General features: G+C 68.5%; 54 protein-coding genes (1 of these 54 running past the window's edge). 36 read left to right on the top strand and 18 right to left on the bottom strand.

What is annotated here, in order from left to right:
- The 3 genes from LCF40_RS15950 to LCF40_RS15960 all read left to right on the top strand — a co-directional run.
- Positions 1 to 448: helix-turn-helix domain-containing protein (locus tag LCF40_RS15950; RefSeq protein ID WP_425600719.1), on the top strand; the 448-nt coding region annotated here is incomplete at its 5' end.
- A 114-nt stretch (positions 449 to 562) separates the two neighbouring features.
- Positions 563 to 865, top strand: coding sequence for a hypothetical protein (locus tag LCF40_RS15955; RefSeq protein WP_224829226.1), 303 nt, complete (start codon positions 563 to 565; stop codon positions 863 to 865).
- A gap of 179 nt (positions 866 to 1,044) precedes the next feature.
- Positions 1,045 to 2,127, top strand: a complete 1,083-nt coding sequence (locus tag LCF40_RS15960; protein ID WP_224829227.1) for a Gfo/Idh/MocA family protein — start codon at positions 1,045 to 1,047, stop codon at positions 2,125 to 2,127.
- Here the strand turns inward: LCF40_RS15960 and LCF40_RS15965 are convergent.
- Complete coding sequence (locus tag LCF40_RS15965; protein ID WP_224829228.1) at positions 2,124 to 2,999, bottom strand: SMP-30/gluconolactonase/LRE family protein; 876 nt, start codon at positions 2,997 to 2,999, stop codon at positions 2,124 to 2,126. The two genes, LCF40_RS15960 and LCF40_RS15965, sit on opposite strands and share 4 nt — an antisense overlap.
- 61 nt (positions 3,000 to 3,060) lie before the next feature.
- Positions 3,061 to 3,813, bottom strand: a complete 753-nt coding sequence (locus LCF40_RS15970; RefSeq protein ID WP_224829229.1) for an Lrp/AsnC family transcriptional regulator — start codon at positions 3,811 to 3,813, stop codon at positions 3,061 to 3,063.
- 133 nt (positions 3,814 to 3,946) lie between these two features.
- On the opposite strand from LCF40_RS15970, the gene LCF40_RS15975 reads away from it, so the two are divergent.
- Entirely contained in the window at positions 3,947 to 6,223 is a 2,277-nt protein-coding gene (locus LCF40_RS15975; protein WP_224829230.1) for an amino acid permease, read from the top strand.
- 6 nt (positions 6,224 to 6,229) lie between these two features.
- Here LCF40_RS15975 and LCF40_RS15980 read toward each other — a convergent pair whose 3' ends face one another.
- Positions 6,230 to 6,670, bottom strand: coding sequence for a universal stress protein (locus LCF40_RS15980; RefSeq protein WP_224829231.1), 441 nt, complete (start codon positions 6,668 to 6,670; stop codon positions 6,230 to 6,232).
- A gap of 182 nt (positions 6,671 to 6,852) precedes the next feature.
- Here LCF40_RS15980 and LCF40_RS15985 point away from each other — a divergent pair, with 182 nt between their 5' ends.
- The gene (locus tag LCF40_RS15985; RefSeq protein ID WP_224829232.1) at positions 6,853 to 7,809 is read left to right on the top strand and encodes an NAD-dependent epimerase/dehydratase family protein; all 957 of its coding nucleotides are present in this window, start codon (positions 6,853 to 6,855) and stop codon (positions 7,807 to 7,809) included.
- A gap of 264 nt (positions 7,810 to 8,073) precedes the next feature.
- Entirely contained in the window at positions 8,074 to 8,616 is a 543-nt protein-coding gene (locus LCF40_RS23450; RefSeq protein WP_318247904.1) for a helix-turn-helix transcriptional regulator, read from the top strand.
- On the opposite strand, the gene LCF40_RS15995 is transcribed toward LCF40_RS23450, so the two are convergent.
- On the bottom strand, positions 8,613 to 9,116 hold the full coding sequence (locus LCF40_RS15995; protein WP_114576489.1) for a DUF7344 domain-containing protein: 504 nt from the start codon (positions 9,114 to 9,116) through the stop codon (positions 8,613 to 8,615). The two genes, LCF40_RS23450 and LCF40_RS15995, sit on opposite strands and share 4 nt — an antisense overlap.
- Positions 9,117 to 9,427: 311 nt before the next feature.
- Positions 9,428 to 9,616 carry a DUF7563 family protein gene (locus LCF40_RS16000; protein WP_224829233.1) on the bottom strand — a complete coding sequence of 63 codons (189 nt, stop codon included), beginning with the start codon at positions 9,614 to 9,616 and terminating at the stop codon, positions 9,428 to 9,430.
- Positions 9,617 to 9,996: 380 nt separating this feature from the next.
- Between LCF40_RS16000 and LCF40_RS16005 the strand changes: the two genes are divergently transcribed.
- The 3 genes from LCF40_RS16005 to LCF40_RS16015 all read left to right on the top strand — a co-directional run bounded on the left by LCF40_RS16005 (position 9,997) and on the right by LCF40_RS16015 (position 12,105).
- Positions 9,997 to 10,353 carry an ArsR/SmtB family transcription factor gene (locus LCF40_RS16005; RefSeq protein WP_224829234.1) on the top strand — a complete coding sequence of 119 codons (357 nt, stop codon included), beginning with the start codon at positions 9,997 to 9,999 and terminating at the stop codon, positions 10,351 to 10,353.
- 145 nt (positions 10,354 to 10,498) lie between these two features.
- Positions 10,499 to 10,774 (top strand): PadR family transcriptional regulator, encoded by a 276-nt coding sequence (locus LCF40_RS16010; RefSeq protein WP_114576486.1) that lies wholly within the window; start codon positions 10,499 to 10,501, stop codon positions 10,772 to 10,774.
- 113 nt (positions 10,775 to 10,887) lie between these two features.
- Complete coding sequence (locus LCF40_RS16015; RefSeq protein ID WP_224829235.1) at positions 10,888 to 12,105, top strand: DUF1616 domain-containing protein; 1,218 nt, start codon at positions 10,888 to 10,890, stop codon at positions 12,103 to 12,105.
- Positions 12,106 to 12,396: 291 nt separating this feature from the next.
- Here the strand turns inward: LCF40_RS16015 and LCF40_RS16020 are convergent, their stop codons facing one another.
- Positions 12,397 to 12,933, bottom strand: coding sequence for a DUF7344 domain-containing protein (locus tag LCF40_RS16020; RefSeq protein ID WP_224829236.1), 537 nt, complete (start codon positions 12,931 to 12,933; stop codon positions 12,397 to 12,399).
- A 369-nt stretch (positions 12,934 to 13,302) separates the two neighbouring features.
- Here LCF40_RS16020 and LCF40_RS16025 point away from each other — a divergent pair, with 369 nt between their 5' ends.
- The 6 genes from LCF40_RS16025 (at position 13,303) to LCF40_RS16050 (ending at position 22,438) form a co-directional block, all read left to right on the top strand.
- Complete coding sequence (locus tag LCF40_RS16025; protein WP_224829237.1) at positions 13,303 to 13,911, top strand: acyltransferase; 609 nt, start codon at positions 13,303 to 13,305, stop codon at positions 13,909 to 13,911.
- On the top strand, positions 13,815 to 15,005 hold the full coding sequence (locus LCF40_RS16030; RefSeq protein WP_380683703.1) for a DegT/DnrJ/EryC1/StrS family aminotransferase: 1,191 nt from the start codon (positions 13,815 to 13,817) through the stop codon (positions 15,003 to 15,005). The genes LCF40_RS16025 and LCF40_RS16030 overlap by 97 nt, the downstream gene beginning before the upstream one ends.
- Positions 15,002 to 16,003: a Gfo/Idh/MocA family protein gene (locus LCF40_RS16035; protein WP_224829239.1), complete on the top strand. Its 1,002-nt coding sequence runs from the start codon at positions 15,002 to 15,004 to the stop codon at positions 16,001 to 16,003. The genes LCF40_RS16030 and LCF40_RS16035 overlap by 4 nt, the downstream gene beginning before the upstream one ends.
- Positions 16,000 to 17,397, top strand: coding sequence for a nucleotide sugar dehydrogenase (locus tag LCF40_RS16040; RefSeq protein WP_224829240.1), 1,398 nt, complete (start codon positions 16,000 to 16,002; stop codon positions 17,395 to 17,397). Before LCF40_RS16035 ends, LCF40_RS16040 begins: the two co-directional genes overlap by 4 nt.
- Positions 17,397 to 18,374, top strand: coding sequence for a glycosyltransferase (locus LCF40_RS16045; protein ID WP_224829241.1), 978 nt, complete (start codon positions 17,397 to 17,399; stop codon positions 18,372 to 18,374). Before LCF40_RS16040 ends, LCF40_RS16045 begins: the two co-directional genes overlap by 1 nt.
- Positions 18,375 to 18,502: 128 nt before the next feature.
- A complete protein-coding gene (locus LCF40_RS16050) occupies positions 18,503 to 22,438 on the top strand; it encodes a thermonuclease family protein (RefSeq protein WP_224829242.1) in 3,936 nt (1,311 codons plus the stop codon).
- Position 22,439: 1 nt separating this feature from the next.
- Here LCF40_RS16050 and LCF40_RS16055 read toward each other — a convergent pair whose 3' ends face one another.
- Positions 22,440 to 23,060: a phosphoribosyltransferase gene (locus LCF40_RS16055; RefSeq protein ID WP_224829243.1), complete on the bottom strand. Its 621-nt coding sequence runs from the start codon at positions 23,058 to 23,060 to the stop codon at positions 22,440 to 22,442.
- 77 nt (positions 23,061 to 23,137) lie between these two features.
- Here LCF40_RS16055 and LCF40_RS16060 point away from each other — a divergent pair, with 77 nt between their 5' ends.
- Both LCF40_RS16060 and LCF40_RS16065 read left to right on the top strand, forming a co-directional pair.
- Positions 23,138 to 23,794 carry a class I SAM-dependent methyltransferase gene (locus LCF40_RS16060; protein WP_224829244.1) on the top strand — a complete coding sequence of 219 codons (657 nt, stop codon included), beginning with the start codon at positions 23,138 to 23,140 and terminating at the stop codon, positions 23,792 to 23,794.
- 141 nt (positions 23,795 to 23,935) lie between these two features.
- Positions 23,936 to 25,543, top strand: coding sequence for a DsbA family protein (locus tag LCF40_RS16065; protein WP_224829245.1), 1,608 nt, complete (start codon positions 23,936 to 23,938; stop codon positions 25,541 to 25,543).
- A gap of 8 nt (positions 25,544 to 25,551) precedes the next feature.
- Here the strand turns inward: LCF40_RS16065 and LCF40_RS16070 are convergent, their stop codons facing one another.
- Entirely contained in the window at positions 25,552 to 26,700 is a 1,149-nt protein-coding gene (locus LCF40_RS16070; RefSeq protein WP_224829246.1) for a Vms1/Ankzf1 family peptidyl-tRNA hydrolase, read from the bottom strand.
- Between the two features lie 110 nt (positions 26,701 to 26,810).
- Here LCF40_RS16070 and LCF40_RS16075 point away from each other — a divergent pair, with 110 nt between their 5' ends.
- The 3 genes from LCF40_RS16075 (at position 26,811) to LCF40_RS16085 (ending at position 30,746) form a co-directional block, all read left to right on the top strand.
- The gene (locus LCF40_RS16075; protein ID WP_224829247.1) at positions 26,811 to 27,899 is read left to right on the top strand and encodes a pyridoxal-phosphate-dependent aminotransferase family protein; all 1,089 of its coding nucleotides are present in this window, start codon (positions 26,811 to 26,813) and stop codon (positions 27,897 to 27,899) included.
- Positions 27,900 to 27,980: 81 nt separating this feature from the next.
- Positions 27,981 to 29,336: an allantoinase AllB gene (gene allB / locus LCF40_RS16080; protein WP_224829248.1), complete on the top strand. Its 1,356-nt coding sequence runs from the start codon at positions 27,981 to 27,983 to the stop codon at positions 29,334 to 29,336.
- Between the two features lie 93 nt (positions 29,337 to 29,429).
- A complete protein-coding gene (locus LCF40_RS16085) occupies positions 29,430 to 30,746 on the top strand; it encodes an MFS transporter (protein WP_224829288.1) in 1,317 nt (438 codons plus the stop codon).
- Here the strand turns inward: LCF40_RS16085 and LCF40_RS16090 are convergent, their stop codons facing one another.
- Both LCF40_RS16090 and LCF40_RS16095 read right to left on the bottom strand, forming a co-directional pair.
- Positions 30,747 to 30,905, bottom strand: coding sequence for a hypothetical protein (locus LCF40_RS16090; RefSeq protein ID WP_198667856.1), 159 nt, complete (start codon positions 30,903 to 30,905; stop codon positions 30,747 to 30,749).
- A gap of 53 nt (positions 30,906 to 30,958) precedes the next feature.
- The gene (locus LCF40_RS16095) at positions 30,959 to 32,023 is read right to left on the bottom strand and encodes a quinone-dependent dihydroorotate dehydrogenase (protein ID WP_224829249.1); all 1,065 of its coding nucleotides are present in this window, start codon (positions 32,021 to 32,023) and stop codon (positions 30,959 to 30,961) included.
- 201 nt (positions 32,024 to 32,224) lie between these two features.
- Here LCF40_RS16095 and LCF40_RS16100 point away from each other — a divergent pair, with 201 nt between their 5' ends.
- The 12 genes from LCF40_RS16100 (at position 32,225) to LCF40_RS16155 (ending at position 43,798) form a co-directional block, all read left to right on the top strand.
- Complete coding sequence (locus LCF40_RS16100) at positions 32,225 to 33,310, top strand: monovalent cation/H+ antiporter subunit E (protein ID WP_224829250.1); 1,086 nt, start codon at positions 32,225 to 32,227, stop codon at positions 33,308 to 33,310.
- Positions 33,307 to 33,588: a cation:proton antiporter gene (locus LCF40_RS16105; protein ID WP_114576471.1), complete on the top strand. Its 282-nt coding sequence runs from the start codon at positions 33,307 to 33,309 to the stop codon at positions 33,586 to 33,588. The genes LCF40_RS16100 and LCF40_RS16105 overlap by 4 nt, the downstream gene beginning before the upstream one ends.
- A complete protein-coding gene (gene mnhG, locus LCF40_RS16110; RefSeq protein ID WP_114576470.1) occupies positions 33,588 to 33,896 on the top strand; it encodes a monovalent cation/H(+) antiporter subunit G in 309 nt (102 codons plus the stop codon). Before LCF40_RS16105 ends, mnhG begins: the two co-directional genes overlap by 1 nt.
- Positions 33,893 to 34,435 carry a DUF4040 domain-containing protein gene (locus LCF40_RS16115; protein ID WP_114576469.1) on the top strand — a complete coding sequence of 181 codons (543 nt, stop codon included), beginning with the start codon at positions 33,893 to 33,895 and terminating at the stop codon, positions 34,433 to 34,435. The genes mnhG and LCF40_RS16115 overlap by 4 nt, the downstream gene beginning before the upstream one ends.
- Positions 34,432 to 35,019 carry an MnhB domain-containing protein gene (locus tag LCF40_RS16120; protein ID WP_224829251.1) on the top strand — a complete coding sequence of 196 codons (588 nt, stop codon included), beginning with the start codon at positions 34,432 to 34,434 and terminating at the stop codon, positions 35,017 to 35,019. The genes LCF40_RS16115 and LCF40_RS16120 overlap by 4 nt, the downstream gene beginning before the upstream one ends.
- Positions 35,016 to 35,375 (top strand): cation:proton antiporter subunit C, encoded by a 360-nt coding sequence (locus LCF40_RS16125; protein ID WP_224829252.1) that lies wholly within the window; start codon positions 35,016 to 35,018, stop codon positions 35,373 to 35,375. The genes LCF40_RS16120 and LCF40_RS16125 overlap by 4 nt, the downstream gene beginning before the upstream one ends.
- On the top strand, positions 35,368 to 36,930 hold the full coding sequence (locus LCF40_RS16130; RefSeq protein WP_318247905.1) for a proton-conducting transporter transmembrane domain-containing protein: 1,563 nt from the start codon (positions 35,368 to 35,370) through the stop codon (positions 36,928 to 36,930). Before LCF40_RS16125 ends, LCF40_RS16130 begins: the two co-directional genes overlap by 8 nt.
- Positions 36,930 to 38,645, top strand: a complete 1,716-nt coding sequence (locus tag LCF40_RS16135) for a complex I subunit 5 family protein (protein WP_224829253.1) — start codon at positions 36,930 to 36,932, stop codon at positions 38,643 to 38,645. Before LCF40_RS16130 ends, LCF40_RS16135 begins: the two co-directional genes overlap by 1 nt.
- Positions 38,645 to 40,378, top strand: coding sequence for a Na(+)/H(+) antiporter subunit D (locus LCF40_RS16140; RefSeq protein ID WP_224829254.1), 1,734 nt, complete (start codon positions 38,645 to 38,647; stop codon positions 40,376 to 40,378). Before LCF40_RS16135 ends, LCF40_RS16140 begins: the two co-directional genes overlap by 1 nt.
- A 124-nt stretch (positions 40,379 to 40,502) precedes the next feature.
- Positions 40,503 to 41,537 carry a glycosyltransferase family 2 protein gene (locus tag LCF40_RS16145; RefSeq protein WP_345777857.1) on the top strand — a complete coding sequence of 345 codons (1,035 nt, stop codon included), beginning with the start codon at positions 40,503 to 40,505 and terminating at the stop codon, positions 41,535 to 41,537.
- Positions 41,534 to 42,607, top strand: a complete 1,074-nt coding sequence (locus LCF40_RS16150; RefSeq protein WP_224829255.1) for a DUF354 domain-containing protein — start codon at positions 41,534 to 41,536, stop codon at positions 42,605 to 42,607. The genes LCF40_RS16145 and LCF40_RS16150 overlap by 4 nt, the downstream gene beginning before the upstream one ends.
- Positions 42,608 to 42,982: 375 nt before the next feature.
- Complete coding sequence (locus LCF40_RS16155) at positions 42,983 to 43,798, top strand: aldo/keto reductase (protein WP_224829256.1); 816 nt, start codon at positions 42,983 to 42,985, stop codon at positions 43,796 to 43,798.
- 43 nt (positions 43,799 to 43,841) lie between these two features.
- On the opposite strand, the gene LCF40_RS16160 is transcribed toward LCF40_RS16155, so the two are convergent.
- The 3 genes from LCF40_RS16160 to LCF40_RS16170 form a co-directional block, all read right to left on the bottom strand.
- Complete coding sequence (locus tag LCF40_RS16160) at positions 43,842 to 44,036, bottom strand: hypothetical protein (protein WP_224829257.1); 195 nt, start codon at positions 44,034 to 44,036, stop codon at positions 43,842 to 43,844.
- Between the two features lie 61 nt (positions 44,037 to 44,097).
- Positions 44,098 to 44,871 (bottom strand): MBL fold metallo-hydrolase, encoded by a 774-nt coding sequence (locus LCF40_RS16165; RefSeq protein ID WP_224829258.1) that lies wholly within the window; start codon positions 44,869 to 44,871, stop codon positions 44,098 to 44,100.
- Positions 44,872 to 44,919: 48 nt separating this feature from the next.
- A complete protein-coding gene (locus LCF40_RS16170) occupies positions 44,920 to 46,065 on the bottom strand; it encodes a DUF2264 domain-containing protein (RefSeq protein WP_224829259.1) in 1,146 nt (381 codons plus the stop codon).
- A 251-nt stretch (positions 46,066 to 46,316) separates the two neighbouring features.
- Between LCF40_RS16170 and LCF40_RS16175 the strand changes: the two genes are divergently transcribed.
- A complete protein-coding gene (locus LCF40_RS16175) occupies positions 46,317 to 47,054 on the top strand; it encodes a sugar phosphate isomerase/epimerase family protein (protein WP_224829260.1) in 738 nt (245 codons plus the stop codon).
- A gap of 663 nt (positions 47,055 to 47,717) precedes the next feature.
- Here LCF40_RS16175 and LCF40_RS16180 read toward each other — a convergent pair.
- The 4 genes from LCF40_RS16180 to LCF40_RS16195 all read right to left on the bottom strand — a co-directional run bounded on the left by LCF40_RS16180 (position 47,718) and on the right by LCF40_RS16195 (position 52,032).
- Positions 47,718 to 47,969, bottom strand: a complete 252-nt coding sequence (locus LCF40_RS16180) for a hypothetical protein (RefSeq protein ID WP_224829261.1) — start codon at positions 47,967 to 47,969, stop codon at positions 47,718 to 47,720.
- 121 nt (positions 47,970 to 48,090) lie between these two features.
- Positions 48,091 to 48,342: a PKD domain-containing protein gene (locus LCF40_RS23455; protein ID WP_224829262.1), complete on the bottom strand. Its 252-nt coding sequence runs from the start codon at positions 48,340 to 48,342 to the stop codon at positions 48,091 to 48,093.
- Positions 48,343 to 48,736: 394 nt separating this feature from the next.
- A complete protein-coding gene (locus tag LCF40_RS16190; protein WP_224829263.1) occupies positions 48,737 to 49,987 on the bottom strand; it encodes a pectate lyase family protein in 1,251 nt (416 codons plus the stop codon).
- A 143-nt stretch (positions 49,988 to 50,130) separates the two neighbouring features.
- On the bottom strand, positions 50,131 to 52,032 hold the full coding sequence (locus LCF40_RS16195) for a DUF8034 domain-containing protein (RefSeq protein WP_224829264.1): 1,902 nt from the start codon (positions 52,030 to 52,032) through the stop codon (positions 50,131 to 50,133).
- 122 nt (positions 52,033 to 52,154) lie between these two features.
- Between LCF40_RS16195 and LCF40_RS16200 the strand changes: the two genes are divergently transcribed.
- Positions 52,155 to 52,928, top strand: coding sequence for an IclR family transcriptional regulator (locus LCF40_RS16200; RefSeq protein ID WP_224829265.1), 774 nt, complete (start codon positions 52,155 to 52,157; stop codon positions 52,926 to 52,928).
- Positions 52,929 to 53,000: 72 nt separating this feature from the next.
- Here the strand turns inward: LCF40_RS16200 and LCF40_RS16205 are convergent, their stop codons facing one another.
- Positions 53,001 to 53,957 (bottom strand): dihydrodipicolinate synthase family protein, encoded by a 957-nt coding sequence (locus LCF40_RS16205; RefSeq protein ID WP_224829266.1) that lies wholly within the window; start codon positions 53,955 to 53,957, stop codon positions 53,001 to 53,003.
- 144 nt (positions 53,958 to 54,101) lie between these two features.
- On the opposite strand from LCF40_RS16205, the gene LCF40_RS16210 reads away from it, so the two are divergent.
- On the top strand, positions 54,102 to 55,634 hold the full coding sequence (locus LCF40_RS16210; RefSeq protein WP_224829267.1) for a glycoside hydrolase family 28 protein: 1,533 nt from the start codon (positions 54,102 to 54,104) through the stop codon (positions 55,632 to 55,634).
- Between the two features lie 49 nt (positions 55,635 to 55,683).
- Positions 55,684 to 56,513 carry the 5' portion of a Gfo/Idh/MocA family protein gene (locus LCF40_RS16215; protein ID WP_224829268.1) on the top strand. It continues 178 nt past the right edge of the window, so only the first 830 of its 1,008 coding nucleotides appear in the window; its start codon is at positions 55,684 to 55,686; the stop codon falls past the right edge of the window.

Here is a 56,513-nt window from a genome sequence, read left to right on the forward strand (position 1 = left end):
GAGCATCGGAACGCGGTTGACCGACTCATCGATTGGCAGTTCACCACCGACGACGCACGAATCAAGCTACGGCGACTCTACCCGGTTGAAATTGACGAGGACCAGCAAGTTCAGAGTTGAAGCTTCACTTAGTGAGTTTCAAGACTACTGTTCGAACGCTCACATTCCCCTCGAAGTCGGTCGCATCTACAATCCCGTGCGTCCGGGAACCGGGATGTGGTATGGAGTGACGCAGGCCCAGCGTGAAACGCTGATGCGTGCTGTTCAGGGCGGGTACTATTCGATTCCACGACGAATGTCCACGCAGGATCTGGCCGATGACCTCGGTATCTCCGACCAGGCGGTCACAGAGCGACTCCGCCGGGCGATTGTGGCACTCACCGAAAACACGCTCATTGCGATGGAGGAAGAACTCGCAGAGGAGTTCGAGCACGTCCCGGACTCCTGAACACCTCATCCCAGCAAAAGGACTACTGCGCCGGATGCTACCCGATACAACCTTGTCTACCATGCAGTACAAGCACCCGTATGGAAAGCATCTATGGGTATCGTGGGACCAACTATGGGATTCAACGACATTGCTGATGCCCTCGGGACCCGAACGCGACGGCAGATCCTGTTGGAGGTTCTATATCATAATCCAGTGGAACAATCAGAAGTTGTGACGAAGAACGATGCGCGAGAGAACGAGAAACGAGAACTGGAACTCATCCACATACATCTCCCGAAACTCCACGAGACGGGCTACATCGTGTGGAACAGGGACGATCGGGATATCGTAAAGGGGCCAAACTGGGAAGAGATCGAACCGACGGTTCGATTACTCAGTGACAGCAGGGAACGTCTCCCTGACGACACGTTCTGACGCTCTCAAAGTTGTTTCTGACGCCTGTTCGAGAAATGAGTGGTTGTTCCGGTAACGCCTCCGACTGTACCGAGCACGAGATTCGCAGTTAGTCACAATGAAATAAAATTTCTCGTGAACTGTTCCGTGACACCCGACAACGATGCGTATTTACGGTGGCCCCGAACACGCGCTACCGAATGACTTACGACGTCATCCAGGTCGGGACCGGCGGTCAGGGCGAGCAGTGGTGCAAGAAATTCCTCCCGCCGAACGTCGAGGACGGGCTGGTCAACCCCGTCGCCGCCGTCGACGTCGACGAGGCCGCACTCGACAACGCCCGGGAGGGGCTGGGGCTCAGTCCCGACGAGTGCTACACCGACGTCGAGGCGGCCTTCTCCGAACACGACGCCGACTTCTGTACGGTCGTCGTCCCGCCGGCGTTCCACGAGGACGTCGTCGACGCCGCGATCGAACACGACCTCCACGTCCTCTCCGAGAAGCCGATTGCGGACACGCTGGAGGCGTCCGTCCGGATCGCCCGGAAGGTGGAGGCGGCAGGCCTGAAGATGGGCGTGACGATGAGCCACCGCTTCGACCGCGACAAGACGACCCTGCGCCGCGAGCTCCGGTCGGGCGACCACGGCCCGATCGACTACCTCGTCTGTCGCTTTACCTGTAACTGCCGGACGTACGGAAGCTGGGGTGCGTTCCGCCACGATATCGAGGACACGCTGATGGTCGAGGGGGCGGTCCACCACCTCGACATCCTCGCGGACCTCGCGGGCGCGGACTGCGAAACGCTCTACGCCCAGACCTGGCTCCCCGAGTGGGGCGAGTACGAGGGCGACGCCCAGGGGCTCGTCCAGCTGAGCTTCGAGAACGGGGTTCGAGGGACGTACGAGGGCGCGAAGACCAACGCCGTCGGGCTCAACGGCTGGGGCCACGAGTACGTCCGCGCGGAGTGTCGGGACTCGACGCTCGTTCTCGACGGGCGCGAACTCCGCAAGCACGCCTACGACCCCGACGCGGAAGCCAGATTCGGCGAGGACCCCGGCGCGGGTGAGCCGATCCCGCTGGACGAACAAGACAAATGGGCGAACACGTGGCTGATCGAGCAGTTCGTCGAGTGGCTCGACGGCGGCGGTCCGATGGCGACCAACGTGCGGGACAACCTCCAGTCGATGGCGCTCATCGCTGCGGCGATGGAGAGCTCGGAGACGGGCGAGGCCGTCGACGTTCAGGAGCTGCTGGCGGAGGCCGAAGCGACGGTCGAGGGTTAGGGCTCGCCGATCGCAGACCGGAACTCGGGAACCCCCGGCACGTCGACGTCCGAATACCGGAAGAGCGCGCCCGCGCCCTCGCCTTCCTCCTCGCGGGTCGCGTCCGGCCCGCCCAGGGCCGTCGTCAGGTAGAGTTCGTCGTACTCCTCGCCGCCGAAGGTGAGACTCGAGACCTTCCGGGCGGGCACCTCGATTTCGGCGACGACCTCTCCTTCGGGGTCGTAGCGGACGGCCCGGCCGCCGTCCCAGCGAGCCGACCAGACGTACCCCTCCTCGTCGACGGTCATCCCGTCGGGGATACCGTCGCCCTCGGGGGTCTCGACGAACGTCCGTCGGTCAGATATCTCGCCGGAGTCCTGGTCGTAGTCAAAGGCGTAGATCCGGTGGACCTCGGACTCGGTGAAGTAGAAGGTCTCGAGGTCGCGGCTGAAGCCCATCCCGTTGGCGATGTCGACGTCGGGAACGACGACCTCCCAGCTCCCGTCGGTTTCGAGGCGATAGAGGTCGCCCAGCTCCTCGCCGGGCATCGTCCCACAGAAGACTCTCCCCTCGGGGTCGGCGATCACGTCGTTGAACCGGGTGTCGGCGTCGATGCGGGCGAGTTCCTCGCTCTCGCCGCCCTCGGCGGGGTCCCACCGGCTCACCCGTCCGTCGTCGGTAAACAGACAGAGCGCGCCGTCGGTCTGGATCGTGTACCCCCCGAGCGGGCTCCCGTCGGGGGTTTGGTACACCCGCTCGTGGTCGCCCGTGGTGGGTTCGTACCGGTAGAGGTGGCCCGGCGGGATGTCGACCCAGTACACCCGCTCCTCGTCGGGGTGCCACAGCGGTCCCTCGCCCGTCTCGGCGTGCGTGTCCGCGATCCGTTCGGCCATACCCGGGCGTTCCCGATGATCGTACATGAAGCTATGGTCCCTCGCCGGCGGTTCCCGCCTGCTACTCCCGGGGCGCTTCCTCCGCGGTGAACGCCTCGAGGACGGTGTCGCCGCTCCGCGAGAGGACGGTCACGATGTCGTCCGACCGGATCGTGGTCGTCCCGTGGGGCGTCACCACCCGATCGCCCCGTTCGATGGCGATCACCAGCGAGTCCTCGGCGAGGAGGTCGTCCTCGACTGCCTCCTCCAAGGTGTGATCGACGATGGGGGCGTCGGGCTCGACGGTGACGTCGACGACGTTCGCCCCGCCGGCGAGGCTGATGACGTCGGTCGCCTGTGAGGTCGTGATCTCCTCGTCGGGCCCGAAGGACGTGTACGGGCTGTGGGTTTCGGACTCCACGAGCGTCTCGTCTTCGATCTCGATCCCCAGCCGCGAGAGCGCCCGGGTGATCCGCCTGAGCTGTTCCGTGTCCTCGCCGACGGCCATGACGTGGAGGTTCCGGCGGCCGGTCATCAGCTGTCGGACGTTGATGACGCCGGGGACGACGCTCGCTTCCCTGGCGAGGGCGGTTCGCTCCGAGACCGGCGCGTTGCAGACGTACAGCGTCGTCAGATGGCCCTCGGCCCGCTCGAAGTCGATCTCGGCGGTGTACGTCCGGATGATCTCGTGCTCTTCGAGCTGGGCGATCCGGTTGCGGATCGTTCCCGGCGAGACGTTGACCGCGTCGGCGATCGTCGGCGCGGACGTGTTTCGGGCGTCATCCATCAGTTCGTAGATGATGCGCCGGTCGATCTCGTCGAGCCGATAGTCCATGTGGCCCCTCTCGTCGGACGGGACTTCATAACGAGGGTTCGGGAATTGCGCAATCAGCAATCAAGATTAGGGATATTACTGATTCAGTAATCCTACCGGAGTGGTTATATGTGTGGTGTCCGATGGCCAGGACATGAGCCAGGACGGGAGCGACGAGGAACTCGCGAAGGACCTCGGGCTCGTCTCCGCGATGACGATCGGGATTGGGACGATGATCGGTGCCGGGATCTTCGTCCTCCCCGGCGTCGCCGCCAATGCTGCGGGCCCGGTCGTCGTCGTCTCGTTCGTCGTCGGCGGGCTGATCGCGATGGTCAACGCCCTCTCGGTTTCGGAACTCGGGACCGCGATGCCGAAAGCCGGCGGCGGTTACTACTACATCAACAAGTCCCTGGGGCCGCTGTTCGGCTCGATCGCCGGCATGGGCGACTGGATGGGCCTCGCCTTTGCTTCGGCGTTCTACTGTATCGGCTTCGGCCAGTACCTCGCCGTCTTCGTTCCCCTCCCCGAGGTTGCTTTCCTCAATCCCATCCAGCTGGGGGCGCTCCTCGCGGGCGGGATCTTCGTCGGGATCAACTATATCGGTGCCAAGGAGACCGGCGGGATCCAGACGGTCATCGTGTTCGTACTGCTCGCGATCCTCAGCGCGTTCGCCGTCGCCGGCTTCGCCTCGTTCGACTACCCGACGCTCGCAGGGGAGGATGGACTCGCGCCGTTTGGTACTAGTGCGATCCTACCGGCGACCGCCCTCGTCTTCGTCTCCTTCCTGGGCTACGCCAAGATCGCGACCGTTGCCGAGGAACTGAAGAATCCGGGACGGAACCTCCCCATTGCGATCATCGGGAGCGTCGCCATCGTCACCGTCATCTACGCCGTCCTCGTGACGACGATGCTCGGGGTCGTCTCCTGGCCCGACCTGAGCCAGGACGCCCCGGTCGCCCAGGCCGCCGAGGTCGCGTTCCCGGTCTCGATCGGTCCCATCGAGGGCGTCGCCGCGGCCGCCGCGGCGGTGATGACCGTCGGCGCCCTGTTGGCGACGGCATCGTCTGCCAACGCCTCGATCCTCGCGTCGGCCCGGATCAACTTCGCGATGGGCCGGGATCGGATCGTCACCGACTGGCTGAACGAGATCCACCCGAGCTTCGCGACGCCCTACCGGTCGATCCTCGTCACCGGCGGGCTGATCGTCGCGTTCATCGCCCTGCTGGGCCGGGACATCGAGATTCTCGCGAAGGCCGCGAGCGTCCTCCACCTGATCGTCTACGCGCTGATGAACGTCGCGCTGATCGTCTTCCGCGAGGCCGACGTCCCCGAGTACGACCCCGATTTCCGGGTCCCGCTCTATCCGCTGACGCCGATCCTCGGGGCGGTCCTCTCGCTGGGACTCGTCGCGTTCATGGAGGCCCAGGAGATCGCGCTGTCGGTCGGGTTCGTCGCCGCCGCGGTCGTCTGGTACTTCGCGTACGCGCGCCGGAACACGACCCAACGGGGCGTCCTCTCGGACTACATCCGTCACCGCGAGGAGGAGCTTCCCGATCGGGTCGTCGACGCCGCCGACGCGGTCGCCCCCGACGGGGCGGAGGGGCCGACGATCATGGTCGCGGTGTCGAACCCGCGGACCGAGAGCGCGCTCATCACGCTCGCGAGTGCCCTCGCCGCCCACGAGGGCGGGCGGGTCCTCGCGACCCACATCGTCTCGGTCCCCGACCAGACCTCACTCGAGGCCGCCGCTGACAACCGGGCGGACCTCGACGCGGCCTCAGAGGGCCTGCTCCAGGCCGCACGAGAGGACGCGGCGCCGTTCGACGTCCCGATCGAGACGCGGACGATCCTCTCGCACCGTGGGTTAGAGGAGGTCTACGATGCGGCGCGAACGAACGACGCCGACATGGTCGTGATGGGCTACGGCGGCGCCCGCTTTACGGGCGGGCGTGCCGAGGGCGCCATCGACGAACTGACTCACGACCTGCCGTGTGACTTCCTCGTGCTGGACGGGGCGGACCTCGATCCCGAGCGGGTTCTGGTCCCCACTGCAGGGGGAGGATCGTCGGACCTCTCCGCGGAGGTCGCCCTCGCACTCCGGGAGACCGCCGGCGTCGAGGTGTCGCTGTTGTACGTCGCGGGCGAGGGCGAGGAAGGGGCGGGCCGGGAGTTCCTCGGCGAGTGGGCTGACGACCACGGGCTGGCCGACGCCGACCTGCGCGTCGAGACGGGCGATCCCGAGGCGACGATCGAGCGCCTCGGTGCCGACTACGACCTGGTCGTCCTCGGCGCGACCGAGCAGGGGCTCCTGGCGCGGATCGTCGAGGGATCGCTCGTCTTCGACGTTCTCGAGACCCTGGAGACGCCGGTGTTGCTGACCGAGCGACCATCGTCGCGGTCGCTCCGGGCCCGGCTCTTCGGACGGCGCTGACGCGGATTACTTCTCGGGCCCCGATCGGGGCAGGGCGACGACGGGTCGGTCGGCCTCTGTGACGAGCTTGGTCGACAGGTCGCCCGAGAGAAACTGTACGAGCCGGTTCCCGCCGCGGGACCGGTAGACGATGGCGCTGGCCTCGACCTCCTCTGCGGCCTCGAAAACGGCGTCGACGACGTCCCGGTCGTAGGCGGTACGATCGTCGGCCTCGGGGAACACGCGCCGGACGGCGACGAAGGCGTCCTCGGCGACCTCCTCGGACTGCTCGACGGGCGTCTTGTCGGGTACGCCCCCGCCTTTCTCGACGACGTGGAGGGCCGTCACCCGGTCGGGATCGTATGGCTCGAGCGCCATCGCGGTCCTCTTGGCGTCCTCCTCGTCGGCGATCGGGACGAGCACGTTTGCGAGGAGCTCGCGGCGGTGCGGATCGCGTTCGCTGGTCATACCGACACGAGGGGAACCGATCCCATAACTGTTCGGTGGCTCACGGCTTCTCCGTCAACCGTCGAATCGTCTCGAAACCGGCGCCTACCCCCGGGGTAGGCCGGTCCGAACCCGACCCCGGGAGAGCCGGCAACCGGATACGCGAGCCATACTAATCGGGCGGGAAGGGGACCGGACAGTCGATGGACGACTCGCTGGACGGACGGACGATCCTGGTCACCGGCGGCCTCGGCTTCGTCGGGAGCCACCTCGTCGACGCGCTCGTCTCCGACGCCGAACTCCGGATTCTCGACGACTGCTCGACGGGCCGGCGGTCGCGCTGTCCCGCCGAGGCGACGCTGATCGAGGGCGACCTCCGGGAGCCCGGCGTCCTCGAGCGGGCGACCCGCGGCGTCGACGTGATCTTCCACCAGGCCGCCGTCGTCAGCGTCGAGGAGAGCGTCGCCGACCCCATAGGGACGAACCGGACGAACCTCGAGGCGAGCCTGCGGTTGTTGGAACGGGCCCGCCGGGAGGACGCCCGGGTCGTGGTCGCCTCCAGCGCCGCGATCTACGGCGACCCCGAGACGGTTCCGATCACCGAAGACCAGCCCACCGAACCGACCTCGCCCTACGGCCTCCAGAAGCGCGCCGTCGACGGCTACGCCCGCCTCTACGCCGACCTCTACGGCCTGGAGACCGTCGCCCTGCGCTACTTCAATATTTACGGTCCTCGCCAGCGAGGCCCCTACAGCGGCGTCGTCTCGGCGTTCCTCGAGCGGGCCGAGGCGGGCGATCCCATCGAGATCGAGGGCGACGGCGAGCAGACTCGCGACTTCGTCCACGTCTCCGACGTCGTCCGGGCGAACCTGCTCGCGGCGACCACGGACCGCACGGGGGAGGCGTTCAACGTCGGCACCGGCCGCCGACACACGATCCGGCGCCTCGCGGAGGTCGTCCGGGAGGCGACGGACTCCCCGGCCGGGATCGTCCACCGCGAGCCCCGCGCAGGCGACATCCGACACAGCGTCGCGGACGTCTCGAAGGCCTGCCGGGAGCTCGGGTTCGAGCCGACGGTCGGGCTCGAGGCGGGGATCCGGGCCCTGGCCCAAGAGCGCCCGGCTCTCGGGGCGACGACCGGCGACGGCTCGACCGGGTAACGGTTCCTCGGGGGAAGACCCGCGCTGGCGACCGAAAACCGTGGTGCGGTTTCGGGACGGGAGCACGTCCCCCAAGCGGACCCTCACTGCGATCGCGGCCCCGTACGATCGGCCACACCTCGTTCGCGGTTCTCGCCCGAGGTGGCGAGAATCAGCACATAGTTACGGCCGGCAGTATCAGTTTCTCGCGAGATACGGATGTTCCAATAACAGCTCCTATCTTATAAAAAACACTTTGTTCGGTGGCGTCGTCCGTCGGTCCCTGTGAGAGCGAGCACGAGAGGAGGGACGGAGGGGTCTCGGGGACCGATCACGAGCCCGGTCGTCGCGGCGACGATCGCGGTGCTCGTCGCGAGCGCGGCCTATCCGGTCGGCGCCGGCGCGGTCGATGCCGGGGTCGTCGAGTCCGACGGGGAGGCGGCGGTTTCGTCGATCGATACGTCCGAGGCGATCGGCGAGGACCGCCCCCACGTCGCCGCGTTCGCCGGAATCGTCGCGCTCGCCGTCCTCGGGGGGAGCCTGATCGTCAGGAACCGCCTCGCCGGAGGAGGGGCGACGGCGCCAAGAGAGGAGGTCGTCACCGACCGCGAGCGGGTCCGCCGGCTGCTCGTCGACCACGGCGGCCGGATGCGCCAGAGCGAGATCGTCGACTCCGTCGAGTGGTCGAAAGCGAAGGTGAGCCGGCTGCTCGCCGACCTGGAGGCCGACGGGGAGATCACGAAGCTCCGGCTCGGCCGCGAGAACCTGATCTGTCTGCCGGGCCACGAACCCCGAGCCTCCCGGCCACCCCACACTCCCGACCCCTAAGCGAGCAGGCGATAGAGGCTGCTCGCGCCGACGACGAGGAGCGCGAGGATCGCCACGAGTACGGGATCGACCGAGCCGACCACGGGGACGTCGAAGCCGGTGACGGCGATGACCGCGAGGGCAAGGACACAGGTCACGAGATGAACGACGAGGGCCGTCGCGCGATCGCCCCGGTCGCCGTCGACGTAGCCCAGGACGTCCTCGAATCGGGGGCCTCGATCGACGGTCTTCTCGTCGGGGTCGTAGACGACGATGGCGTCCTCCTCTAGCTGCGGGAGGTGGGTCTGCTGGAGGGAGACGTAGACGCTCTTGTAGAGGTTGTTCGGGACCGGCGTCCCGGTGGCTTCGGTCTCGGCGATCCGGGTCGCCACCTCCGAGACGTCGATCCGGCCCTCGCTCTCGGTCAGATACCGGATGATCGCCCGCCGCCTGTCGTTGCCCAGGAGATGAAAGATCTCGCTCTCCTCGAGCGTGCCCGAGTCTCCGGTCTGGACGGACATGGATCAGCGAACGGCCGGCGACGTCTCCGCTCTGTCGAGGCTCTGGTTCGTCATGAGCTGTGGGTGGCACCGGTTGGTGCTAGGCGCGACATGCCCCGTGATATCTCACGCGGTCGTATAAACCATCGGGTCGGTACGAAAACGGTAGCGGGGTCGGTCAACGGTTCGTCGGTGACTACTCGACGAATCCGCGGACGAGTCGTAGTGGGACGGGGAGACGGACGGTCCCTCGTCCGACCGTCGATACGCGGCTCGAGACTCTCGACGGACGCAGGTGGCGGACCGCCACGGGGGTACCGCCGCCGGCAGTATCAGTCGCCCGGAAGGTGGTCGCCGGACTGCATCTCCCGGTAGGTGGTACAGGCGGGACAGCCGTGGACGACGTCGCCGTTGTCGCCGAAGACGCGGGCGAACTGCTGGGTGACGTGGGCGTCGCAGTTTCGACAGCGGGTTCCCGCCGTCGACGATTCCGTCGGCATCCAGGGCGTTCGAGTGGACATCGTGTGATCTCGGTCGTATCAGGCTCTGGGACGCGAATAAAAGCGATCGACCGTTCAGTATCTGAGGTGGTATTAGGAGCGGTAAACACCACCTTGGTCGGCGCGAGACGGGTCGTGGCGGACGATTTCGCGTCCTGCACGAGACGATCGGTCGACACGACTTCAGCCGCCTTGGCCAGTATTCGATCGGAAACGCGGTATTGTGGCGGGCGGACGGGCGCGAAATTCCGGGTTTCTATCCACTAACGAGGTGTTTCCGGTCGGTACGGTACTATTTCCCGAAATAAGGAACATCGTTATAAAGTACCACAACGGCATACCGTGTTCCACCCGGGCCGGGGTCGACAGGGCGGCCGACCCCGACCGACCGAACGATAATCATGTCTGGAAAAGTCAATGACGCGGGGGCGACCACGGTACCGGAGCCGACGAGACAACTCGACGTGCTGGGCGACGACTGCGCCCGGACGATCCTCGTCGCGACGAGCGAGGGGCCACACACCGCAAAGGAACTCGCCGACCGGACGAACTGTTCGTCGGCGACGGTCTACCGGCGTCTCAACGACCTCCTCGAGAGCGACCTCGTCGAGGAGTGTATCCGGTTCGCGGACGACGGCTCGCATACGACCGCCTACGAGGCGACCGTCGACCGGGTGCACGTAGAGATCGGTGGTGGTGGGATCGACGTCGGCGTGGTCCGGTCGGGCGGGCCATCGAATCCGGGCGAACTGGAATGAGCGGTCGGGAACGTCGATCCCCTCGGGAGACGGCGGGCGGAAAATCGTGCTTATCGTCGCACCCGCAGCCAGTAACGAACGACGACCGTCTGTACGCGGCGGATAACAAATATCCGATCAGTCGAACGGTCCGTGTGAGTGAACAATGCACGACCTGACCGGGTTCCAGCGAGACCTACTGTACGTGATCGCGGGCGCGGACCAACCCTCCGGCCAGTCGGTCAAAGACGAGGTCGAGACCTACTACGAGAGCGAGATCAACCACGGTCGGCTCTATCCGAACCTCGACACGCTCGTCAACAAGGAGTTAGTCGAGAAGGGCCAGCTCGATCGCCGGACGAACTACTACGCGATCACCGACGACGGGGTAGAACGGATCGAGCAACGCCGCGAGTGGGAGTCCCAGTACGTCGATTTGTAGGGGTAACCCGGCCATAACAAAACCGATATCGAGCGACGGGCCCAGGTAACCATGCCAGCCAGGAGCCGCCCTCACGCGCGTCGTAATCGATCCCGAACGCCGGCGGTGGCCGGATGAGCTTTCCGGTCCGGTCGGGAACCAGGTTCGGGGCCGGATGGTATCCGGGCGACCTCGCGGCCTGTACGGTCGGTGGGCTCGCCGCCGGCTACCTCGTGACCGTCCTGCCGGCGGGGAGCACTCTCCGGCTCGCGGTTGCGCTCCCGCTCGTGTTCTTCCTGCCCGGCTACGCGCTGACGGCGGCGCTGTTCCCGGCATCGGCACGCGCGGGCCGGGGCTGGAACCCCGTGGGTGCCTCCGAGGGAGAGACAGACCGCTCCCGGCCCGGCGGGATCGACACGGCCGAACGCCTCGCGTGTGCGCTCGCGCTTTCGATCGCGACCGTCCCGACGGCGGTGATCGCCCTCGCGCCGACGGTCGGGCTGACGACCGGAACGGTCGCGGCCGCCCTCGCGGGCGTGACGGCGGTCGTCGCACAGGTGGGCGTCCTCCGGCGCCTGCGGGTGCCCGAGGGGGAGCGTTACACGGTCTCGGCTCGGAACGCCTTCCGGCGGCTGCGGGGCGAGCAGGGCGCCGTCGCGACCGCGTCGGCGCTCGTGCTCGTCGCTGGGGTCGTCGCCGCCGCTCTGGCACTGGGTTCCGGGCTGGTCGCCCCACAGCCGACGCCCGGATTCACCGAACTCGGACTGTACACCGAGGAGGAAGACGGCGACCTCGTCGCCGACGGCTTCCCCGACGCTATCGAGCCCGGCGAGTCCGTCCCGTTCGTCGTCGCCGTCGAGAACCACGAGCGTGAGGCGGCCAACTATACGGTCGTCGTCGAGGAGCAACGCATCGCTGACGGGGGCGTCGCGGATCGAACCCGGCTGGATGAGGCGTCGTTCGCCGTCGAGGACGGGGACAGCGAGCGGACGGAGTGGACGGTCACGCCGACCGCGGAGGAGGGGACGGTCCGGATCGCGGTCCTGCTATACGAGGGCGAATCTCCCGCTTCCGACGCGGAGCCCGCGGAGGACGTCCACTTCTGGCTCGAGATCGCCGACGGCGGGGACGAAACCGACGCCGACGACACGGACGAGACGGTGGAGGCCGAGGACGGAACGAACGGGGCCGGAAACGAGTCGAACGACTCCGGGACGAGCGGGGGCGACGACGTCGGGACCGACGACGGGGACGACGCGAGCGCCGACGGAGAAAGCGGCAACGACACCGAGGACGTCCTCGAGGAGATCTTCGGCAACGGGTCGGACGACGTGGGAGACGGCGGCGAGTGATCTCGAGGACGCGACCGAACCTGGAGCTTCGACGGATGACCGGTGCTCTTCTCCGAATCGGTGGGCGAGGAGTGATCGGCGGACGGCGAACCGAACGGGAGCGGCCGCTCCGTATGGGTTGCGCCAGTCGACAAATCAGTCAGTTCGTTCGGTCGGCCAGGCCGTGAGTTCCGCCCGTTTGTTCCGATGGTCACGGCCCGTCCGCCGAACCGCGAGAGCGCCGGGAGGAAACCGATGGAGAGCCGTCGCAAGTCCCAACGAGCCCGTCCTCCGGCCGGCGTGATCGGAGAGCTATCCGCGGCCGACGGGACCCGATGGTCCGGCGGACCGTTCGGAGGCGTGGTGTACGAGCGCGAGCGCGAAGATTCCGACCGCGAGCGCGAGCGCGACGATCGGGGCGTCCGTCGGAGAGAGCGGGCCGACCGAGAGGGTCGCGGCGACGAACCCGACCACTCCGACGGCGGCGAGGGAGGCGTAGAGGGCGTGCCAGCGGCCGAACGGCTCGCCCCGGTCCAGGTAGGGGTCGAACGTCCCGCTTCCTTCCCGGAGCTCGACCCGTCGGTCGTCGGGATCCCAGTCGACGATGCCGTGCTCTGCGAGCATCGGGAGGTGGGTCTGGTAGAGCGAGATGTAGACACGCCGGCGCTGCGGACGGGTCAACTCGTTGGGGCCGACGTCGTTCTCCCGGAGGGCGACCCGTTCGACCAGCTCGTCGAGATCGCAGGCGCCGCCACAGTCCTCGAGATACCGGACCGCCCAGCGCCGGCGGGCATTGCTGAAGACGTCGAACAGCTCCGCCTGCGTGAGTTCCGCCGTGGCCGCCGTCATCGGATCCCCCGATCTGAGGGCGTCGCAGTCGTCGCCGGTTCGGTAGCGGTGAGATGGCTCACGTGGGCCGATCCCACGGGCCGGGCCTTTACTATCGATCCGCTACCCGCCACGAAAGGACGGAATACCCGTCGGAACGGCTGAAAGAGGGGTATGGCGATGAATTACGCGGTCCCGTCGCGGGCCTGCGGCGGTCGGGAGGGGGAGGGCAACGCGGGCCGATCCGGCGGCGGCCTGTAGCTCCGGGCTACCCCGGCGCAGGTCGGGGATAACAAAGCCACGGTAACGTCTGTCTCCCGATGACCGCCCCCATCCCATGACCGAACCACACACGGAGCTTCGAAGCCTCGCCCCGCGAGGTGAGCCGAGATGAGCGCCGACCGGAGCCACGTCGATTGCGGCGCGGGTTCCCGCATCGATCCCTCCGCCGACGTGGGGTACGCCGCCCACGTCGAGGGGAGCGAGAGCCCGCCCCCGACGCGGATCGGGGACGGCGCGCGGATCCGCGCCGGAACGATCGTCTACGCCGGCGTCGAGATCGGCGACGGCTTTGCGACCGGCCACGACGCCCTCGTCCGCGAGGAGACGACCGTCGGCGACGACGTCCTCGTCGGAACGAAGACGGTCGTCGACGGCGCGACCGAGATCGGCGACCACGTCAGCCTCCAGACGGGGGTCTACGTCCCCCGGGAGACGGAGATCGGATCGAACGTCTTCGTCGGTCCCGGCGCCGTCCTCACGAACGACCCCTACCCGATCCGGGCCGACGACGGCCTCCGCGGGCCCACGATCGCAGAAGGCGCATCCGTCGGCGCGAACGCGACGGTCCTCCCCGGCGTCCGGATCGGCGAGAACGCCTTCGTCGCCGCCGGCGCCGTCGTCTGCGAGGACGTCCCTCCCGACACGCTCGCCGTCGGCGCGCCCGCACGCGAGCGGGAGCTTCCCGACCGGCTGGCGGGACCGAACCAACTCGCATGAGCCGAGTCCCCATCGCCGACCCCGACCTCGGGGCGGCGGCCGTCGATCGCGTGAGCGGCGTCGTCCAGAGCGGCCACCTCGCCGACGGGCCGGAGGTCCGGTCGTTCGAATCCGCGTTCGCCGACTACTGTGGGACGGCCCACGGGGTCGGAACCTCGAACGGGACGACCGCGCTCGTCGCCGCCCTCCACGCACTCGGAGTCGGCGAGGACGATTGCGTCGTCACGCCCTCCTTTTCGTTTATCGCGAGCGCCAACGCCGTCCGGCTGGCGGGTGCGACCCCCGTCTTCGCCGACGTCGATCCCGCGACCTACACGCTCGATCCGGCGTCGGTCCGGGCGGTCGTCGAGGCCCGCGAGGACATCGTCGGGTTGCTCCCGGTCCACCTCTACGGGCTCCCCGCGCCGATGGCAGAGCTGGGAGAGATCGCCGACGACCACGACCTGTTCGTCGTCGAGGACGCCTGCCAGGCCCACGGCGCCGCGATCGACGGCGACCGGGTCGGGAGCCTCGGCGACGCCGCCTGCTTCTCCTTCTACCCGACGAAGAACATGACCACGGGCGAGGGAGGAATGATCACCACCGATCGCGGAGAGGTCGCAGAGCGTGCGGCCTCCTACGTCAACCACGGCCGCTCGCCCGACGCCGGCTACGACCACGCTCGCCTGGGCCACAACCACCGGATGACGAGCCTCGCGGCCGCCATCGGGCTCGCCCAACTCGAACGGCTGCCCGCGTTCAACGAGGCAAGGCGGGAGAACGCCGCCTGGTACGACGACCGACTGGCCGAGTTCCCGGTCGAGACACCGTCGGTTCCCGAGGGCTACCGCCATGTCTACCACCAGTACACGGTCGCCTGCGAGGACCGCGACGCGCTGGCCGAGAGCCTCGAGGAGGCCGGCGTCGGCTGTGGCGTCTACTACCCGACGCCGATCCACCGCCAGCCCGCCTACGAGGACGTCGCGGCCGCCGACGTCTCCCTTCCCGCCACGGACCGCGCCGCCGACCGGGTGCTCTCCGTCCCCGTCCATCCCGGTCTCTCGGAGGCGGACCGCCGTACCGTCCGCGAAGCCCTTTCGACCCACTACTCATGACTGCCACCGAATCGACAACGATCGAACCGTCACCCCTCCGCGTCGGCGTCGTCGGCGTCGGCGCGATGGGCGCAAACCACGCCCGGATCTACAGCGAGATCCGGGAAGCCGACCTCGTCGGCGTCGCCGACCTCGACAGCGCGGCCGCAGAACGTGTCGCCGGCGAGTACGGCACCGAGGCGATCCCCGCCGACGTGCTGGCCCGCCAGTGTGACGCCGTCACCGTCGCCGTCCCGACGCCGGCCCACGAGACGGTCGTCCGGGACTGCCTCGACGCCGGCGCCCACGTTCTGGTCGAGAAGCCGATCGCCGAGGACCCCGCCCAGGCGAGGGCGTTGGCCGACCGGGCCCGCGAGGCCGGCCTGGTGCTCCAGGTCGGCCACATCGAGCGGTTCAACCCGGCGGTCCAGGCCCTCAAGGGAATCGTCGAGAACCTCGACGTGATCGCGGTCGAGGCCGAACGCCTGGGGCCGCCGGTCGACCGGGCGGGCGCCGATTCGGTCACCGCCGACCTGATGATCCACGACATCGACGTCGTCAACTCCCTCCTCGGGGGAGAGCCCGACTCGATCGCCGCGACGGGAACCGACGACGGCCAGTACGCGACCGCGACGATGGAGTACCCCGGCGGCGTCGTCGCCTCGCTGACCGCGAGCCGGATCACCAGGAAGAAAGTCCGCCGGCTCGTGATCACCGCCGCCGAGTGTCTCGTCGAGGTCGACTACGTCGACCAGTCGGTGCTGATCCACCGCGAGTCGTTCCCCGAGTACGTCACCGTCGACGGAACCAACCGCTACCGCCACGAGAGCGTCATCGAACGCCCCCGGATCGCCAACCGCGAACCGCTCCGGGTCGAACTCGAGTCGTTCCTCGCGGCCGCGTCGTCGGGACTCGTTCCCGAGGTCACCGCCGAGGACGGCATTCGGGCCCTGGAGACGGTCCGGCGGATCGACCGGCTGATCGGCGAGAGCGAGGGGATCGAGGTGCGGGCCGGATGAGCCGGGGTCCCTACGGCGCGAGCGAGGAGCGCCTCCGTGAGGGGTTCCACGCGGGCGAGTACCCGATCGCAGTGTACGGCCTCGGCAAGATGGGGCTGCCGCTCGCGGCCGTCTTCGCCGAAGCGACCGGCGCCGTCACCGGCGTCGACGTCGATCCTTCCGTGGTCGAGACCGTCGCTACCGGCGACTGCCACGTCACGGCCGAACCCGGACTCGCCGACCTCGTCGCCGGGCAGGTCGAGGGCGGCCGGTTGACGGCGACCACCGACGGGGAGCGGGCGGCCCGGGAGGCGACCGTCCACGTCGTCATCGTCCCGACGCTCGTCTCCGGGGGCGAACCCGACCTCTCGACGGTCGAGGCCGTCCTCGACGTCGTCGCGGCCGGCCTCTCGCCGGGCGACCTCGTGATCGCCGAATCGACGCTTCCGCCCGGGACCTGCCGGGACGCCATCGTTCCTCACCTGGCCGCCGGAAGCGGTCTCGAACCCGCGGAGTTCGGCGTCGCGGCCTGCCCCGAGCGGACGGCCTCGGGGACCGCCCTCCGGGACATCCGGGGTGCGTACCCGAAGGTCGTCGGCGGGGTAGACGAGGTGAGCGCACGGGCCGCGAGCGCCCTCTACCGGGAGGTCAGCAATAACGAGATCCACGTCGTGGGCGACGCGGCGACCGCCGAGGCCGTCAAGGTCTTCGAGGGCGTCTACCGGGACGCCAACATCGCGCTCGCGAACGAACTCGGCCTCCTGGGCGACGAACTCGGGATCTCCGCCCGCGAGGCGATCGCGGCCGCGAACGCGATCCCGATGTGTGACCTCCACGATCCGGGTCCCGGCGTCGGCGGCCACTGCATCCCCAACTACCCCTACTTCCTGCTCGCGGGCAGCGAGACGCCCCTCGAGGTGATCCGCACGGCCAGAACGCGAAACGAGACGATGCCGGCGGCGACCGCCGACGCCTTCGCCGACGAACTCGCGGCCGCCGGCGAGGAGGTGGCGGGTGCGTCGGTGCTCGTCCTCGGACTCACGTATCGCCCAGGGGTCGCCGAGACCCGCAGATCGCCCGCGCTGGGCGTCATCGACCGACTGGAGGAACTGGGTGCCGACGTCGCCGCCTGCGACCCGCTGGTCGATCCGGGGGAGTTCGGCGTCCGCCCGGTCGCGGTCGGCGAGATCCCCGACCAAGAGTTCGACGGCGCGATCCTCGTGACGCCCCAGACGGAATTCGAGACGATCGAGTGGAAACGCATCGACCCGATGGTCGTCGTAGACGGCCGGGACGCCCTCGATCTCACGGGGACCGACCACCGGTGTCGGACGCTCGCGGGGTCGGTCGGCGACCGGCCGCGGGTCGTCTCCCGCGCCGAACGCGAAGCACCCGACTACCTTCCCGATCAGTGATGGAGGTTCTCACGCTCACTACGAACGAGAACGCGCCGTTCATGATCCAGCAGCAGGCCGCCCTCGAGGAACGCGGCGTCTCCTTTAGCACCCTCTCCGTCGGCGGCGAGATCGGAAACGGAACCTCGAGGTCGCCCGCGGACTACCTCCGATTCTTTCCGCGAGTCCGGCGGGAGGCGAGAGAGGGCTACGACCTGATCCACGCCCACTACGGGCTGACGGCGCCGATGGCCCTCGCCGGGCGGGAGGTTCCAGTCGTCCTCTCGCTGTGGGGCTCGGACGTCCACGGCCCCGTCGCCCCGGTGAGCCGGGCCTGTGTGCCCTTCTGTGCGGCGGTCGTCGTCATGTCCCCCGAGATGCGCCGGGCGATCGGCACGGGCGAGGTGATCCCCGATGGGGTCGATCTCGCCCTGTTCCGGCCACGGGATCGGAACGAGGCCCGCGAGCGCGTCGGCTGGAACGGCGAGGGGTACGACGTCCTCTTTCCCTACCACCCCAGCCGCGAGGTCAAGGACTACCCGCGGGCAAAGCGGATCGCGGGCGTCGCCGACGCCCTCCTCGACCGCCCGGTTCGCCTCCGGACGGTTTCGGGCGTGGACCACGACCGGATTCCCGACTACATGAACGCCGCCGACGCGCTCCTGCTGACCTCCCACAGCGAGGGGTCGCCGAACTCCGTCAAGGAGGCCATGGCCTGCAATCTTCCCGTGGTCACTACCGACGTCGGCGACGTCCGCGAGCGCCTCCGGGGGGTCTCTCCCTCCGTGGTCGCTCGAACCGACGACGAACTGATCGACGGGCTGATCGGGGTTCTGGAACGCAGCGAGCGATCGAACGGACGGGAGGCCGCTCGAACGGTGAGCATCGAGGCGACCGCCGACGCGATGCACTCGGTCTACGAGCGGGTCTGCGGGGCCGATGCGGTCGGCGACGGCGAGCGGTCCGTCGATCCCGCCGTCCGACCGGACGCGCGGTGACGCCTCCCATCGGCACGGTCACCGCATCGGGACGAGACGGGGTGGTGTCGTCTGCAGAAGGGTGTGAGTATATATCGCTTCTGGCCGATCATATAAATATTTTTGACCGGTTGGCGGGATCGACAGTCATGGCCAACAGCAATGGCGGCGACCGGCTCGACCGACGTGGCTTCCTCGCGGGCGTCGGGGCCGCGGTCGGCTCGCTCGCGCTCCCGGCGACCGTCTTCGGGTCCGAGGCCGCGAGCGCGGCGGAGGGGGTCGAACTCGACCGGCTCACGTTCTACTCGTCGGCGAGCCAGATCGCCGCCGACGGCGAGAGCGAGCTGGGAGACGAGGATCACGTCGTCGTGTGGGCCGAGCCGACGGCATACAACTTCGAGACGACCGCCGACGGTCCCGAGACCGTGGTGTACGACGAGAACCCGATCCCGCTCGTCTCGGAGGACGGCGGCGTCGTCGGGATCGGCACCGCCGACTTCGTCAGCGACTCCAACGGCGGCTTCGACGCCGACAACGAGCAGTTCATGCTCAACCTCTTCGACGCGAGGATGGGCGGCGAGGGCACGGTCGTCTGGGACGAGGGCCACGACCAGTTCTACGAACTCGGCCTCGACTACTACGACTCCTTCCGTCAGTACGCCGGCGACTCCGGCTACGACCTGCGGGCGACGACGGACCTCCTGGGAAGCGGATCGCTCACCCTCCCCTCGACGGCGAGCCAGGTGGCCCCCGACGGCGGGGCCCTGACCGACCCCGAGCGCGTGATGGTATGGGCCGAGGACACCGCCGAGAACGTGGACAACGCGGGCGACGAAGCCGCACACCTCTACGGAGAGGACGAGGAGATCCCGCTGATCTCGCGCGAGGGGGACGTCGTCGGCTTCGGCACGCCCGAACTGATCGCGGACGACGACTTCGGCGACGCAAACAAGGAGTTCGCGCTCGCTCTCCTGGAGGACACGATCGGCGCTTCGGGAACCGTCGTCTGGGACGACGCCCACGACACCTTCTACGACTCCTCGAACTTCGGCGCGTTCGCCGACGCGGTCGAGAACGAGGGCTACGGGTTCGAGGCGAGCGAGGACCTGCTCGCCGGCTCCGGCGGCAGTGGCGGCGGCAGCACGGAGGGTGGCGTGCTGGCGGCCGACCCCGCTACCCCCGGCGAACCCTCGACGCACACCTGGACGCTCGAGGACCTCGCTTTCGGCGAGTCGGGAGCCGACGGCGACGAGGTCGACACGATCGCCGTCGAGTACGAAAGCGCCTCGCTGGACGGGCTGACCGACGACGACGTCACAGTGACGATGACCCGAACCCTCTCGGGCGGGCCGGACACGACCGAGATCAGCGTCAACCAGGGGAGCTACGGCGGGTCGTCGGCGACGTTCGACCTCTCGGGGAGCTTCCAGAGCGACGTCGCCGGTCCCGTAATCGTCGAGATCGACGGCGTCGAGAACCCCGCCGAAAGCGAGACGGCGACGATCACGCTCAAGGGTGACGCCGATCCAGTAAGCGTCGAGGCCGAACTCGCGGTCGGCGACGGGATATCGGATCTCGAGGGCGCCGACCTGCTCGCGGTCCCGTCGCCAAGCGAGGCCTATACCGACAATGAACTCGCCGCGCTCGATGACCACCTCGCTGGCGGCGGTGCCGTGTTCCTGCTCGATCAGTCCGATTACAACGGGTATGACGAAACCCCGAATCTGAACGCCATCGCCGACCACCTCGATCTCGGCTTCCGCTTCAACGCTGACCAGGTCGAGGACCCCGAGAACAACGCGGGCGCCCCCTACGTCCCGACGACCGCCAACTTCAACGACGGGTTCGACGTCTTCTCTGACCTCGGCGGGATCGGCCTCGCCGACGCCGACGGCCTCGTGGTCGCCTCGCCGACCGAGGCGTTCTCGGGGCCCGAACTCGACGCCCTCTCTTCGTTCGTCGATTCGGGCGGCGCCGTCTTCCTGCTCGACGAGTCGGACTTCGGCGGGGTGGGCAACACGGAGACGGGCTTCGACGAAACCGAAAATCTGAACGGAATCGCCGACGCCCTCGAGCTCGCCTTCCGCTTTAACTCCGATCAGGTCAACAACGGCGACGGCGAGTTCGACATCGAGACGACGAACTTCAACACCGACTTCGACTACTTCGCCGAGCGCGACACCGTCCTCGGGATCGACTTCGATCCCGCGGAGACCTACTACGGACGGATCGTGAGCGTGATCGACGGCGATACGGTGGACGTCGAGTTCGATGGCGAGTACGACTACACCGACAGGGTCCGGACGCTCGGCTTCGACACGCCCGAGACGGGCGGCGGAAACGAGATCGAGGAGTGGTTCGGGATCGAGAGCGAGTCCCATCTCGACGAGTGGGGCGGGAAGGCCGCCTCGTTCTCGCTCGATCGGCTGGCGCCGGATGGAGCCGGAACCGGCGAGTCCATCGAGGGCCGGCGGATCGAACTCAGCTTCGACGAGGTCGAGCCCCTGCGCGGGAACTACGGCCGGCTCCTGGGCTACCTGAGCTACGACCCCGACGACTTCGACGCCGGTCCCGACGGGAACTACACCGCCGAGTACAACCTCGAGATGGTCGAGGAGGGGTACGCCCGGGTCTACTCCTCGGGATTCGCGCGCCACGACGAGTTCGCGGCCACGGAAGAGGCCGCCCTCGCCGACGGCCGCGGGGTCTGGGAGGCGTCCGACTTCGAGGCCGTCCCCGAACACCGCAACGACCCCGTCGAGGAGGTGTACGTCCCGCGGGCCTCGAGCATCACGACGAGTTCGGGTCCCCTTCCGGCCGACCGGTCGCCGGTGCTCGCAGGCGAGAGCGCCGAACAGGACTCCCTCGGCGGCGAGTTCGAGAGCTACGACGACGCCCCGCTCGTGGGCGTCGACGAGGACAGCCGCGTCGGGATGGTCGGCGGGGTTCTCATCGACGAGGCCTACGAGGAGGACGAGGATCTCGGCGTGGACACGAGCGGCTACGGCAACTTCCCCCTGGTAACCAACCTCGCGGCCTCTCTCTCGGAGAACGACGGGGACTTCCTGATCGAGGGCGGCCACGCCCAGTTCGGTGCCGCCGGCTCGATCTCGCTCGAGGACGCCCGGTACTACCTCAGATTCGTCGAGGGCGTCGGGAGCCGCCTGCGCCAGATCAACGACGTCGTGAACACGTTGCCCGAGGAGGACGAACCGACGGCCGTCTTCCTCACCGCGCCGGGGCGGGCGTACACCGACGCCGAACTCGCCGCGCTCGCGGAGTACCGCGACGCGGGCGGCGCGGTCGTCCTCCTGGGAAGCGCCGAGGCGAGCGCCGCCCACCGGGGGAACCTCGAGGCGGTCGCGGCGGGACTGGGCTCGGACCTCCGACTGAACGACGACCGCGTGATCGATCCCGAGTCGAACCTCGCCGACGACCCCGGACTCCCGGTCACGGGCCGCTTCGACGAGCGGTTCGGGCTGTTCCATCCGGTCGGTGAGCCACCCGTCGAGGAGCTGACCGTCCGCTACGGCGAGCACGATCCCGTCTCGGTCGGCTCGGTCACCGGCGACGTCCACGTCAGCGGCTCGGCAGCGGTGCCGGCGATCGAGATCGCCGGCGACGTCGGCGGCGACCTCGTCGTGGACGGTGCCGCCGAGGTCGGAGAGATCTCGGTCGCGGGCGACGTCGCGGGCGAGGTCCGAATCACTGCCGGCTCCCTGGTCGCCGACGTCGCGATCGACGGCTCGGTCGGTGGCCTCGCCCTCCGCGGGAACGCCGCGGTCGAGGGCGGTTTCTCGATCGGATCGGTCGCGGGCGCGATCGGCCTCGCGGGATCGGCGACCGTCGAGGGCGATCTCTCGGTCGCAGGCGACGTGGCCGACGGCGTGGACCTGAGCGGCGCGAGCGCCATCGAGGGGACGCTCTCCGCTGGGGGCGTCGGCGGCGACGTCGTCCTCCGGGGGAGCCCGACGGTCGGCGCCATCGAGATCGAAGAGCTCGAGGGCGAGGTGATCGATCGGAGCAACCCGCAGGTCGGATCGGCGAGCGGGCCGGGTCAGACCGGCCGGCGGGGCCGACCCTGAGTCACTCGAGGTAGGCCACCGCTTCCTCGTCGCCCACCTGGGGGAACTCCCGGTAGTGGGCGCCGACCGCCCGGAACGCGACGGGGAGCTCGAGGGCGACGACCTCGTCGGCTTCGTCCTCGAGGCGCTCGAGGGCGTCGGGCGGCCCGACCGGGACGGCGATCGAGACGGTCGCCGGTCGGGCCGCCCGGAGCCCCCGCAGGGCCGCGATCGCGGTCGCGCCGGTCGCCACCCCGTCGTCGACGACCAGCAGCCGTTTGCCGGCGACCTCCGGGACCTTTCCCCCCGGACGGTACTGCTCGGCTTTCGTCCGGGCCGCCTCGACCGCGCGGTCGCGTTCGCGCTCGAAATGGGCCTCGGAGACCTCCAGTCGGGCACAGAGGTCGTCGTTTTGCCAGACCCCGCCCTCGCTCGTCGCGGCGCCGATCGCGAGTTCGGGGTTGCCCGGCGCGGCGATCTTCTTGGCGGCGACGACGTCGAGGGGAGCTTCGAGGGCGTCGGCGACCGGCCGGGCGACCGGGAGCCCGCCCCGCGGGATCGCGAGGACGACGTCCGCACGGGTTCCCCGGTCCTCGAGGGCAGCGGCGAGGCGCCGGCCGGCCTCGGTCCTGTTCTCGAACATGGGGGGAGTACGGCGGCCAGCTATTTCGTCCTTGGCGGTGCCCAAGGATTACCTCCGTCGATCCCGTCGGTGGGACCATGAGCGACGCGACGACGGACGAACACGGGGAGATCTCCCACCCCCGATTCGCCCGAATCTACGATCTGGCGCCCGACGAGCGGCTGCTGGAAGCCCACCGCGACTATCTCGTCCGGGATCTCTCCGGACGGCTCCTCGACCTCGGTGCCGGCACTGGATCGCTGTTCTCCCACGTGGCCGAGCAAGCAGCGCGCGGCGAGGGCGCGCTCTCGCTTTCCGCGATCGAACCCGATCCCCACATGCGCCGGCGGGCAGCCGCGCGGGCGTCGGAACTCGACCTCGAGATCGACCTCCGGGACGCCCGCGCCGAGTCGCTTCCCTTCCCCGACGACAGCTTCGACGCGGTGGTCGCGAGCGTCGTCTTCTGTACGATCGGGGAGCCCGAGGCGGCCGTCGGGGAGGTCGCCCGGGTCCTGAAACCCGGCGGCGAGTTCCGCTTTCTCGAACACGTCCACGCCGACGGCCCGACCGGCCGGCTTCAGGATCTCATCAACCCCGTCTGGGCGCGGGCCGCCGGGGGGTGCCAGCTCAACCGCGACACGCTCGAGCTGTTCGTCTCTCGGGACGCGTTCGACGTCGTCGAAATCGAGCGTCTCGACCGCGGGCTGTTCCCCGCGACTCCGTTCGTCCGGGGACGGCTCCGGCGCCGGCGCTGACCCCCGACCCCGCGGGTGCCTGCAGGGATTGTTTCCGTTCCCTGTTCGTGGTCGGTGACGTGCCCCGTCGTGACACCTCGATTTGGTATCGGTCGGTGACAATCACGAACTCTTATCACAGTGGTCGTGGTGACCCCGCCAATGGCTGAGGACCGCCCCGACGATCGGTACCGGGCCGATCGACTCCCCCTCCACCCGAGCAGGCGCACCGTTCTCGCGGCCGCGAGCGCCACGATGGCCGCGACCGCCGGCTGTACGGACGACGGCGGGGACGCGAACGTCGCCGATCCCGAGACCTTGGACGACGAGGAGGCCACCGAACTCGCCGACAACGACAGCGGAGGCGACGCCAACGGAACCGACGACGGGACGGGCAACGAATCGACACCCGAAACCGCCACGGAAACGGAGACGGTCAACGACACCGCAACGGACGACGACACCGGGTCCCCGACCGAGAACGGGACGGAGCTCCGAGAGGCGACCGAAAACGACACTGGGGAGACGAAATCCGAGTCGCCGACGGACGACCCTACCGAGGAGACGGAGACCGAAACCCAGGAGACCGAGCCGGAAACGACCGAGGAGACCGAAGAAACCGACGGCCCCACCGAGGAGACGGAGACCGAAACCCAGGAGACCGAGCCGGAAACGACCGAGGAAACCGAGCGGACCGAGCCTCCGGAGACGGACGAACCGACCGAGGAGACCGCGACGGAATCGGAGACGACCGAGGAGACGGAGACCGAAACCCAGGAGACAGAGACCGAAACCCAGGAGACCGAAGAGACCGAAACCCAGGAGACCGAAGAGACCGAAACCCAGGAGACCGAAGAGACCGAAGGAACCGACGAGCCAGGGGACGACGGTGACGGAAACGACGGCAGTAGCGGCGATGGGGACGATGGCGGCACCGACGGTGGAGGAAGTGACGGCGATGACGGCAGTAGCGGGGACGACAACGATGGTGGGGAGTCCGACGGCGAAAGCGGAGACGACGGCGGCAACGAGAACGACGGCGATGGCGGTGACGGGAGTGAGGAGGGTAATGACGATGGTGGCAACGGAAACGGTAGTGACGGCGACGGCGGTAGTGATGACGAGAACGGCAGTGATGGCAACAACGGAGATGACGGCGATGGTGGTGACGGGAACGATGGCGGAGACGGCAGCGAGGACGGCTGGGAGGTGGACCACCCCTCGACGCGGAACATGGGCCACTCGCCGGTGATCGGTCCCGATCCGGAGGACGTGGATGCGACAATCGTGATGTTCGACGACCCGAGCTGTCCGGCGTGTGCCGACTTCGAGGCGGAGGTCATGCCCGACCTGCGCGAGCATACGGCGGCCGGCGAGCTCTCCATCGTCGTGCGCGGACTGGGCGTCATCCAGGAGTGGGGCGGCCCCGCACTCCAGTTCCAGTGGGGGACCTACGAACGCGACACGGACGCCTTCTGGGACCTCCGGGAGCACGTCTTCGAGGTCCAGGAGTCGATCGACGACGTGGAGGGCGCTCTCGACGAATCGGTCTCGTTCCTCGAGGAGAACACCTCCCTCGACGCCGGGGCGATCCGGGCGGAAGCGGAGTCGGGCGCCTACGAGGACCGGGTGGTCCTGGACGAGGACGCCGCCGGGCGCTCGGGCGTCGACGCTACCCCCTACTTCCACCTCTTCCGGGACGGCGAACACCGCACCGAGGCACGGGGTTACCAGAACTACCAGGTCTTCGAGAACGCCTTGGAGCTGTAATCGACGAATCAGTCGATCGGGTACCGGAGCAGTGCCGCGACGCCGTCGAACTCCTCGGCGAGTCGCTGGCCGCCCTCGACGTCCTCGGGAACCGCGATCGACTCGCCGCCGGTCTCGGCCACGCGGCGCTCGAACCCGTGACGGCGCTCGACGGACAACTCGCCGGTGACCAACAGGGTCTCGACGGCCTCGAACTCGAGAGCGCGATCGACCTCCTCGGGGCCGGATGCGACCGGTTCGTCGGTCTCGACCCCGCTGTAGAAGCGATCGAGGGCCTCGGCGACCCGCTCGCGGCTCGCCGCCTCGATCTCCTCGCGGCCCCGATCGGCCAGTTGCTCCAGTCCGTTCTCGGAGGCGTCCTCGACGGGAATCGGGTCGGCGACGAGGGCCTCCTCGAGGCGGTAGTCGAGGCGGTCGTCGGCGAGGAACTGTTCGGCCGAGTGGCTGGTCCCGCCGACGAGGAGTCCGGCGACGGCGGCTCCGTCCCCGTCTCCGGTTCGCTCCGCGGCCGCCGGGGAGGCCCCGGTCGCGGCGGAATCCGCGAGGAAGGCCTCGGCGGCGTCCTCGGCCACCCGGTCGTAGAACGCCTCCGCCTGCCGGTCGTCCTCGCGCTCGTAACTCCCCTCGGCGTAGCCGCTCGTGCTCGCACGCTCCGAGACCTCGCTGTCGTACTCCGCTACGACGGTGACCTCGTCGTCGGAGAGTCGCCCGAGGGCCACGCCGCCGCGCTCGACGACGAGGAGGCCGAACTCGCCGTCGAGGTCCGCGCTCGCCCCGGAGCCCGACTCGAGGGGCGCGGTGACGAACTCGTTGTCCTGGGCGACCGTGCCGGTCTCGACGGGCGTCGGCAGGTCGTCGAAGACGAAATCGACGACCTCGCTCTCGACGACGCCAGCGTAGATCACGAGGCCGTTCTCGGGGATCGTGTCGTACTCCTCGAGGCGCTCGCGGGCGCGTTCGAGGGCCTGCCGGATCGGCTTCGAGGCCCGCTGAGGGTCGACGTAGTCGGCGGTCGCCCGGTCTGGCTCAAGCCGTTCGTGACCCTGCGCGATCGGCTCGTCGGCGGCGACCGCGAGCGTAAAGAGGTGGTCGTCGTCGGCCTCGATGGAGGCGACGCGTTCGATTCGCTCGGCGATATCCGTAGTCGAAGACGACATGGTCGTCGGTGGTTCGCGTCCGGGTTGAACCTGGTGCAGGAACTGGTAGGCACGGGCGGGTCGTCGGAGATCGGCGACGCGGTTTTGTGCCCGACCCCCGTTGGCCATCCATGAACGTGGACGACCCTGCGGACGATCCCGACGGCCCGCTGCGGATGACCCCCGGTCCGACCGAGATCCCCTCCGCAGTCCGCGAGCGGATAGCGAGCCAACCGCCGAATCCCGACGTCGAACCCGAGTTCTTCGCGTTCTACCGCGATCTCTGTGGGAAACTCGAGCCGATCTACGGCGGCGACGACGTCGTGATTCTGGGGGGCGAGGGCATCCTGGGGCTCGAGGCCGCCATCGCATCGCTCGTCGCGGAGGGCGACCGGGTGCTCTCGCTCTCGAACGGCGTCTATGGGGAGGGCTTTGCGGAGTTCGTCGAGTCGTACGGCGGCGAGGCCGTCGTCTGTGAGGCGCCGCCGGACGAACCCCTGGACCGGGAGGCGATGGAGAACCACCTCTCCGAGGGGGAGTTCGACGTCGCGACGATGGTCCACTGCGAGACCCCGACCGGCACCTTGAACGACCTCGAGGGGATCCTCGCGACCCTCGCCGACCACGACGTCCTGACGGTCGTCGATGCGGTTTCCTCGCTCGGGGGCGTTCCGGTACCGACCGAGCACATCGACGTCTGTCTCGGGGCCTCCCAGAAGTGTTTCAGCGCGCCGCCCGGGCTGGCGGTGCTGTCGGTGAGTGAGGCGGCCTGGGACCGGATCGAGGCGGTCGAGACCCGCGCGCTCTACACCGATCTCGAACCCTGGCGGGACGCCGCCGACGAGGAGTGGTTTCCCTACACCCACCTCGCCTCGAACCTGCTCGCGCTCGATTCGGCGATCGACCTCCTCCGCGAGGAGGGTCTCGAGTCGGTCTACGAGCGCCACGAGGCGGCGGCGCGGCGGTGTCGGGAACGCGCCCGGGAGATGGGCCTGGAACTCTACGCCGACGAATCGATGGCCTCGCCGACGGTGACGGCGCTGTCAGTCGCCGACGCCGACGGGATCAAAGAGCGTCTGTGGGACGAAGAGGACGTCCTGCTCGCGACCGGGATCGGCGAGGAAGCCGACGAGATCCTCCGGGTAGGCCACATGGGCCACAACGCCCGGATCGATCGCGTCGAGCGGACGATGGACGCCCTGGATCGGGTCCTCGATTGAGCTCACGATCCGATTCTGTCCGGGGGCGCCGACGGCCCGACAACGGGAAGCTATTTGCCCGGTCCGGGCCACACCCGGGCAATGAGCGTCGATCTCGCCGTCGAGCACTGCACCGTCGTCACTCCCCAGGGGAAAAGCGAGGACGCAGGCGTCGCCGTCGAGGACGGAAAGATCGTCGCCGTCGGCCGGAGCGACCGACTGCCCGACGCAGAGCGGACGGTAGACGGCGAGGGAAACCTCCTGGTGCCGGGGATCCTCGACTGTCACATCCACAACCGCGAGCCCGGACTCGAGCACAAGGGCGACTGGGAGTCCGAGAGCCGGGCGGCCGCGGCGGGGGGCGTGACGACCGTCGTCGGGATGCCCAACACCGATCCGGTGATCGATCGGCCCGCCCGCCTCGAGGACAAACTCGCTGCCGGCGGGGAGAAATCGCACGTCGATTTCGGCAGCTTCGCGGTCGTCACGAGCGAGAACGTAGAGCGGATTCCCGTGATCGCCGACGCGGGCCCGGTCGGCTTCAAGATATTTCTGGGCTCGACGGTCGGGGACGTGCCGCCGCCGGGAGACGGCGAGATCCTGGCGGCGATGGAAGAAATCGCCGAGACCGGCTATCGGCTGGGGTTCCACGAGGAAAACGGCGAGATCATCGACTTCTACGGCGAGCAGTTCCGCGCTGAGGGCCGCAACGAGCCGATCGACCACGCCCGGTCGCGGCCGACCATCGCCGAGCGCGAGGCCGTCGAGCGGATGATCACCTTCGCCGAGGACGTGGGGGTACGGATCCACATGTTCCACGTCTCCTCGGGCTCTGCGGCGGAGGCGGTCGCCCGCGGGAAAGAGCGGGGCGTGGACGTCACCTGCGAGACCTGCCCGCACTACCTCCGGTTCACCGAGGACGTCCTCCGGGAGAAGGGCAACGTCGCCCGCGTCCAGCCCCCGATCCGGGACGCCGGCGAGCAGGCACGGCTCTGGGCGGCGTTCGAGGAGGGGACGATCGACTTCGTGACGACCGACCACGCGCCCCACACCGACCGCGAGAAGGGCGTCGACGACCCGTTCAGGAACACCTGGGAGTCGGTCTCGGGCTTCGTCGGCCTCGAGAGCGAGGTGCCCGCGATGCTCACGTTTGTCGACGAGGGACGGCTCATCCTCGAAGAATGGGTCTACAGACACTCGACCCGGCCCGCGCAGGTCTGGGACCTGTATCCCGAGAAGGGCTCCCTGCAGATCGGCACCGACGCGGACCTCACGCTCGTCGATCCCGACGTCGAGTGGACTCTCGACCGGGCGGACCTCCACTCCAAGAACACGGTCACGCCGTTCGACGGGGAGGAGTTCGTCGGGCGAGCGACGGCGACGGTCGTCCGCGGCGAGGTCGTCTACGCCGACGGCGAGGTCGTCGGCGACTCCGGCTGGGGTCGCCGGGTCGGGTAGGGCTTCGACGGCCCCGGGTTCGGTTTCTGATCCGAACTACCGGCCCGAACGGGCGCTTCGCTCAGGTTTTTCACCCCCGCAGAGAGAACACCGATCATGACGGAACGAGCCGAGGTCTCCGGTCCCGTCGACGCCTTCAGGCAGTTCTTCTCGCTCGAGCGCGACGTGCTGGTGCTCTCGCTCGCGATGTTCGCCTTCAGCCTCGGCTTCCAGATGACCAACCGGTTTCTCTCGGAGTACCTCGTCTATCTGGGTGCGACGGCGGTCGTCGTCGGTGCCTTTGCCACCCTCGGCAACGTCATCGGGGCGGTCTACCCCTACTACGGAGGGATCGTCTCCGATCGCGTGGGGTCGCGCTACGCGCTGACGGTCTTCGGCTTCCTCTCGGCGATCGGCTTCGGAATCTGGCTGCTCGCGGCGTACGTGCCCGCGATCGATCTGGGGGTCGTCACCCTCGAGCCGTGGGTCTGGGTGTTTGTCGGTCTGTTGCTCGCTCAGTGCTGGAAGTCGTTCGGGATCGGGGGCCACTACGCCATCGTCAAGCAGGCGACCGAACCCGGACGGCTGGCTCGTGGCTTTGCGAGCACGGAGACCTTTCGCCGAACGGCGTTTCTGATCGCACCCCTGATCGTCGCCGTCCTCGTCGCCGACGACCTGATGCCCGGCTTCCTCTGGGTGCTCGCGATCGGGATCGTCTTCGCGTTGCTGGGCACCATCCTCCAACACTACCTCTACGAGGCCGACGAGGATAGCGTCGGCTCGGAGTTCGAGGGGCTCTCCCGAATCCTCGCGGACCTCCGGGCGCTTCCCGAGCCCCTGCGCCCGCTGCTCGTCGCCGACACGTTCGTCCGCTTTGCGAACGGGATGGTCTACGCCTTCTTCATCCTGGTGATCACCCAGCTGATGGAGATCGGACTCACCCTCTCCGTGCCCGCGGTCGGCACGATCGACCTCGCGCCCGCTGCCTTTTTCGGCGTCCTCCTCGGCGTCGAGATGACGGTCGCCCTGCTCACGATGGCACCCGCCGCGAAGGTCGCGGAGTACACCGGGCTCAAACCCGTCGTCGGCCTCGGCTTTCTCGTCTACGCGGCCTTCCCGATCGTGCTGATCTTCGCGCCCGAGAACGTGTGGGTCCTGGTCGCGCTGTTTGCGTTCTCGGGGCTTCGCTTCGCCGGGCTGCCCGCCCACAAGGCCCTGATCGTCGGCCCCGCCGAACGGGGTGCCGGCGGACGGGTCACCGGTTCGTACTACCTCGTCCGGGGCGCGGTCGTGATTCCCAGCGGCCTGCTCGGGGGCGCCCTCTGGGAGTTCGCCACCCCCGAAACCTCGTTCGGGGTCGCCTCTGCGGTCGGCATGGTCGGCGTCGTCTACTTCGCGATCTTCGGCCAGGAGTTCGAGGCCTACCGCTGATCAGGTGAAGTCGCCCTCGAGGTCAGCCTCGTGGTTGGCGACGACGAACGCCGCAAGCTCTCGCCGGCGATGGGCGCGGACCAGGTGGGTCTCGAGGTCGTGGTCCTCGTCGGGAACCTCGTTGCAGAGGGGACATTCGACCGGGGGTTTGCTCGCCATACCCCCTCCACGACGCCGGCGGCCAAAAACGACTCCCCTCCGCTCGCCCCGACTCAGAGATCGGCGCCGACGGCCTCCTCCACGGATGAAAAGCCATCGCGGTGGAGCAGGGAAACCAGTCCCCGGTTGATCTCGCGGGCGACCGTCGGCCCCTCGTAGACGAACGCGGTGTAGAGTTCGACCAGGGAGGCGCCGGCACGGATCTTCCGGTAGGCGCTTTCGGCGGAGTCGACGCCGCCGACGCCGATCACCGGAAGGTCGGTGTGGGAGGCGACCGTGCGGACGACTCGGGTCGAACGCTCCTCAAGCGGGGCGCCGCTCAGGCCGCCCCACTCCTTTCGGTTAGTCGACTCGAGATCGAACCCCTCGCGGTCGCTCGCGGTGTTCGTCGCGACGATGCCGTCGATCCCGTGGCTCTCGGCGATCTCGACGAGTTCGCCGATTCCCTCCGCCGTGGCGTCGGGGCCGATCTTCACGAGGATCGGCTCGTCGGCGTCGTTCTCGGCCTGGAGCGTTCCGAAAACTCGCTCCAAGTGCTCTGGGGAGCTCTCGTCGAACGTCTCGGGGGTGTTCGGACAGGAGACGTTGACGACGAAGTAGTCGGGATAAGGGGAGAGCCTGGCGAACACCCGCCGGTAGTCCTCGATCGCCTCCTCCTCGCCCGCGGCGTTCATCCTGCCGACGTTGGCGCCGACCGGGATCTCCGGGCGGCCGGCCGCCAGGCGCTCGGCGACCGCGTCGGCACCCGCACCGTTGAATCCCATCCGGTTGACCAGCGCCCGGTCCTCCGCGAGCCGGAACAGACGGGGCTTTCGGTTGCCCGACTGGGGCCCGGGGGTGACGGTGCCGACCTCGACGAACCCGAAGCCGAGCGCCGCCAGCCCGCCCATGACCTCGGCGTCCTTGTCGAAGCCGGCCGCGACCCCCACGGGGTTCGGGAACGTCGTGTCGAACAGGTCGATCTCGAGGGCGGGGTGGTCGTAGCGGTAGACCCGCTCCAGCGCGGCCCGGCTCGGCCGGGTCGCCCCGGCGACCCGGAGCAGCCCCTTGCTCGCCTCGTGGGCCATTTCGGCGGGCAGCCGGAAGGCGTACGGGCGGAGCCGCGCGTACAGCGTCATCGTCCCGTCGTCGGGGTGGCGGGACCGTAAACGTCTCGGCTCGCCGGCCAGAGGATCGCCGATCGAACGGACGTCCACTCCTCTCCGGGAAACGAAGACGTGTTCCGCAAACGCCACCCTCGACCTCGATCATTTCCAAAACGGGCTCGTCACACCTTGAATCAGGAACATTGAAGGCCGCTCGGTAGCAATCCCAGCGCAATGACTACCGACCCCGGGAGTGGAGACGCGGATATCCGGTTTCTCGTCCCCGTCTCCGACTCGCCGACCCTCGACGCGACCGTCGAGTACGCGGCCCGCGAGGCACGGGAGGTGGCCGCCGAAACCGACGACCGCGTCGCGTTCGTTCTCCTCGTTCCCTCCCCCCGCGACGGACCTCCCGGGGACCCAGAGCGCGAGCGCGAGGCCCTCCTCGCCGAGGCGGAGGCGACGGCCGCCGACATCCTCAAGATGACCGACCCGGAGGGAACGGTCGACCTGGAGCGGGCGACCCTCGAACTCGAGCGCTATCCTGTCGACTCCGTCGAGTACGCCGACGCCATCGTCGAGTTCGTCGCGGGCGAACGACACACGGTCGTCGTCGATCCCGACCACCGGACCGCGGGCGGGTCGCCGATCGGACACACCTTCGAGTCGGTGCTCCGGGAGGCCGACTCGATCGACCTCGAGGTCGCGCCGGTCGAGCGCCTGGCCCGCCAGCGCCGCTTTGCCACCCGGGGCGGACTCGCGCAGTTTCTGACGCTCGCGGGGCTTTCCTTTGGCTTCTACATGCTCGTCGGCGGTTTCTCCCAGCCCGTCTTCGATGTCGTCACCGGCACCGCGACGGCACTCGTCGTTGCGGGAGCGCTCTCGCGGATCACCTTCGAGCGGGCGCCCGCGCCGGTTGGGATGGTCCGGGCGACCGCCCGCTGGCTCGCGTACGTCCCCTACCTGCTCTGGCAGATACTCACGGCGAACGTCCGGATCGCCTACGTCGTTCTCCACCCCGATCTGCCGATCGACCCCTCCGTCCAGCGCTTCGAGGCCGGCGTCTGGGGTGGGACGGCGACCGCGACTCTCGCCAATAGCATCACGCTGACCCCCGGGACGCTCACCCTCGACGTCCGCAACCGGGAGTTCGTCGTCCACTCGCTGACCGAGGACGCCCGCGCGGACCTGCTCGACGGCGGCCTGGAGCGGGCGGTCCGGTTCGTCTTCTACGGCCGGGAGGCGATGCGGTATCCCTCGCCGCGCGAACGGTTGGCCGCGGGCGACGCGGACGACGACCGGACGGGTGAGGCCGCGTGATCGACGTTGGGGAGTCGACGCTCCTGCTCGCCGGAGCGGTCGGCACGGTCCTCGTCTCGGTGCTCCTGTTGGGCCGGGCGATGATCGGGCCGACGATGCAGGATCGGGTGATCGCGCTGAACGTCATCGGCTCGAACGCCGTTATCGTGATCGCCCTGCTGGCGGCCGCCTTCGCCGAACCCGCCTTCCTCGACATCGCCTTGGTCTACGCCCTGCTCAACTTCCTGATGAGCGTCGCCATCTCGAAGTTCACCGTCGAGCGCGGGGGGGTGCTCTGATGATCAGGACCCTCGCGATCGGCGCGTTCGTCGCCGCAGGCCTCTTTTTCGTCTGCGTCGCCGCGGTCGGCGTTTACCGACTTCCCGACCTCTACACGCGGGCCCACTCGGCCTCCAAGAGCGACACGCTGGGCTCGTTGCTCTCCTTGGTCGCCGTCGGGATCGCCTTCGGGGCCGACGCCGCGACGATCAAGGTCGCCCTGCTCGCCTTGTTCATGCTGATCACGAGCCCGACGGCCGCCCACGCCATCGCGCGTGCGGCCCACGACCAGGGGATCGAGCCCTGGCAGCGGGGTGACGAGCGGTGATCACCCCGATCGAGGCCGGACTGCTCGTCTTCATCGTCGCCACGGCGGTGATGACCGCCCTGCTCCGGGACGTCCTCGCCGCGATCATCGTCTTCGGGGGGTACAGCCTCGGGATGGCGATCCTCTGGATCGTCCTCCAGGCCCCCGACGTCGGGCTGACCGAGGCCGCCGTCGGCGCGGGCGTGATGACCGTCCTCTTCCTGGCGACGATCGCCCGAACGACCCGCCTGACCGGACTCGAGGCGACCACCGTCGACGTCAACCTGCCGGCGGCGGCGCTCTGTGTCGTCTTCGTCCTGGCGGTGTTGACGACGGTCCCCGCGCTGCCGGCGGTCGGCGCCGGCCCCGGCGAGAACCCCGCCTTCGGCGAGATCTCGGAGTACTACGTCGAGGAGGCGTACGACGACACCCACGTCGAGAACGTCGTGACCGCGGTGCTCGTCGCGTATCGCGGGTTCGACACGTTCGGCGAGGCGACGGTCGTCTTCGCCGCCGGCGTCGGCGTGCTCGCGGTGCTCCGCCGGGGGGTGTTCGAATGAGTTCCCGGCGTCCGTACGTCGAGAGCCCGGTGATCATGGCGACGGTCCGGCTGGTCGCCCCCTTCGTCCTCACGTACGGGATCTTCGTCACCCTCCACGGCGCGTCCTCGCCCGGCGGAGGGTTCCAGGGCGGCGTGATCGCCGCCGCGGTGATCATCATGCTTTCGTTTGCCTACGGGATCGACCTCACCTGGGAGTGGATCGACAAACGGGTCCTCGTGGGCCTCGTCGGCGGCGGCGTCGCCCTCTTCGGCGCGATCGCCCTCGGCGCCGTCCTCTTCGGGGGCCAATTCCTCGAGGTCGGCGTCTACCCGATTCCCGAGCCCGACAAGTACGGGATCGAACTCGTCGAGGTCGGCATCGGGATGACCGTCGCCGGCGTCGTCACGAGCCTCTTCTTTACGCTCGCCCGGGGGGCGATGCCCCCCGTCGGCGAGGACGGCGAGAGCGGCCGGGACGACGAGGGCACCGCAGCGACCGACGGCGGGACCTTCTCCTCAGAGGCCCCCGGTAGCGAGGAGACCGGCGGCGATGGGCCCGTCCGCGACGGGCCCGACGCACCCGAAGGGGGTGACCGGGCGTGATCGAGGCGCTGTTCGCCCGGTACAACTACGTCGTCTTCGCGCTCCTGCTTGGAATCGGGCTCTACATCGTCATCGACGACGAGAACCTCGTCAAGAAGGTGATCGGCCTCAACGTCTTCCAGACGGGGATCTTCCTCTTTTTCATCACGGTCGCCGTCCAGGACGGCGCCGAGCCCGCGGTCACCAGCACCGGGGAGGGCACGTTCGTCAACCCCCTCCCCCACGTGTTGATCCTGACCGCCATCGTCGTCGGCGTCAGCCTCACCGCGCTGGCGCTGGCGCTCGTCGTCCGGATCCACGAGGAGTACGGCAGCATCCGCGAGGACGTCGTCGTGGAGGTGCTCGAGCGTGATTGAGCCTGCCGTCGGGATCGAGTTGGCCTCGATCCTGGTGGTCGTCGTCCCGATCCTCGCAGCGGTGATCCCGATCGCGTTCGGCCGGCTCTCGGAGTGGGTCGGCGTCGGGACCGCCCTCGCCGCGACGGCGGTCCAGGCCGTTCTCGCCGGGGTCCTCGCCTGGACGACCCTCTCGGACGGCGAGGAGATCGTCACCGAGATCGGCGGCTACGGCCCCTCCCAGGGCGGGATCGCGCTCGTCGTCGACGGGATGTCGGCGCTCGTGGTCGCCCTGATCGGCGTCGCCGGCCTCGCCGTCGCCGTCGCGAGCCTCGACGACCGGCGCCGGGACACCTTCTATAGCCTCTATCTCCTCCTGGTCGCGGGGCTCGCTGGGGTCTGTGTCACCGGCGACGTCTTCAACCTCTACGTCTTCCTCGAGATCAGCGGCCTGGCGGCCTACGCCCTGATCGCCAGCGACGGGACCGGGCGATCGGCGCTCGCGGCCCTGAAGTACCTCATCATGGGGACCGTCGGCGCCTCCCTGTACCTGATCGGGGTCGGCTACGCCTACGTCTCGACGGGCTATCTCAACATGCGCGACCTCGCGCCCGCGCTGGCCGAAGCCGGCTACACCGACCCGCTCGTGCTTGCGGCGTTCGCGTTCGTGGCCGCCGGCCTCGCGATCAAGATCGCGCTCTTTCCGGTCCACACCTGGCAGCCCGACGCCTACACGACGGCGCCCGACCGGGTGACGGCGCTGATCGCCGCGCTGGTCTCGACGACCGCGGCCTACGCGCTCGCCCGCCTCTCGCTTACGGTCTTCACCGTCGAGTTCTTCGCGGCGAACCCGGTCGTCCAGCAGGTCCTGCTGGCGGTCGCCGCCACGAGCGTCGTCGCCGGCAGCCTGCTCGCGGTGCTCCAGAGCCGGGTCAAGCGGATGCTCGCGTACTCCTCGGTCTCCCAGTTCGGCCTCGTCGTCGTCGGGATCGCCCTCCTCGAAGGGCCGGCGCTCGTCGGCGCCGTCGTCCACCTGATCGGTCACGCGATCGTCAAGGGCGGGCTCTTCCTCGGCGTCGCGGCCTTTGCGGGCGCCTACGGGGTCACCACCGTCGAGGAGTACGATGGGCTCGGCGAGCGCGCACCGTACGCAAGCGCCGCCTTCGCGGTCCTCGCGCTCGCGCTCGTGGGCGTCCCGCCGACGGTCGGCTTCGTCGGCAAGCTCTACGTCGCCATCGGCGCCGTCGAGGCCGGCGCGTGGCCGCTCGTCGCCGTCATCGTCGCGAGCACGGTACTCACGCTGGGTTACGTCCTGCGCCTGCTCGAACGGATCTACTTCACCGACCCCGCTCCCGATCGAGCCGCCCGGGCCGCCGCCGACGGTGGCCCCGGAGGCGGTTCCGAGGGCGGGCCCGTCGGCCTGTCCGGCCGCCCGGTCTCCCGCCGGCGGTCGGCCGGCCGGGCGATCGTCGCCGTTACCGTCGCCGCGGCGATCGCCGCGGTCGTCCTCGGCTTCGCCGGCGCCGGCATCGAATCGCTTCTCGAACCCACCGTCTCCACCCTACTCGATAACTGATGGACTCAGTCGCCTCCCTCCGACCGTTGCTCGCCGTCTCGCTCCCGGCCATGGCCGTCCTCCTGGTGCTGGCCTCGCGGGGCCGGCCGAACCTCCGGGAGGGCTGGACCTTCCTCGCCGCGATCGCGACCTTCCTTACCGTCGCGAGCATGGTCCCCGGCGCGCTCTCCGAGACCGTCTACGTCACCGACCTCGGAACGTACGCCACGGGTCTCGAGTTCGCGCTCCGGGCAGACCCTCTGGGGGTTCTCTTCGGCACCCTCGCGGGCTTTCTCTGGATCGTCACGAGCAGCTACAGCGTCGGCTACATGCGCGGGCTCAATGAGCACGATCAGACGCGCTACTTCGCGGCGTTCGCGGCGAGCATCGCGACCGCGATGGGCGTCGCCTTCGCCGCGAACCTCCTCACCCTGTTCGTCTTCTACGAGTTGCTCTCGGTGGCGACCTACCCGCTGGTCGCCCACGACGAGTCCGAGGAGGCCATCTGGGCCGGCCGGAAGTACCTGATCTACACCTTCGGCGGCGGGGTCGCGATCCTCGCGGGAACGCTCATCGTCCTCTCGCTTTCGGGGACGACCGCCTTTACCCCCGGCGGGATCGCGGGGCTCGCGACGAGCGATCCGACCCTCGCGCGGGTCGCCTTCGCCCTGCTCGTCGCCGGCTTCGGCGTGAAGGCCGCGCTCATGCCGTTTCACTCCTGGCTGCCCGACGCGATGGTCGCGCCGACGCCCGTCTCCGCGCTGCTCCACGCCGTCGCGGTCGTCAAGAGCGGCGTCTTCGCCATCGCGCGGGTCGTCCTCGACGTCTTCGGGCCCGAGGCAGTCGCCGACCTCGGCGTCGGGATCCCGCTGGCGGCCGTCGCGGCCGTCACCCTACTCGTCGCGAGCGTCATCGCGCTCAGACAGGACCACCTCAAGCGCCGTCTGGCGTACTCGACGGTCTCACAGCTCTCCTACATCGTCCTCGGGCTCGGACTGTTCCACGAGTACGCGCTGGTCGGCGCGCTCTTGCACATCCCCGCCCACGCGTTCATGAAGATCACCCTCTTCTTCTGTGCGGGCGCGGTCCACGTCGAGACCCACACCGACTACATCAGCGAGATGGGCGGCATCGGCCGGCGGATGCCTCTGACGATGGGCGCCTTTACCGTCGCCGCCGCCGGGATGGCGGGCATGCCCCTGCTTGCGGGCTTCGTCAGCAAGTGGTTCCTCGTCGTCGGCAGCGTCTCGATCGACGCCTACGCCTTCGCGGCCGTCCTGCTGCTCTCGGGGATCCTGAATATCGGCTACTACTGGCCGGTCGTCTCCCAGGCGTTCTTCGAGGGGGCCGACCCCGATCCCAAACCGCTGCTCGAGTACCCTGCCGGCGGCTCGCCGAGAGGGGGCCGAGCCGGGAGCGAGGCCAGGGCGGTCCCCAACGGAGGGTCGCCCGCCGCCGACTTCTACGCCCGCGAGGACGACCGCACGGACGCCGAGGAGCCGGCGGGCTCCCACGGCGCCCACACCGAAACCGGCGATCACGGCGGCCACGCCGCCACTGACCACGCCGCCGGCTGGGAGCGCCGGAGCCCGCTCACCGAGAGCACCTGGTTCATGCTCGGGCCGATCGTCGTCGCCGCCGTCGGCGCCGTCGCCCTTGGGCTGGTTCCCGACCGGCTCGTCTTCCTGGATCTGATCCAGTTGATCGTCGAGAACGCGATGGGGGTGAGCCTCTGATGGATCCCTTCGTGATCCCGCCGGTCCTGATCGTCCTCGCCGTGCTGGCGGTCCTGGCGATCCGCCCGCGGCTTATCCACCCGGCGGGGCTGCTCGCGGTCGGGCTCGCATTCGTCTACGCCGCCGTCGTTCCCGACGGCTACGAGCTGTCGGCGACCGCCTTCGGCCAGTTCGAAGTCCTGCTGGTCTCGGTCGATCCCGTCTCGCGGCTGATGGGGCTGATCTTCGGGTTCATCGGCGTCATCGCCGTCCTCTACTCGTGGTCGACCGACGCCGACCCGGTCCAGACCGGCTACGCGCTGGCCTACGTCGCCTCGAGCCTCGGCGCCGTCTTCGCGGGCGACTGGCTCACGCTCGTCTTCTGCTGGGAGCTGATGGCGGTGACGAGCACCCTCCTGGTGTGGCACCACGGCGGGGTCGCGGTCCGGGCCGGGCTCCGGTACGCGATCCTCCACGGAATCGGCGGCAGCGTGCTGATCGCGGCGGTCGTCTGGCACTACGCCGCGGCCGGTTCGTTCCTGATCACCGACGCCGGAATCGAGGGGACGGTCGCCTCGGTCCTGGCGGCGCTCGGAATCGGCGTCAACGTCGCCTTCGTCGGCCTCCACGCCTGGCTTCCCGACACCTACCCCCGCCCCCACGTCGCCGCGAGCGTCTTCCTCTGTGTCTTTACGACCAAGACCGGCGTCTACGGGCTCTACCGTGCGTTCCCCGACGGCCATCTCTGGATCGCCTACATGGGCGGCGCGATGGCGGTCGTCGGCGTCACCCTCGCCTTGTTACAGAACGACATGCGCCGGCTGCTCTCCTATCACATCCAGTCCCAGGTCGGCTACATGGTCGCGGGCGTCGGCATCGGCACCGAACTCGCCGCCTCCGGGGCCTTTGCCCACGTCTTCAACCACATCCTCTACAAGGCCCTACTCTTCATGACCGTCGGCGTCGTCATCTACCGGACCGGCGCTGAGAGCCTCAAACGGGTCCATGGGATGGCCCGGGCGATGCCGGTCACGTTCGTCGCCTTCACGATCGCGGCGCTCTCGATCGCCGGCTTCCCGGGCTTCAACGGCTTCGTTAGCAAGGGGATCGTCATCGCCGAGGCCCACCACTACGCCGAGTACGAGCCGCTGTGGTACATGCTCCTGATCGGCGGCGTCGGCACGTTCATGTCATTTCTCAAACTCGGCTACTACGTCTTCTTCTACGACGACCGGACCCACGACGTCGAGCGCGCGACCATCGGCCAGTCGGTCGCGATGGGATCGGTCGCCGTCCTCTGTGTCTTCTACGGCCTGTTCCCCGACCAACTGTTCGCGATCCTTCCCAACCGGGCCGTGGTCTCCGAGTTCCACGTCTTCACCGTGGGCCACCTCCAGGAGGGTCTCGGGCTCGCGCTCGGCGGCGTGATCGGCTTCGCGCTCGTCAAGAACCCGCTCTCGCGGGCGCCGAAGCTCCCCGACATCGACCTGGCGTACAACCCGGTGTCGATCGGGCTCATGCGGGGGCTCCTTCGGGGCGTCAACGACGGCATCGGCGTCCTCGACCGGGGCTCCTCCCGGGCCGTCCTCGGCAGCCTGCGGACGGTGACGACGGTCTCGACGGCGGCCGGCGAGGGTCGCCGACGCCCGACCGAGCGCGCGCTGTCGGCGGTCCTGACGCGACGAGCGGGAATCGGGATCGGCGTCTTCCTCGTGTTGCTGGCGACGACGGTCGCGCTCTTGGTGTCGCTGTAGGCGCTGTACGGCGACGCTACTGGCACATAGGTCGACGTTACGACTCCGCAGGCCGCGGCTTACAAAACCGCTCTCCCCGGTGGGGACGGTCGATGAACGCACGCGCCCCGCCCCTGAGTCGGACGTGGACGGCGACCGACCCGAAGAGAGTTCCCGGAACCCGCCCCGGTCGCTGATGTATCGCGATCACACCGTCGCCGTCGTCGTCCCGGCGTACGACGAGGAGGGGTTCGTCGGGGAGGTACTCGACACCGTTCCGGGTTTCGTCGACCGGATCTACGCCGTCGACGACCGCTCGACGGACGGCACCTGGGCCGAGATCGAACGCCACGCCGGCCGCCGGGCGCTCGCGGGGCCGGCCTCGAGCGCCGACGGCGAGGGACGGATCGTCTCGATCCGCCACGACCGGAACCGGGGCGTCGGGGCCGCGATCGCTACCGGCTACGAGCGTGCCCTGGAGGAGGGGATCGACGTCGTCGCCGTGATGGCCGGCGACGGCCAGATGGACCCCGAGCACCTCGATCGGCTCCTCGATCCGATCGTCGAGGACCGGGCGGGCTACGCCAAGGGGAATCGCCTGGGCGGACGGACCGACCTCCGGGAGATGTCGGGCTGGCGGCTGTTCGGGAACGCCCTGCTGACGGGTCTGACGCGGGTCGCAAGCGGCTACTGGGGGATGGCCGACCCCCAGAACGGCTACACCGCGATCTCGCGGGCTGCCCTGGAGGACCTCGCGCTCGACGACCTCTACGAGGGCTACGGCTTCACGAACGACGTCCTCGTCGCGCTCAACGCCCGCGGGGTACAGGTCGCCGACGTCGCGATGCCCGCGCGGTACGGCGAGGAGGAGAGCGGCATCGTCTACCGATCGTTCGTCCCCGGGCTCTCCCGGCTGCTCCTCCGGGCGTTCGTCCGCCGGCTCCGCAGCGGGGACTCCAGCCGTCCGCCGGTCGGCGCGCTCGTCGCCGTCGGCGCGCTCGGGCTGGCGGCCGGGTTCGCGGGCTCGCTCTTGGAGAGTATCGCCGCGCTTCGTGGGCGATCGCCGGCCGGGCGCCGACGGCCCGCGATCCTCCTCGCGGTCGTGGGCGCCTGGAGCCTGCTGGCCGGACTCGTTCTCGATCGCCGGGACAACCGGGGAACGGTGGTGTCGGTCCGATGAAGGTCGTCCTCACGATCCAGCATCCCGCCCACGTCCATTTCTTCAGGCACGCGATCGGAGAACTCGAGGCCGGCGACGACGAGGTGTTCGTCTTTGCCCGCGAAAACGACCTCGCGGTGCCCCTGCTCGAGCGCTACGGGATCGCCCACGAGGTCCTCGCGGGTCCGCCCTCCTCGATGGCGGGCCTCGCGGCCGTCCAGGCGACGTACGAACTCCGCCTGCTCCGGCGGGCGCGGGCGATCGAACCTGACGTCATGGCCGCCATCGGCGGGGTCGCGGTCGCCCACGTCGCCCCGCTCGTCGGGGCCCGCAGCGTCGTCTTCGTCGACAATGAGGGCGTCGCCTCCCACCGGCTCATGGCTCCCTTCGCCGACGTGATCTGTACGCCACGGCGGTTCGAGGGCGACTTCGGCGAGAAACACCGCCGCTACGACGGCTACCACGAACTCGCCTACCTCCATCCCGATCGGTTCGAGCCCGACCCCGACGCGCTCCGGGAACGAGGCGTCGAGCCCGACGACCGCTACTTCCTCCTGCGATTCCGTCGGTGGGACGCGCTCCACGACGTCGGCGAGGCCGGCCTCTCGCGGGCGGGAAAGCGCCGGCTCGTCTCGGAGCTCGCCGACCGCGGCACGGTCTACATCACGAGCACCGACCCCCTTCCGGACGCGTTCGAGCCCTACCGGCTCCCGGTCGCCCCCGAACGGATCCACGACCTGCTGTACTACGCCGACCTCTATGCGGGGGACTCAGCGACGATGGCAACCGAGGCCGCGGTTCTGGGCACCCCCGCGGTCCGGGTCCAGTCGTTCGCCGGGCGCGACCGGGACATGAGCAACTTCCGGGAGCTTGCAGGCTACGGGCTCCTCCGCTCGACGCCCGACGAGGACCGCGCGATCGACTCGGCGCTCGCGCTGGCCGACGCCCCGCCGGGCCGACAGTCCGCCCGCCGCGACCGCCTCCTCGCCGAGAAGATCGACGTCACGGAGTTTCTCGTCTCCCTCCTGCGTGCCCAGAATCGGAGCGGAGACGGGAGAAGCAGCCACCCCCGACCGCGGATCCGCCGGTAACGCGCTCTAAGTGCTCCGTCGATCCACTCGACCTCTCGTCGGACGACGTCCGACTCCGGCTTCGCCACCCTCGGCACGTGATCGCCGGACGAGCTCCGGCCGTCCTGAGTCCCATGATATCAGATCAGATATCCATATTTGAAACGGACTAATTGATATTTCGGATATGATAAATAACTCGGTCAAAGACGTTTCGTGAACTGAAACGGAACTATACCCCCGTTCGGCTCGACTCGATCGTTATCTCTCGACGGAGGGTGTATTGGAGTAATAACGTTTATCTTATCATTTTGTCGTTCAGTCAAAGAACGAATATGGCTAGTACGAACGGCGGGCATCGGAACCTTTAGGGCGTTCACTCTCCGCGAGCCGGATATGTCAGGACGCATGCCCCGGATCGGGCTCGGGACGTACTCCGACGACGACCGACACCGGTGGGCCGACCGGGTCGAGACCGCCCTCGAGCTCGGCTATCGCCACGTCGATACGGCACAGGTCTACGGAAACGAGGAGTACGTCGGCGAGGGGCTTGCGGCTTCGGACGTCCCCCGCCAGGAGGTCTTCCTCGCGACGAAGACCGTCCACGTCGACGTCCCCGGCCCCGACCGGTCGGATCTCACCGACGCCATCGAGGGCTGTCTCGACCGACTCGGGACGGACTACCTCGACTTGCTGTACGTCCACTGGCCCGCGGGCGTCTACGATCCCGAGACGACTCTGGAGGTCTACCAAGAGTTCTACGACGACGGCGTCGTCGGACATATCGGCGTCTCGAACTTCGAGCCCGAGAACCTCGACAGGGCCCGTGAGATCCTCGACGCGCCGATCTTCGCCAACCAGGTCGAGTGTCACCCCCTGTGCCCCCAGGACGAACTTCGGGCGTACGCCCGCGAGGACGACCACTGGCTGGTGGCCTACTGTCCGCTCGCCCGCGGCGAGGTCTTCGACCGCCCCGAGATCCGGGCGGTCGCCGACCGCCACGACGCCTCGCCGGCCCAGGTGAGCCTCGCGTGGCTGCTCTCGAAGGAAAACGTCGCGGTCATCCCCAAGGCAAGCAGCGAGGAACACATGCGCGACAACTTCGCGGCCTGCGAACTCGTCGAGGACCTCACCGAGGAGGACATCGAGCGGATCGACGCTATCGACGACCGAACGCGCCTGATCGACCGGGAGTACGCCCCCTGGAACTAACCGTTCCGGCCGGCTCGAGTCGAGGGCGGCGACCGGGAACCGATCAGGGGAGTTCGCCGGGACCGCTCGCCTCCCCGGAGTCCTCGTCGCCCTCTGCCGCCGCGAGGAACTCGGAGCCACAGGCCGGACACGACTGGTGGTTCCGTTCGTACCCCTCTCCACACCGGATACAGCGGTAGTTTGCCTCCCCCTCGTCGTCCCCACCGAACAGCCCGCGGATCCGTTCTACCAGTCCCATTGGTGGATCGACAGCTGCCCGGCCAATAACGGTATCGGCCGGTGACTCCCGGCGGTGTGGCCTACGCGAGCCGGTCGCCGCCCTCGTCCAGAGCCACGGGAACGGCCCGCGAGGCGACGTCGCCGGCGAACTCGCGGGACTCGGACCGGAGGTCGTCGAAGGTGTTGTAGTGGATCGGAACGACGAGGTCCGGCCGGAGGTCGCCGGCCAGCTCGGCGGCGTCGTGGCGGTCCATCGTGAAGCTGCGCGCGATCGAGGGCATCAGCAGCGAGACGTCGAGACCGTCGTGTTCGTCGACGACGTCGGAGTCGCCCGTCCAGAAGCAGGGGGTGTCATCGATCGTGAGCACGAACCCACAGCCCAGTCCTCTCGGGTGGGCGACGTTTCCCTCGTCGTCGGCGCGCGGGCCGTCCTCGCGGTTGTACGCGGGGACGACCTCGACGTCGACGCCCTCGACCGTGAGTTCGTCGCCGTACTCCACGCGCCGGACGTCGTAGGGGAGTTCCTCGGGTTCGACGACGTCCCGGCCGCTGTTGTCGGCGACGCCCTCGGCGGATACGCCTTCGTAAACGAGCACCGTCGCGTCCTCGCTCGCGACCCGCCGGACGCCGTCGTCGTCGTAGTGGTGGTCGTGGGTGACGACGACGAGGTCACCATCCTGGGCGTCGTAGGGGCCGCCGCTGGGATGGCCCTCAAGGCCGTACTCCTCGTCCCACTCGCCGGTGAGCACGCCGTAGCGTCCGGGATCCGTGTAGGCGATGACTCCCTCGCCCTCGAGCCGTGCGGTCGCGTAGCCGAGCCAGTCAACCGCGAGTCCGTCGTGGGGTACGGTCATGTCTCAGGCTATCCCGGATGGCGCGTAAATAGGTTGTGCTCCCGGCGATCACTCGGCCTCCCGATCGAAGAGGAGGGTTCCGTCCGCGTCCTCGATCCGGATTCTCGACCCGTCGGCGAGGACCGACGGGCGCTCGCGGGCGGGGGAATCGGGTTCGGTCGTCCCCAGGACGGCAGTGACGAGCCAGGAGGTGCCCGGCTCGTGTCTCCCCCGGAGAACCGGGACGGCCGTCCGGGGATGGAGGACGTTCGTGTTCGGGTCCTGGTCGATTACCTCCCCCTCGCGGCCCCCCAAGAGGTCACGAATCGCGCTATGGGCGACGGGATATCGCGCGACCGCGGCGCCTTCCTCCTCGTTGCGCTCGGCGTCGGCCTCGCCGGTTCGATCGACCGGGAACCCGCCCTCGACGCTACGGAGCCGCCGATCGGTCTCGAGGCGGTGGACCCGGACGTGCCGGGGCGTCGCCGGGACGAGCCAGCTTTCGACGATAACGTCCGGCCAGGGCTCCCACCGCGAGCGGGGGCGGCCGTCCTCGAGCCAGCCCTCGACGTTCTCGCGGACTCGGAGGTGTTCTCTATCCTCGCCGAGCCCGAGCATGCCGTCGATGCCCGCACTCGCGACCCCGCTCACGTCGCTTCCGACGCCAAACCCGAACGCCGTCGAGTACGCGAACTTGTCGTACTTGTGGGGATAGTGGGTGTCCCTCCCGGCGACTAGTGCGGTCACTTCGCCCGCAGAGCGGGTGACGATCATCGCCGGCGTCTCCATCGCCCGTTCGTGGTCGAGATCTCGGCCGACCACTGATTCCTTCTTGCCGACGGGCGAGAGGCCTGGCTCGGCCCGCCAGAACGGATGGCTCTCGGGGAGGGCGAGCGGGAGAAACGCTTTCATCGCCCAGTAGGGCGAACTCGGGGAGTTGTAGGTCTCGGTCGTCTTCAGCGTCGGGTAGCGGTAGCCAAGCGAGAGGATTCCGCCATCCGTGAAGATCGGCTGGTCGAGCCACCATCGGAGGGTGCGCTCCCAGAGCCCGCGGATCTCGGTCCAGGGAAGGGGGTCACGGTCGGCGACGGCGAGGGCGCCCCAGAAGGCGGCCTGGGGGAACCGGTAGGTCAGGCTCCGGCCGTAGGGCAGCGCCGAGCCGTCGTCGGCGAACGATTTACTTCGCTGCGGGGAAAACCGCGAGTCGAATAACACGCGTTACCGCGGCGGCGATCGGGACGGGCCCGGAGAACATCGTCTGGGACGAGAGCGCGGCGGGACGAGCGCGAAGAAGCTCTCCGATTTCGGCACTCGCCTCGCGGTCTGGGCGTCCCCACGCCGCCGAGGCCGGAGAGTTCTCGCCGGTCGCACGCGAGAGCGACGACGAACGCGAGCGGGGAGGGGGACGACGAACGACCTCGATGCGGAACCGTAACGCGGATACGGGAGAGCTGTGAGGCCGATCCATGACACGAACCGCGATCAACCTCTACAGCGTGCGCGACCTCGACGAGTCGATGCTCGAGATCCTCGACCGAGTCGCGGCGGCGGGCTACGACGGCGTCCAGTTCTCCGGCGGGCTTCGGGACACGGACCCCGAGGATGTCGTCGAGAAGCTCTCGGAGACGGGCCTGGAGACGACCGGGGCTCACGTCGACATCGACGACCTCGAGTCCGATCTCGCGGGGAGCTACGACCTCTACGGCGACCGGCTGAGATGTGCGAGCGCGGTCGTCCCCTATCTCGGCCAAGAGCGCTTCGAGAGCGAGGCGGCCGTTCGCGAGACCGCAGAGCGACTGAGTGACCTCGCCGCAGACGCCGAGGACTATGCCTGGCCGATCCACTACCACAACCATGCCCACGAGTTCGTCGATGTCGGCGGGGAGACTTTCTTCGAGCGGCTGGCCGACCTCGCTCCGGAGGTCGGACTCGAACTCGACGTCGGCTGGGCGCTCGTCGGGGGCGAGGATCCCGTGGAGCTAATCGAGCGCTACGGCGATCGGATCGACCTTCTGCACATGAAGGATATGGTCACTGACGAGAAACGGGGCTTCCGGGAGATCGGTGACGGAGACGTCGACATGGCGGCGTGTGCCGAAGCTGCCCGGAAGGCGGAGGTCGAGTGGCTCATCTACGAACACGACGAGCCCGAGGACCCCGCGGCATCGATCGAGACCGGCGCGACGGTTCTCCGATCGATCTGAGCGGCTGTCAGATCGGTCAGTATGTCGGATGCGTATCAGCAGGATTGGTCGTAGCCACCGTGGAACGAGGGCTTACCCGCCGACGGTTCGTCAGATCGGCGGACGTCCCGATACTCTCTCCATGGACACGAGGAGGTCGTTCGCGAGTCCGAGACTCTTCACTGACAGGTCGCCCGTCGTTCTCCGGAGAAGTTACGTTTTCGACGCCGGTGATGACGTACCGTTCTCGAGAAAGGAACGGATTTGTCGGGAGGGACGATCGATTTGAACCGCCGGATGTTCATGTCGTGTGGTATCATACGTCCCAGCCGATTCTCGAGGGAAGGGGAGTCGAACGCGTGTCGCTTCAAAATTACAAACATATGGATGTAATCTTACCCCGGAACGGCGGTTTCCGGGCCAGCCATGGCCTCAACTTGGGGACGCTCGGTTCAAGCATGATCGGAATCCGCGACGGGTTCTGTTCCCCCTTCGGGAACGAGTGTGGCGCCAGGGAACCCATAGCACGAGTCGTTGGCGAACCGGCCGAGGTCGATCGAGATGGGCCAATTCGCGTGCCCGCGACCGGTGCCACACCGGACGGTCACCCCGCCGGCCTGCCGTTCGGCGCCATCGGTCCGGACCGTCGTGAACTCGTGTTCGCCATAGACACCGGTCTGGACGTTAGCTCCCGGGATCGAGCGTCGGTGTTGACAAGCCAGTTCCCCGTCCCCGACGAGTGTTTGCGCCCAGGAGGAGCCCTGGCCCACGGCGGTCGGGATCGACACGGCGAAGCCGGGCCATCACCAGCCCGCCGGAGTACACTGGCCGGAGGGCGCCCGTCGTGAGCCGGAGCAGCCCCGACTGAAAACGGGACCCGATCCCGAGATCGTCCTCGTCGAGCTCGACCGGTTCCCCGGCCTTCGCGTCCGTCACCTAGAGAGGGTTCCGGACCCGCACGGGTCGCCGCCAGGATTCGCTCCGGTGGTCCGGAAACCTGTCTTTCACGTCCGTGAGTCGGGCGTACTCGTGGCTAGTGCTCAGGACACCTCGATCGTCACCGTGTCCGTCGTCGAGTAGCCGGTGTTGTCGGTTGCGTCAGGGAAACGGTGTAGGTGCCGGCTTCGTCGTAGCGGTGGTCGCTCCACCACCCCGTCTCGGTGGTGCCGTCGCCAAAGTCCCACTCGAGGGAATCGATCCAGCGGTCGTCGCCCATCTGGATCGCGTCGGGCTCCCAGCCCGTCTCCTGGCCGGCGTCGCCGAGCCGGACGAGTGCCCTCGTATGGTGGGTCTCGGGCTCGGAGAACACGGTAGAGACAGCCGTCGCCACGGCGATGGACCGCGAAATCAGCTCGCCGCTGTCATGACCGTCAGGACGTTCGTCCGGGCGGTTGGTCAGTCACTTCGACAAGGCGGCTGAAACGAGATCGCCAATGGTCGCTTGCCTGGGGCAAGCCGCAGGACTCACGTTCCCTCTCCACAATCACGTGTTGCGCGCCACTCAGCATGTCTTGCTCTACGACTCGCAGAGTGTCACCGACGTTCGACAGAATGCCCCTCCGATTTCATCTGGTTCCACCACGATTCGTCTGTAGACGCTTTATCCCAGAAGCGTGGGGTCGACGTAGCCCTCGACGTGATTGAGGAGCACCCTTCGAAGAGGGGGCCGTGGACCGAGTTCCACTACGACGAGTGAGCGCGCGTTAGCGCGACCCGGCGCCGGGCTGTTCGACCCGGACAGCGTGGGATTCGAGCCACTGCCACAGTTCCCCCTTCGGGACGTTCAGCTGCCGGGTGTTGACCGGGAGGTCGGGGTAGCCGCCGACCTCCTCTTGGCTGTCGATGTAGTCGCCGTCGAAGGTCCGGACGTCGCTGACGACCCGGCGGTCGTGGTAGGTCCGGTCGGCCGGTCGCGCGCCCGCGTACGCGAGAGCGTGGTCCTCCGCCCGTTCGGCCGACAGCGGCGAGAGGCCGTCGGGCCAGACCGGCGGTTCGTCGAGACGGACCACCTCGGGGCCGACCATCGGCGTCTCCGGGTCGGTGATGTTTCCCTCAATGTACATCTCGGCGCTGCCGCCCTCGATGTTGTAGTCCCCCTCGTCGACGCGGAGGTAGGAGTTCCCGACGACGCTCGCGACCGTCGAGTCGTCGACGTTGGTCGCCTCGTCGTAGTGGTACATCACGTTGTTCACCACGACGCTCTCCGTCTCGGCTTTCAGCCGGGGGTTGCGCCCGATGTTGTGCGCCCAGACGTTGCCGAGGAGGGCGACCCCGGTCGACCCGTCGCCGACGAGCGTCCCGTACGAGTGGGTCCCCTTCGGGTGGGTGGCGTCGGCCAGCCCCTCCGCCATGATGCAGTTCGAGTACGTCGTGTCGACGGAGTCGTAACCGGGCGAGCCGTTCTCGTCGACGGCCCACGTGATCGAACAGTGGTCGATTACGTTGTTCTGGGTCCCGTCTGCCGTCCGGACCCCGTCGGGAACCCACCCCTCCTCCTGGTTAGCGTCGCCCGGGCGGACCCGAACGTGTCGGAGGAGGCAGTCGTCGGCGTCGACCCACATGCCCCCACGGATCAGCGTGATTCCGGGCGAGGGGGCCGTCTGTCCCGCGAGGTACAGTCCGTCCTCCTTGATGGTGAACCGCTCCGCGCCGAGGTCGATGGTGCCACTCGTCTCGAACACCACGACCCGGGGACCGCTCCGGTTTACGGCCGCGTCGAGCGCCTCGCGTGTCGGCTCCGTCACCTTATACACTGGCGTGTCGTCGTCGAGCCACGGGGCCGCGTCGGCGAACCCGTCATCGGGGTCGAAGTACGACCCTGCGGCCGGGCCGCCCCGACCACCCGGGCCGCTGCGTCCGTTCCCCGCCGCAGCCGCGTTGCTCGCGAACAGTCCCGCGCCGCCGATGCTCCCCGCACCGATCGCTCCGAGAAACGTCCGTCTGTCCTGTGTCATTGGCGTCGCACCGTTATCGAGACTATCACCAACACTAATAAGTATTATTTAGAGCGACGAACAGATCCCGAGCGCGGACGGATCGACCACGACCGCGGTGGGTCGTCTACGGAGGACCCGTGCGAATACGGAGGAGATCGGGCCTACGTCCAGGGGAGCGCGTAGCTCGGGTCGTTGATGAACCGTTCGAGGCCCGCCGAGAGGCTCATGCGCGTGCCCGCGGGCAGCGTCACGTCGAGCGTCGCCCCGCCGGCTCGCCGTTCGGCGCCGTCGGCCCGGACCGTCGTGAACTCGTGTTCGCCGTAGGCGCCGGCCTGGACGATCACCTCCCGGGGCCGGGCGCCGGTGTTGACGAGCGTCAGTTCGACGCCCTCGGCGGTCACGTCCTCGACGAGCGCGCTCACGCCCGGGGGGAGCCCCGGTCGGCGGCGGTCGGGATCGAAGTGGCGAAGCTGGGCCATCACCAGCCCGCCGTAGTACACGGGCTGGGGGGCACCCATCGTGAGCTGGAGCAGCCCCCGGTGGAACACCGGGTTGCGGTCCCGGAGGTAGTCCTCGTCGAGGTCGGCCGGCTCCCCACCCTCCGCGTCCATCAGATCGAGTCGATCCTGGACCCGCGCGCGACTCGCCGCGAGGATCCGCTCGGGGTAGTCGGGGAACTCGCCGTCGAGGTAGGCGAGCCAGGCGTACTCGTGGCCGGCGCCGTGTTTGCTCTTCGGGCGCGGATCGACCCGGTCCCAGTCGCGGCTCCCCCAGTCCCGGAGCCGTCGGAGCCGCTCGCGGTCGGCCCCGTCCATCGAGGCGTACCAGAGGTGGACGGCGTAGGGGTCGTCCCGGTGGGTTCGGAACTCGTACCAGCCGTCGCGCCACAGCACCTCGCCGTCGGGTTCGGTGAGGACGCCCGAGGCGTCGTAGTGGTAGTCGCCCGGATCGCCGTGCTTGTGGGGGATGTAGAGGGTGTCGTGGATCGGGTCCTCGCTCACCTCGATCCCGCGCTCGATCAGGTTCTCGAGCTGTGACCGGGGGAAGTCGAGGACCTCACGGTCGCCCGAGAGGAGGACGGCATTTTCGGCGGCCACCGTCGGCCCGATCCCGACGTAGTGCCAGCCGCCCCACGACCAGCCGTAGAAGCCGCCGTACCACTTCCCGTTAGTATACTCGCCGATCTCGCCCGAACGCCCGACGTTGTCGGGGATGATCCCGCCGTTTTCGGCCGTGCGCTCGCGCCAAGCCTCCGTGTACTCCTCGACCCACTCCCGGTAGCGATCGTCGCCGGTGTGGAGGTAGGCATTGGTCATCAGGCTCGTGATCGCGAGGTTCAACGGGATATCCCCCTTCGAACACCGTTCGGCGTAGATCTCGTACAGCCGCTCCTCGTTGTCGGGATCGAGCAACTCGGTCGCCGACTCGAACTCGAGGTCCCGCCAGGGGAGCCCGTGGCGCGCCCACCGGTACTCCGAGCCGTAGCCGCCGAAGGTGGACTGGGAGCCAAAGGCCGAGAGATCGGCGTACTCCGGGCCCATGCTGCCGGTCTGTGGTGCCCGGACCAGCCGCCGGTCGGCGTCGTAGTTCTCCACGTCGCCGTCGCCGAGGTAGAGCCCGGCGAATCGCTTGGCCCGGGAGACGACGCCCTGGTCCTCGGGCGCAGCCAGGCCCATGTTGTAGGTCAGCTGGTTCGACTCGCCGAGGTGGAACCAGTCGCGACACTGCTCGAACCCGTCGACGACCATCGGATGGCCGAAGGGCGTCTCCGTCTCCGCTCCCCGCTCGACGGCCGCCTCGCGGGCCTCCCGAGCGTACTCGAGGAAGCGCTCGTCCCCACCCATCGCGTAAACGAGCGGCCAGTTGTAGAACCCCTCGAGGACGTCGTCGAAGCCGTCGACGCCGACGTGGTCCTCCGGCGGCCAGAACGGTTCGCCGCTCTCGCCGAAGTAGTCGCCGTAGAACCGCTCGACGGCGGTCTCGAGCAGGTCGAACAGTCGTCGCTGGTCGGTCGCCCAGTCGGGCGGCTGGTCGATCGCGGTCGTGGCCTCGAGTTCGAGCATGTCCGTGCCCGGGTCGTTCGCGAGCATGACTGTTGGGGTTCCGGAACCACGGGGGTCGACCCCCTCCCGCTGGTTCCCCACGCGGGAACAGGTTTATGATGCATTGGGACAGTCCTCCCGGTATGACACAGCCACCCGAATCCCGCCCCGGCCGGACGATCAGATCGGTCGAGATCGCGTTCAGCATCATCGACGCCCTGGAACGACGGGACGGTGCCGGCGTGACCGAACTCGCCGACCGGCTGGACCACTCGAAGAGCACGATCCACAGCCACCTTCGAACCCTCGAGGAGCTGGAGTACGTCGTCCGGAAGGGCGACGAGTACCGGCTGAGCCTGCAGATCCTGGGGATGGCCGAACACGTCCGCGATCAGGTCGGCAACTACGACGTCATCGAGGAGGAAGTCGACGCGCTGGCCGATGAAACCGGCGAGATCGCCCAGTTTGGGATCGAAGAGCACGGCCAGGTCACCTACCTCCACAAGGCGAGTGGGGAGCAAGCGGTCGAGACCGCTTCGAGCGTCGGCGCCCAGCAGCCGATCTACGCGACGGCACTCGGCAAGACCATCCTCACATTCCTGCCTCCCGAGCGCATCGACGAGATCGTCAGCGCGACCGAGTTCGTCGCCCACACGTCCCACACGATCACCTCGCCCGAGAAACTGTACGACGAGATCGAGACGATCGCCGAGCGAGGGTACGGGATCGACGACGAGGAGAACATCGCGGGGCTACGGTGTGTCGCCGCTCCCGTCAAGAGCGAATCCGAGATCCTGGGCGCGGTGAGCATCTCCGGCCCGAAGAGCCGGTTCACGGACGACCGGATCCACGACGAGCTCCCGGAGTTCGTCACCCGGGCGGCGAACGTGATCGAACTCAACACCAAGTTCTCGTAGCGGGCCCTGCGACTGGCGATCAGTTCGGGAAGCGGGGCCAGGAACCCGCCGTCGCCATCGTCGTTCCCGTCGCTATCGCCGTTCCGGGGATACTGGAGACTGCTCCCGGAGACCGTCCTGAATGTGGTCGTAGGCGCGTTCGGCACGCTCGCGGTCCTCGTCGTCGAGTTCGACGAGGGGTTCCCGGACGGGACCGCCGTACTGGCCGGCGCACTCGAGACCGGTCTTGAGCACGGGGACGCTGTTGGCCCCGGGGTAGACGTTGTCCGTGCCGGGTTCGCTCCGGAGGTTCATGAACGGCTGGGCGAGGTCCCGGAGGTCGCGGGCCCGTTCGACGTCGCCGGCCTCGAGGGCCTCGAAGATCGCCAGTCCCAGGCGGGGTTCGACGTTGGTCGCGCCCGCAGTAAAGCCCTCGGCGCCCTCGAGGTAGTAGGCGGGCGCGGGCGGCTCGGCCATCCCGCAGACCCAGACGACGTCGCTGTCGACGGTCGCGACGCACTCGGCGAACAGTTCGATGTCGGAGATCGCCCACTTGATCCCGACGACGTTGTCGTGGTCGGCGATCGCCTCCACGAGTCCGACCGTGACCTCGAAGTTCCGAAGGTAGGGGACGACGCCGACGTCGACGGCGTCGGCGATCCGACCGTAGTAGTCGGCGACGCCGCGTTCGTGTTTGAACGTGTGGTGGGGCGGCATCACCATGATCGCGTCCGCGCCGTGTTCCTCGTGGGTCCGCGCGAGGTCGACCGCGGTCTTCGTGCTCCCGCCGACGCCCGCGAGGACGGTCGCGTCCGCGGGAAGCGTCTCGCAGGGGACGCGGACGACGTCGATCCGCTCCTGGCGCGAGAGCGAGTGATACTCGCTGACGTTGGCTCCCGCCAGAAAGAGGCGAATCCCCTCGTCGTAGAGCCAGTCGGTCGTCGCCGACAGCTCCGCTAACAGTATCTCGTCCGTATCGGCGTCGTCGAACGGGGTCAACAGTCCCGCAGCGACGTCTTTCAGGTCGGATGCGACTTCTGCGGACGGCATGGGTTGGAAACGACCCGACGGGATAATAAGTTTTTGTGTCGGGGTATCCGACGCCGTTCGAAACGTCTCGTCGATTCGGGTCCGATTCGCCCTGAGCTACGGGTACGCACAACGCTTATGTCCGTCCTGAAAAACGTGGGAACGATGCCCGAGCAAGACGACACGACGGTAGATATCCGTTCGTTCGGCGCCGAGCGCGGGTCGGACGCCGTGAACACCGAGGCGATCCAGCAGGCGCTGGACGACCGGGCCGGGACCGGCGGCACCGTGTCGATCCCGCCCGGCGAGTTCGTCACGGGACCGCTGCAGGTCGGCGACGAGACGACCCTCCGGATCGAGAACGGCGCGACGCTCCGGTTCGTTGAGGACTACGATGCCTTCCCGACCGCCGAGAGCCGCTGGGAGGGTTGGGATCAGGTCGGCTTCCACCCCTGCCTCTGGGTCCGGGACGCCGAGAACGTCGAGATCACCGGGAAGGGCGCGGTCGACGGCTCCGGGGAGTACTGGTGGGGGTTCTACGACGCAGAGTACCCCGAGGGGTTGGCCGACCGGCTGGCGGAGTTCGCCGAGAGAAACGAGTACCAGGACGACGTCAGTTCCTTCACCCTTCGGCCGCCCCTGCTCCAGATCTACGACTCCGAGAACGTCACGGTGTCGGGAGTCACCCTCCGGAACTCGCCGTTCTGGAACACCCACGTCGTCTACTCCGCGGACGTCACGATCCACGATGTCTCGATCGAGAACCCCGCGGACGCGCCAAACGGCGACGGGATCGACGTCGACTCCTCGCGGTTCGTCCGGATCAGCGACACCTACATCAACGCGGGCGACGACGCGATCTGTCTCAAGTCGGGCAAGGACGAGCCGGGACGCGAGGTCGGCGAGCCGGCCCGAAACATCGTGGTCACGAACTGCACGGTCGAGGCCGGCCACGGGGGCGTCGTCATCGGCTCGGAGATGTCCGGGGACGTCCGGGACGTGACCGTCTCCAACTGCACGTTCACCGAGACCGACCGCGGCATCCGGATCAAGACCCAGCGGGGTCGGGGCGGCGTCGTCGAGGACCTCCACTTCGAGAACATCGTCATGCGAACCGTTGCCTGCCCGTTCGTGGTCAACGGCTACTACTTCACGCCGCTGGATAGCGATCCCCAACCGGTTGACGAGTCGACGCCGATGGTCCGGAACGTCCACTTCAGCAACATCACCGCGCGGGACGTCGAGTCGGCGGCCTTCCTCGCGGGTCTCCCCGAGCGACGCCTTGAGGGGATCACGTTCTCCGACGTCCGGATCGACGCGACCCGCTCTCTGGACGCGACGGATCTCGACCCCGCGATGGCCGACGGCTACGAGCAGGCCCACGGGCTGTTCTGCAAGTCGATCGCCGACGTCTCCCTCTCGGACGTGACGGTCCGAACCCCTGACGCCCCCGCGATGCGCTTCGAGGATACGGACCGCGTCTCGCTCGACGGCCTCTCCGTCAAGTCCGGCTCTCCGCCCCCGCTCGAACTCGAAGACGTCGGGGCGACCCGGATCCGGGGCTGCGTTCTTCCCGACGACGGCCCCTTCCTGCGGGCCGACGGCGAGGAGACGCGGACGATCTCGCTTCGCGGGAACCACGGCTCGCCGACGATCGACGTGGACGGAGCCCCGAACCTCGAGATTGACCGGCAGTAGCGCCGGCATCACAACCTATAACTCGGTGCCTCCTCCTCGTTCCCGACGAATGGCATCCGAGATCCGATACGGTATCGTCGGCTGTGCCGGGATGGGAACGAACCACGCCGACGTCGTCCGCGACGCCGAGGGGGCGACCCTCGCCGCCTGCGCCGACGTCAGCGAGGAGAACGCACGCGCGTTCGCAGAGAGCTACGGGACCGAGTGGTACACCGACCCCGGAGCAATGGCCGTCGAGGCCGACCTGGACGCCGTAAGCGTCTGTACGCCCAACGGGACCCATGCGGAGATCGTCGCCGATCTCGCGGCGGCGGGCGTCGACGTCCTCTGTGAGAAGCCCCTCGAGGTCACCCCCGAGCGGGTCGCCCGAACCGTCGAGTCCTGCGAGGAGGCGGGGGTGAAACTCGGCTGTATCCTCCAGCGGCGCACCTTCGGCGGGCCACGCCTCGCGCGGGAGGCCGCGGCCGACGGCCGGCTGGGCGAGCTGGTCCTCGCGGACGTCCAGGTGAAGTGGCACCGCGAGCCCGCCTACTACGAGGACGTCGCCTGGCACGGGACGACCGACCTCGACGGCGGGATCCTGCTGACGCAGGCGCTCCACGGCGTCGACCTGCTCCAGTGGGCCGCCGGCGGGGTCGACCGGGTCGCTGCGGGCCTGGACACGCTCCACCACGACGTCGAGGCCCCCGACACCGCTGCGCTCATGGTCGAGTTCTCCGAGGGCGGCTACGGCCAGCTTGCGGCCACGACCGCGACTTACCCCCAGCGCCCGATCACGCTCCAGGTCCACGGCACCGAGGGGACCGTCCGCTGGCACGAGGACGACGTCGACGAGGCCGTCACCGTCGATGGCCCGATCGAGGACGCGGCCGAGCCGTT

Origin of the sequence: Saliphagus infecundisoli, assembly GCF_020177375.1 — an archaeon.
GTDB classification, from domain to species: domain Archaea; phylum Halobacteriota; class Halobacteria; order Halobacteriales; family Natrialbaceae; genus Saliphagus; species Saliphagus infecundisoli.

Excerpts from the sequence above, each read along its gene's own strand:
- LCF40_RS15955 (WP_224829226.1), top strand. The coding sequence starts at position 563 with ATGGGATTCAACGACATTGCTGATGCCCTCGGGACCCGAACGCGACGG.
- LCF40_RS15960 (WP_224829227.1), top strand. The coding sequence starts at position 1,045 with ATGACTTACGACGTCATCCAGGTCGGGACCGGCGGTCAGGGCGAGCAG.
- LCF40_RS15965 (WP_224829228.1), bottom strand. The coding sequence starts at position 2,999 with ATGGCCGAACGGATCGCGGACACGCACGCCGAGACGGGCGAGGGACCG.
- LCF40_RS15970 (WP_224829229.1), bottom strand. The coding sequence starts at position 3,813 with ATGGACTATCGGCTCGACGAGATCGACCGGCGCATCATCTACGAACTG.
- LCF40_RS15975 (WP_224829230.1), top strand. The coding sequence starts at position 3,947 with ATGAGCCAGGACGGGAGCGACGAGGAACTCGCGAAGGACCTCGGGCTC.
- LCF40_RS15980 (WP_224829231.1), bottom strand. The coding sequence starts at position 6,670 with ATGACCAGCGAACGCGATCCGCACCGCCGCGAGCTCCTCGCAAACGTG.
- LCF40_RS15985 (WP_224829232.1), top strand. The coding sequence starts at position 6,853 with ATGGACGACTCGCTGGACGGACGGACGATCCTGGTCACCGGCGGCCTC.
- LCF40_RS15995 (WP_114576489.1), bottom strand. The coding sequence starts at position 9,116 with ATGTCCGTCCAGACCGGAGACTCGGGCACGCTCGAGGAGAGCGAGATC.
- LCF40_RS16000 (WP_224829233.1), bottom strand. The coding sequence starts at position 9,616 with ATGTCCACTCGAACGCCCTGGATGCCGACGGAATCGTCGACGGCGGGA.
- LCF40_RS16005 (WP_224829234.1), top strand. The coding sequence starts at position 9,997 with ATGTCTGGAAAAGTCAATGACGCGGGGGCGACCACGGTACCGGAGCCG.
- LCF40_RS16010 (WP_114576486.1), top strand. The coding sequence starts at position 10,499 with ATGCACGACCTGACCGGGTTCCAGCGAGACCTACTGTACGTGATCGCG.
- LCF40_RS16015 (WP_224829235.1), top strand. The coding sequence starts at position 10,888 with ATGAGCTTTCCGGTCCGGTCGGGAACCAGGTTCGGGGCCGGATGGTAT.
- LCF40_RS16020 (WP_224829236.1), bottom strand. The coding sequence starts at position 12,933 with ATGACGGCGGCCACGGCGGAACTCACGCAGGCGGAGCTGTTCGACGTC.
- LCF40_RS16025 (WP_224829237.1), top strand. The coding sequence starts at position 13,303 with ATGAGCGCCGACCGGAGCCACGTCGATTGCGGCGCGGGTTCCCGCATC.
- LCF40_RS16035 (WP_224829239.1), top strand. The coding sequence starts at position 15,002 with ATGACTGCCACCGAATCGACAACGATCGAACCGTCACCCCTCCGCGTC.
- LCF40_RS16040 (WP_224829240.1), top strand. The coding sequence starts at position 16,000 with ATGAGCCGGGGTCCCTACGGCGCGAGCGAGGAGCGCCTCCGTGAGGGG.
- LCF40_RS16045 (WP_224829241.1), top strand. The coding sequence starts at position 17,397 with ATGGAGGTTCTCACGCTCACTACGAACGAGAACGCGCCGTTCATGATC.
- LCF40_RS16050 (WP_224829242.1), top strand. The coding sequence starts at position 18,503 with ATGGCCAACAGCAATGGCGGCGACCGGCTCGACCGACGTGGCTTCCTC.
- LCF40_RS16055 (WP_224829243.1), bottom strand. The coding sequence starts at position 23,060 with ATGTTCGAGAACAGGACCGAGGCCGGCCGGCGCCTCGCCGCTGCCCTC.
- LCF40_RS16060 (WP_224829244.1), top strand. The coding sequence starts at position 23,138 with ATGAGCGACGCGACGACGGACGAACACGGGGAGATCTCCCACCCCCGA.
- LCF40_RS16065 (WP_224829245.1), top strand. The coding sequence starts at position 23,936 with ATGGCTGAGGACCGCCCCGACGATCGGTACCGGGCCGATCGACTCCCC.
- LCF40_RS16070 (WP_224829246.1), bottom strand. The coding sequence starts at position 26,700 with ATGTCGTCTTCGACTACGGATATCGCCGAGCGAATCGAACGCGTCGCC.
- LCF40_RS16075 (WP_224829247.1), top strand. The coding sequence starts at position 26,811 with ATGAACGTGGACGACCCTGCGGACGATCCCGACGGCCCGCTGCGGATG.
- allB (WP_224829248.1), top strand. The coding sequence starts at position 27,981 with ATGAGCGTCGATCTCGCCGTCGAGCACTGCACCGTCGTCACTCCCCAG.
- LCF40_RS16090 (WP_198667856.1), bottom strand. The coding sequence starts at position 30,905 with ATGGCGAGCAAACCCCCGGTCGAATGTCCCCTCTGCAACGAGGTTCCC.
- LCF40_RS16095 (WP_224829249.1), bottom strand. The coding sequence starts at position 32,023 with ATGACGCTGTACGCGCGGCTCCGCCCGTACGCCTTCCGGCTGCCCGCC.
- LCF40_RS16100 (WP_224829250.1), top strand. The coding sequence starts at position 32,225 with ATGACTACCGACCCCGGGAGTGGAGACGCGGATATCCGGTTTCTCGTC.
- mnhG (WP_114576470.1), top strand. The coding sequence starts at position 33,588 with ATGATCAGGACCCTCGCGATCGGCGCGTTCGTCGCCGCAGGCCTCTTT.
- LCF40_RS16120 (WP_224829251.1), top strand. The coding sequence starts at position 34,432 with ATGAGTTCCCGGCGTCCGTACGTCGAGAGCCCGGTGATCATGGCGACG.
- LCF40_RS16135 (WP_224829253.1), top strand. The coding sequence starts at position 36,930 with ATGGACTCAGTCGCCTCCCTCCGACCGTTGCTCGCCGTCTCGCTCCCG.
- LCF40_RS16140 (WP_224829254.1), top strand. The coding sequence starts at position 38,645 with ATGGATCCCTTCGTGATCCCGCCGGTCCTGATCGTCCTCGCCGTGCTG.
- LCF40_RS16150 (WP_224829255.1), top strand. The coding sequence starts at position 41,534 with ATGAAGGTCGTCCTCACGATCCAGCATCCCGCCCACGTCCATTTCTTC.
- LCF40_RS16155 (WP_224829256.1), top strand. The coding sequence starts at position 42,983 with ATGTCAGGACGCATGCCCCGGATCGGGCTCGGGACGTACTCCGACGAC.
- LCF40_RS16160 (WP_224829257.1), bottom strand. The coding sequence starts at position 44,036 with ATGGGACTGGTAGAACGGATCCGCGGGCTGTTCGGTGGGGACGACGAG.
- LCF40_RS16165 (WP_224829258.1), bottom strand. The coding sequence starts at position 44,871 with ATGACCGTACCCCACGACGGACTCGCGGTTGACTGGCTCGGCTACGCG.
- LCF40_RS16175 (WP_224829260.1), top strand. The coding sequence starts at position 46,317 with ATGACACGAACCGCGATCAACCTCTACAGCGTGCGCGACCTCGACGAG.
- LCF40_RS16190 (WP_224829263.1), bottom strand. The coding sequence starts at position 49,987 with ATGACACAGGACAGACGGACGTTTCTCGGAGCGATCGGTGCGGGGAGC.
- LCF40_RS16195 (WP_224829264.1), bottom strand. The coding sequence starts at position 52,032 with ATGCTCGAACTCGAGGCCACGACCGCGATCGACCAGCCGCCCGACTGG.
- LCF40_RS16200 (WP_224829265.1), top strand. The coding sequence starts at position 52,155 with ATGACACAGCCACCCGAATCCCGCCCCGGCCGGACGATCAGATCGGTC.
- LCF40_RS16205 (WP_224829266.1), bottom strand. The coding sequence starts at position 53,957 with ATGCCGTCCGCAGAAGTCGCATCCGACCTGAAAGACGTCGCTGCGGGA.
- LCF40_RS16210 (WP_224829267.1), top strand. The coding sequence starts at position 54,102 with ATGCCCGAGCAAGACGACACGACGGTAGATATCCGTTCGTTCGGCGCC.